The organism is Paraburkholderia largidicola, assembly GCF_013426895.1.
GTDB lineage: Bacteria > Pseudomonadota > Gammaproteobacteria > Burkholderiales > Burkholderiaceae > Paraburkholderia > Paraburkholderia largidicola.
In genome coordinates this window covers 1,259,201-1,316,373 of record NZ_AP023175.1, presented here as the reverse complement: position 1 = coordinate 1,316,373, position 57,173 = coordinate 1,259,201, and the positions used below count along the sequence as shown (strand labels likewise).

At 61.7% G+C, this 57,173-nt stretch carries 53 protein-coding genes (1 of these 53 cut by a window edge); 26 read left to right on the top strand and 27 right to left on the bottom strand.

What is annotated here, in order from left to right; all coding sequences use genetic code 11:
* Together PPGU16_RS22505 and PPGU16_RS22500 are read left to right on the top strand one after the other, a co-directional pair.
* On the top strand, window positions 1–778 hold the 3' portion of the coding sequence (locus tag PPGU16_RS22505; RefSeq protein ID WP_180725080.1) for a LysR substrate-binding domain-containing protein. Its footprint begins 164 nt before the window's first position; the window shows 778 of its 942 coding nt (coding positions 165–942); its start codon lies beyond the left edge, outside the window; the stop codon is at window positions 776–778.
* A 366-nt stretch (window positions 779–1,144) separates the two neighbouring features.
* Window positions 1,145–2,218, top strand: coding sequence for a diguanylate cyclase (locus tag PPGU16_RS22500; protein WP_180725079.1), 1,074 nt, complete (start codon window positions 1,145–1,147; stop codon window positions 2,216–2,218).
* A gap of 37 nt (window positions 2,219–2,255) precedes the next feature.
* Here the strand turns inward: PPGU16_RS22500 and PPGU16_RS22495 are convergent, their stop codons facing one another.
* From PPGU16_RS22495 to PPGU16_RS22485, 3 genes are all read right to left on the bottom strand, one after another.
* A complete protein-coding gene (locus PPGU16_RS22495) occupies window positions 2,256–3,158 on the bottom strand; it encodes an aspartyl/asparaginyl beta-hydroxylase domain-containing protein (RefSeq protein WP_180725077.1) in 903 nt (300 codons plus the stop codon).
* A gap of 227 nt (window positions 3,159–3,385) precedes the next feature.
* Entirely contained in the window at window positions 3,386–4,429 is a 1,044-nt protein-coding gene (locus PPGU16_RS22490) for a VTT domain-containing protein (RefSeq protein ID WP_180725075.1), read from the bottom strand.
* A 121-nt stretch (window positions 4,430–4,550) separates the two neighbouring features.
* Window positions 4,551–6,566: a VTT domain-containing protein gene (locus PPGU16_RS22485; RefSeq protein WP_180725073.1), complete on the bottom strand. Its 2,016-nt coding sequence runs from the start codon at window positions 6,564–6,566 to the stop codon at window positions 4,551–4,553.
* 350 nt (window positions 6,567–6,916) lie between these two features.
* Here PPGU16_RS22485 and PPGU16_RS22480 point away from each other — a divergent pair, with 350 nt between their 5' ends.
* The 5 genes from PPGU16_RS22480 to PPGU16_RS22460 all read left to right on the top strand — a co-directional run bounded on the left by PPGU16_RS22480 (window position 6,917) and on the right by PPGU16_RS22460 (window position 13,925).
* On the top strand, window positions 6,917–7,705 hold the full coding sequence (locus tag PPGU16_RS22480) for an H-NS histone family protein (protein WP_180725071.1): 789 nt from the start codon (window positions 6,917–6,919) through the stop codon (window positions 7,703–7,705).
* 388 nt (window positions 7,706–8,093) lie between these two features.
* The gene (gene aldA / locus PPGU16_RS22475) at window positions 8,094–9,518 is read left to right on the top strand and encodes an aldehyde dehydrogenase (protein WP_180725069.1); all 1,425 of its coding nucleotides are present in this window, start codon (window positions 8,094–8,096) and stop codon (window positions 9,516–9,518) included.
* Window positions 9,519–9,672: 154 nt separating this feature from the next.
* Window positions 9,673–10,992: an MFS transporter gene (locus PPGU16_RS22470; RefSeq protein WP_180725067.1), complete on the top strand. Its 1,320-nt coding sequence runs from the start codon at window positions 9,673–9,675 to the stop codon at window positions 10,990–10,992.
* Window positions 10,993–12,210, top strand: coding sequence for a mandelate racemase/muconate lactonizing enzyme family protein (locus PPGU16_RS22465; protein WP_180725065.1), 1,218 nt, complete (start codon window positions 10,993–10,995; stop codon window positions 12,208–12,210).
* A 47-nt stretch (window positions 12,211–12,257) separates the two neighbouring features.
* A complete protein-coding gene (locus tag PPGU16_RS22460) occupies window positions 12,258–13,925 on the top strand; it encodes a GMC family oxidoreductase (protein ID WP_180725063.1) in 1,668 nt (555 codons plus the stop codon).
* 81 nt (window positions 13,926–14,006) lie between these two features.
* Here the strand turns inward: PPGU16_RS22460 and PPGU16_RS22455 are convergent, their stop codons facing one another.
* The 7 genes from PPGU16_RS22455 to PPGU16_RS22425 all read right to left on the bottom strand — a co-directional run bounded on the left by PPGU16_RS22455 (window position 14,007) and on the right by PPGU16_RS22425 (window position 16,816).
* Window positions 14,007–14,600 carry an IMPACT family protein gene (locus PPGU16_RS22455; RefSeq protein WP_180725061.1) on the bottom strand — a complete coding sequence of 198 codons (594 nt, stop codon included), beginning with the start codon at window positions 14,598–14,600 and terminating at the stop codon, window positions 14,007–14,009.
* 577 nt (window positions 14,601–15,177) lie between these two features.
* The gene (locus tag PPGU16_RS22450) at window positions 15,178–15,411 is read right to left on the bottom strand and encodes a hypothetical protein (RefSeq protein WP_180725051.1); all 234 of its coding nucleotides are present in this window, start codon (window positions 15,409–15,411) and stop codon (window positions 15,178–15,180) included.
* A gap of 90 nt (window positions 15,412–15,501) precedes the next feature.
* On the bottom strand, window positions 15,502–15,726 hold the full coding sequence (locus PPGU16_RS22445) for a hypothetical protein (RefSeq protein ID WP_180725049.1): 225 nt from the start codon (window positions 15,724–15,726) through the stop codon (window positions 15,502–15,504).
* 47 nt (window positions 15,727–15,773) lie between these two features.
* Complete coding sequence (locus tag PPGU16_RS22440; protein WP_180725059.1) at window positions 15,774–15,998, bottom strand: hypothetical protein; 225 nt, start codon at window positions 15,996–15,998, stop codon at window positions 15,774–15,776.
* 48 nt (window positions 15,999–16,046) lie between these two features.
* A complete protein-coding gene (locus PPGU16_RS22435; RefSeq protein WP_180725059.1) occupies window positions 16,047–16,271 on the bottom strand; it encodes a hypothetical protein in 225 nt (74 codons plus the stop codon).
* Window positions 16,272–16,319: 48 nt separating this feature from the next.
* A complete protein-coding gene (locus PPGU16_RS22430; protein WP_180725057.1) occupies window positions 16,320–16,544 on the bottom strand; it encodes a hypothetical protein in 225 nt (74 codons plus the stop codon).
* A gap of 47 nt (window positions 16,545–16,591) precedes the next feature.
* Window positions 16,592–16,816 carry a hypothetical protein gene (locus PPGU16_RS22425; RefSeq protein ID WP_180725055.1) on the bottom strand — a complete coding sequence of 75 codons (225 nt, stop codon included), beginning with the start codon at window positions 16,814–16,816 and terminating at the stop codon, window positions 16,592–16,594.
* 433 nt (window positions 16,817–17,249) lie between these two features.
* Between PPGU16_RS22425 and PPGU16_RS22420 the strand changes: the two genes are divergently transcribed.
* A complete protein-coding gene (locus PPGU16_RS22420) occupies window positions 17,250–17,579 on the top strand; it encodes a hypothetical protein (RefSeq protein WP_180725053.1) in 330 nt (109 codons plus the stop codon).
* A gap of 144 nt (window positions 17,580–17,723) precedes the next feature.
* On the opposite strand, the gene PPGU16_RS22415 is transcribed toward PPGU16_RS22420, so the two are convergent.
* From PPGU16_RS22415 to PPGU16_RS22395, 5 genes are all read right to left on the bottom strand, one after another.
* Complete coding sequence (locus PPGU16_RS22415) at window positions 17,724–17,957, bottom strand: hypothetical protein (protein WP_180725051.1); 234 nt, start codon at window positions 17,955–17,957, stop codon at window positions 17,724–17,726.
* Between the two features lie 90 nt (window positions 17,958–18,047).
* A complete protein-coding gene (locus PPGU16_RS22410; RefSeq protein WP_180725049.1) occupies window positions 18,048–18,272 on the bottom strand; it encodes a hypothetical protein in 225 nt (74 codons plus the stop codon).
* A gap of 47 nt (window positions 18,273–18,319) precedes the next feature.
* On the bottom strand, window positions 18,320–18,544 hold the full coding sequence (locus PPGU16_RS22405; protein WP_180725047.1) for a hypothetical protein: 225 nt from the start codon (window positions 18,542–18,544) through the stop codon (window positions 18,320–18,322).
* A 48-nt stretch (window positions 18,545–18,592) separates the two neighbouring features.
* Window positions 18,593–18,817 carry a hypothetical protein gene (locus PPGU16_RS22400; RefSeq protein ID WP_180725045.1) on the bottom strand — a complete coding sequence of 75 codons (225 nt, stop codon included), beginning with the start codon at window positions 18,815–18,817 and terminating at the stop codon, window positions 18,593–18,595.
* A gap of 654 nt (window positions 18,818–19,471) precedes the next feature.
* Window positions 19,472–19,696: a hypothetical protein gene (locus PPGU16_RS22395; RefSeq protein WP_180725043.1), complete on the bottom strand. Its 225-nt coding sequence runs from the start codon at window positions 19,694–19,696 to the stop codon at window positions 19,472–19,474.
* Between the two features lie 640 nt (window positions 19,697–20,336).
* Between PPGU16_RS22395 and PPGU16_RS22390 the strand changes: the two genes are divergently transcribed.
* A complete protein-coding gene (locus PPGU16_RS22390; protein ID WP_180725041.1) occupies window positions 20,337–22,472 on the top strand; it encodes a serine/threonine protein kinase in 2,136 nt (711 codons plus the stop codon).
* A gap of 27 nt (window positions 22,473–22,499) precedes the next feature.
* On the opposite strand, the gene PPGU16_RS22385 is transcribed toward PPGU16_RS22390, so the two are convergent.
* A complete protein-coding gene (locus tag PPGU16_RS22385) occupies window positions 22,500–24,410 on the bottom strand; it encodes an SUMF1/EgtB/PvdO family nonheme iron enzyme (RefSeq protein WP_434064433.1) in 1,911 nt (636 codons plus the stop codon).
* Window positions 24,411–24,659: 249 nt separating this feature from the next.
* Between PPGU16_RS22385 and PPGU16_RS22380 the strand changes: the two genes are divergently transcribed.
* The 9 genes from PPGU16_RS22380 (at window position 24,660) to PPGU16_RS22340 (ending at window position 37,289) form a co-directional block, all read left to right on the top strand.
* Window positions 24,660–25,085 (top strand): DUF4399 domain-containing protein, encoded by a 426-nt coding sequence (locus tag PPGU16_RS22380; RefSeq protein WP_180725037.1) that lies wholly within the window; start codon window positions 24,660–24,662, stop codon window positions 25,083–25,085.
* 68 nt (window positions 25,086–25,153) lie between these two features.
* Window positions 25,154–25,591, top strand: a complete 438-nt coding sequence (locus tag PPGU16_RS22375; protein WP_180725035.1) for a DUF4399 domain-containing protein — start codon at window positions 25,154–25,156, stop codon at window positions 25,589–25,591.
* 292 nt (window positions 25,592–25,883) lie between these two features.
* Window positions 25,884–26,153, top strand: a complete 270-nt coding sequence (locus PPGU16_RS22370; RefSeq protein ID WP_180725033.1) for a hypothetical protein — start codon at window positions 25,884–25,886, stop codon at window positions 26,151–26,153.
* A gap of 263 nt (window positions 26,154–26,416) precedes the next feature.
* Window positions 26,417–27,847, top strand: coding sequence for an efflux transporter outer membrane subunit (locus PPGU16_RS22365; RefSeq protein WP_180725031.1), 1,431 nt, complete (start codon window positions 26,417–26,419; stop codon window positions 27,845–27,847).
* A 250-nt stretch (window positions 27,848–28,097) separates the two neighbouring features.
* A complete protein-coding gene (locus PPGU16_RS22360) occupies window positions 28,098–30,653 on the top strand; it encodes an FHA domain-containing protein (protein ID WP_180725029.1) in 2,556 nt (851 codons plus the stop codon).
* On the top strand, window positions 30,631–32,004 hold the full coding sequence (locus tag PPGU16_RS22355; RefSeq protein WP_180725182.1) for a beta-barrel domain-containing protein: 1,374 nt from the start codon (window positions 30,631–30,633) through the stop codon (window positions 32,002–32,004). The genes PPGU16_RS22360 and PPGU16_RS22355 overlap by 23 nt, the downstream gene beginning before the upstream one ends.
* A 92-nt stretch (window positions 32,005–32,096) precedes the next feature.
* On the top strand, window positions 32,097–32,849 hold the full coding sequence (locus PPGU16_RS22350; RefSeq protein WP_180725027.1) for a peptidylprolyl isomerase: 753 nt from the start codon (window positions 32,097–32,099) through the stop codon (window positions 32,847–32,849).
* A gap of 34 nt (window positions 32,850–32,883) precedes the next feature.
* Window positions 32,884–35,940, top strand: coding sequence for a peptidase domain-containing ABC transporter (locus PPGU16_RS22345; protein WP_180725025.1), 3,057 nt, complete (start codon window positions 32,884–32,886; stop codon window positions 35,938–35,940).
* Window positions 35,937–37,289, top strand: coding sequence for a sigma-54 interaction domain-containing protein (locus PPGU16_RS22340; RefSeq protein ID WP_180725181.1), 1,353 nt, complete (start codon window positions 35,937–35,939; stop codon window positions 37,287–37,289). Before PPGU16_RS22345 ends, PPGU16_RS22340 begins: the two co-directional genes overlap by 4 nt.
* 21 nt (window positions 37,290–37,310) lie before the next feature.
* Here PPGU16_RS22340 and PPGU16_RS22335 read toward each other — a convergent pair whose 3' ends face one another.
* Entirely contained in the window at window positions 37,311–38,081 is a 771-nt protein-coding gene (locus PPGU16_RS22335; protein WP_180725023.1) for a PP2C family protein-serine/threonine phosphatase, read from the bottom strand.
* Between the two features lie 5 nt (window positions 38,082–38,086).
* Window positions 38,087–38,371, bottom strand: coding sequence for a hypothetical protein (locus PPGU16_RS22330; RefSeq protein WP_180725020.1), 285 nt, complete (start codon window positions 38,369–38,371; stop codon window positions 38,087–38,089).
* Window positions 38,372–38,554: 183 nt separating this feature from the next.
* On the opposite strand from PPGU16_RS22330, the gene PPGU16_RS22325 reads away from it, so the two are divergent.
* The 3 genes from PPGU16_RS22325 to PPGU16_RS22315 all read left to right on the top strand — a co-directional run bounded on the left by PPGU16_RS22325 (window position 38,555) and on the right by PPGU16_RS22315 (window position 39,676).
* Window positions 38,555–38,749 (top strand): hypothetical protein, encoded by a 195-nt coding sequence (locus PPGU16_RS22325; protein ID WP_207795231.1) that lies wholly within the window; start codon window positions 38,555–38,557, stop codon window positions 38,747–38,749.
* 73 nt (window positions 38,750–38,822) lie between these two features.
* On the top strand, window positions 38,823–39,353 hold the full coding sequence (locus PPGU16_RS22320) for a lecithin retinol acyltransferase family protein (RefSeq protein ID WP_042315226.1): 531 nt from the start codon (window positions 38,823–38,825) through the stop codon (window positions 39,351–39,353).
* 80 nt (window positions 39,354–39,433) lie between these two features.
* Window positions 39,434–39,676: a hypothetical protein gene (locus tag PPGU16_RS22315; protein WP_036001582.1), complete on the top strand. Its 243-nt coding sequence runs from the start codon at window positions 39,434–39,436 to the stop codon at window positions 39,674–39,676.
* Window positions 39,677–39,748: 72 nt separating this feature from the next.
* On the opposite strand, the gene PPGU16_RS22310 is transcribed toward PPGU16_RS22315, so the two are convergent.
* The gene (locus PPGU16_RS22310) at window positions 39,749–40,003 is read right to left on the bottom strand and encodes a DUF2866 domain-containing protein (RefSeq protein WP_180725017.1); all 255 of its coding nucleotides are present in this window, start codon (window positions 40,001–40,003) and stop codon (window positions 39,749–39,751) included.
* A gap of 361 nt (window positions 40,004–40,364) precedes the next feature.
* Between PPGU16_RS22310 and PPGU16_RS22305 the strand changes: the two genes are divergently transcribed.
* A complete protein-coding gene (locus PPGU16_RS22305) occupies window positions 40,365–41,978 on the top strand; it encodes a tetratricopeptide repeat protein (protein ID WP_180725015.1) in 1,614 nt (537 codons plus the stop codon).
* A gap of 9 nt (window positions 41,979–41,987) precedes the next feature.
* Here PPGU16_RS22305 and PPGU16_RS22300 read toward each other — a convergent pair whose 3' ends face one another.
* From PPGU16_RS22300 to PPGU16_RS22290, 3 genes are all read right to left on the bottom strand, one after another.
* On the bottom strand, window positions 41,988–43,736 hold the full coding sequence (locus PPGU16_RS22300) for a peptidoglycan D,D-transpeptidase FtsI family protein (protein ID WP_180725013.1): 1,749 nt from the start codon (window positions 43,734–43,736) through the stop codon (window positions 41,988–41,990).
* A gap of 279 nt (window positions 43,737–44,015) precedes the next feature.
* Window positions 44,016–45,557: a methyl-accepting chemotaxis protein gene (locus PPGU16_RS22295; RefSeq protein ID WP_180725011.1), complete on the bottom strand. Its 1,542-nt coding sequence runs from the start codon at window positions 45,555–45,557 to the stop codon at window positions 44,016–44,018.
* Between the two features lie 215 nt (window positions 45,558–45,772).
* Window positions 45,773–46,870 carry a J domain-containing protein gene (locus tag PPGU16_RS22290; RefSeq protein ID WP_180725009.1) on the bottom strand — a complete coding sequence of 366 codons (1,098 nt, stop codon included), beginning with the start codon at window positions 46,868–46,870 and terminating at the stop codon, window positions 45,773–45,775.
* A 272-nt stretch (window positions 46,871–47,142) separates the two neighbouring features.
* On the opposite strand from PPGU16_RS22290, the gene PPGU16_RS22285 reads away from it, so the two are divergent.
* The 4 genes from PPGU16_RS22285 to PPGU16_RS22270 are packed head-to-tail and all read left to right on the top strand — an operon-like array spanning window position 47,143 to window position 51,897.
* The gene (locus tag PPGU16_RS22285) at window positions 47,143–47,913 is read left to right on the top strand and encodes a phosphocholine cytidylyltransferase family protein (protein WP_180725007.1); all 771 of its coding nucleotides are present in this window, start codon (window positions 47,143–47,145) and stop codon (window positions 47,911–47,913) included.
* A 26-nt stretch (window positions 47,914–47,939) separates the two neighbouring features.
* Window positions 47,940–49,649 carry a phosphoenolpyruvate mutase gene (aepX, locus tag PPGU16_RS22280; RefSeq protein ID WP_180725005.1) on the top strand — a complete coding sequence of 570 codons (1,710 nt, stop codon included), beginning with the start codon at window positions 47,940–47,942 and terminating at the stop codon, window positions 49,647–49,649.
* A complete protein-coding gene (aepY, locus tag PPGU16_RS22275) occupies window positions 49,646–50,830 on the top strand; it encodes a phosphonopyruvate decarboxylase (protein WP_180725003.1) in 1,185 nt (394 codons plus the stop codon). The genes aepX and aepY overlap by 4 nt, the downstream gene beginning before the upstream one ends.
* Window positions 50,830–51,897, top strand: coding sequence for a 2-aminoethylphosphonate aminotransferase (locus tag PPGU16_RS22270; RefSeq protein ID WP_180725001.1), 1,068 nt, complete (start codon window positions 50,830–50,832; stop codon window positions 51,895–51,897). Before aepY ends, PPGU16_RS22270 begins: the two co-directional genes overlap by 1 nt.
* 810 nt (window positions 51,898–52,707) lie before the next feature.
* Here the strand turns inward: PPGU16_RS22270 and PPGU16_RS22265 are convergent.
* The 5 genes from PPGU16_RS22265 to PPGU16_RS22245 form a co-directional block, all read right to left on the bottom strand.
* Entirely contained in the window at window positions 52,708–53,946 is a 1,239-nt protein-coding gene (locus PPGU16_RS22265; protein WP_180724999.1) for a porin, read from the bottom strand.
* An 84-nt stretch (window positions 53,947–54,030) separates the two neighbouring features.
* Window positions 54,031–55,536, bottom strand: coding sequence for an aldehyde dehydrogenase family protein (locus PPGU16_RS22260; protein WP_180724997.1), 1,506 nt, complete (start codon window positions 55,534–55,536; stop codon window positions 54,031–54,033).
* Between the two features lie 25 nt (window positions 55,537–55,561).
* On the bottom strand, window positions 55,562–56,125 hold the full coding sequence (locus PPGU16_RS22255; protein ID WP_180724995.1) for a c-type cytochrome: 564 nt from the start codon (window positions 56,123–56,125) through the stop codon (window positions 55,562–55,564).
* Window positions 56,122–56,619 (bottom strand): c-type cytochrome, encoded by a 498-nt coding sequence (locus PPGU16_RS22250; protein WP_180724992.1) that lies wholly within the window; start codon window positions 56,617–56,619, stop codon window positions 56,122–56,124. Before PPGU16_RS22250 ends, PPGU16_RS22255 begins: the two co-directional genes overlap by 4 nt.
* Window positions 56,616–57,161, bottom strand: a complete 546-nt coding sequence (locus PPGU16_RS22245) for a methylamine dehydrogenase light chain (protein WP_180724990.1) — start codon at window positions 57,159–57,161, stop codon at window positions 56,616–56,618. The genes PPGU16_RS22250 and PPGU16_RS22245 overlap by 4 nt, the downstream gene beginning before the upstream one ends.
* Between the last annotated feature and the right edge of the window lie 12 nt (window positions 57,162–57,173).

Below are 57,173 nucleotides of genomic sequence, written 5' to 3'. Positions count from 1 at the left end.
TCTGGATCTGACCGCATCGGGCCGCGTGCTGCTACAGGCCTTGCAGCATTCGTTCGACAAGATCGAATGGACCGTGCGCTCGATTCAGGAAAAGACGCATCTGAATCGCTTGCGGGTGAACGCGCCGCCGACTTTCGCGAGCCGCTGGTTTTTGCCGCGTCTCGGGCGCTTGCACTCCGAACATCCCGAACTGGAATTGAGCCTGTCGACGCGGCTGGAGGACAATCTGGCCGAGTCGAGCGTGCTCGATTGCGCGATCCGCTTCGGCAATGGCGAATGGGAAGGATTGGATAATCTGCTGCTGATGAACGAGCGGCATATCGCCGTGTGCTCGCCCGCGTTGCTCGCGCGCCAGGCGGGCAATGAAGTCATCGATCTCAATCAATTCACTTTGCTGCATGTTTTAGCGGGCGATAACCAGCGTTATCTGACCTGGCAGCATTGGCTGAAAGCGGCGGGCATCGAAGGCGTGGATACGTCGGGCGGTTTTGAATTCGATCTGCTCGATCACGCGATACGCGCTGCCATCGACGGCCTCGGTATCACGATCGCCGATCGTCATATGATTGCGCACGAACTCGCCAATGGACAACTCGTGCAAGTACTGAACGTGCATGTCGACGGACACCAGTCGTATTGGCTCGTGACGCGTCCCGAGCAGGGCGAGTTGCCTCACGTGACGGTGTTTCGCGACTGGCTGCAACAGGAAGTGTGGCTGACGCAGCGCAGCGTCGAAACATCCGCGGCTGCGCGGGTGCCGTTGATCAGTGGTCATTGATTCGGGCATCGCGTGCAGCGCTTTTGACTCACTTCATCTGATTCATTTGCTTCATGTTGTTCTGCTGGAGCAATTCAACCCGTTAGCACCATTGACGTCCATCACAGTGCGACGCAAACGTTAAACGTTCATCGCGGCTTGTGCGAGCACACCGAAAAACGACAGAAACGCTTCCACCGCGCAAATGGACTAATTGCCCACTGCGGATACTGGTATCATTTTTTTATACCAATCCATGACGTTGCGCCCGCATCGAAACGCGCAACGTTTCTACAAAGCTTGGTGCAAAACCGGGACTCTGCGGCACGCGGCGCATGAACGCGCGCGGCCCAATTCTCGCAGTCACTTGCTCGGGGATCGATAACGTTGGCAACGAAAAGCAGGGCCGGGCAAGGGAAGAGCTTTGTCGAGCGCATTTACCGCTTGCGCATTGCCGGGCTGGGGCTTGGCTTCTTCTGCGTCGCTTCCGTTTTCGCGCTACAGCATCGCGGCTTCGTGCTGTGGTCGCTACTGGTGTTTCATGGATTCGTCTGGCCGCATGTCGCGCGCCGCGCGGCGCTTGCCTGCGAGGTGCCGTTTCGCGGCGAACGCCTGAACCTGATGGCCGATTCGATGCTCGGCGGCTTCTGGGTCGTGGCGATGCAGTTCAACGTGCTTCCCAGCGTGCTGATTCTCGCGATGCTCAGCATGGACAACATCGGCGCGGGCGGCCTGCGGCTCTTTGCGCGCGGCGTGCTCGCGCATGTACTCGGTGTGCTGGCGGGGCTCGTGACGGTCGGCTTCGTGTTTTCGCCGATGTCGCAAATGCCGACTATCCTGGCGTGCCTGCCGTTCCTCATTATTTATCCGCTAGCGTTGGGCTTTACGAGTTACCGGTTGTCGCTCAAGCTCGCCCAGCGCACGCGCGAACTCGAGCATCTGAGCCGCACGGACGGCCTGACCCGTCTTTGGAATCGCCGGCATTGGGAAGGGATGCTTGCCGACGAATTCGAGCGCTGCCGCGCAAATCGCTACGCGTCGTGCCTGCTGCTGATCGACCTCGATCACTTCAAGCGGATCAACGACACACTCGGTCATCCCGCCGGCGACGCGGTGTTGCAGGCGTTCGCCGATCTGCTGCGCAGCCATTTCCGCGCGGGCGACAGCATTGGCCGTTATGGCGGCGAGGAGTTCGGCGTCGTGTTGCCGGGCGCGACACTGCGCGAGGCGCATACGGTCGCGAAGGTGCTGGTGCAGCGCGTGAGAGAGAAGACGAAAGAAGCGTCGGCGGAATGCCCGTGCACGATCAGCGTCGGCATTGCCCAATTGACCGACGACTTGCCCGACTATCACACGTGGCTGCAGGAAGTCGACCGCAGTCTTTATCAGGCGAAGGCGACGGGGCGCGACCGGATTGTCGTAGGCGGTCTGGCGCCCGTTCAGGAAGTGGCGCGAGGCTAGGCGTGCCAGAGCGCGCCGGAGCAGGCAGCGTCGCGCTTTACAGCGCGTAAATGATGCCGGCGAAGATCGAACCGAACAGCACCCATTTGACGAGATAGTAAGTCGGCCGATGCCATGCCTTAAGGCGCTTGCCGACGCGGCGAATCGCGTACACATATTTGAATGCGCGGTTCAGGAAGCCGGTTCGGTCGCCTGCGTCATTCGGCGAACTGGCCGCGCGCATCACGACATTCGAGAACATCCGGTTCAATGCGGCGGCCCAGCGGAAGTACATGGGCCGTTCGACATCGCAGAACAGCACGATGCGCGATACGTCGGTCTCGTTCTTCGCGTAGTGGATAAAGGTCTCGTCGAACATCACCGCTTCGCCGTCGCGCCAATAGTATTGCTGGCCGTCCACGTCGATATAGCATTTGGGGCTGGCCGGCGTGACGAGCCCGAGGTGATAGCGCACCGACCCCGCATAGGGATCGCGATGCCGCACGAGGCTTGCGCCGGGCGGTAATTGCGCGAACATCGCGGCCTTGACGGTCGGAATGTCCTGAAGCAGACGCGTGGTCACGGGGCAAAGCGATTGCGCCGATGGATGCGGCGCGTCATACCATTTCAGATAGAAGCGACGCCAACCGGTCTTAAAGAATGAATTGAAGCCGATGTCGTTGTAATTGGTCGACGCGGATATTTTCTGCGCAGCGTCGACGGCAAGCGCTTCTTCACGGATGACTTCCCAGTTTGCCTTGAGGGGCGTCAATTCCGGAAAATGATTCTCGTCGATATAAGCCTTGGCCCTAAGCGGTGAGAACAGATAGCACAGGCAGTTAATTGGAGCCAGAAAGGTCGAATGATCTGAAAGTTGGCGTCCGAAGGTGAAGCGGGCATTGCCGCGCCTTGCTACATACGTGACGCTTAAGATAAACCAGACGATAAATAGCCAGCGCATACCGTTGATCTCCAGGATTTACCTGAACAATCGGTCTTTAAGTAACCGGATCCTAAAGAAAGAAGTTTAGCTAGAACCGCGCCAGCTTGCTTTCAAGGGGTATGCAATTGAATGCAGTCCGCCAATACGCTAAAGGCTTCGTCTTAGCGGCGCTTTAGCGCGACCGCTTTTCTTTAGCGTTGGGTGCTGCTTAATGGGGCAAACAGATGCGTGAGAACTCACGCGATTTAACCGGAGACGGCGCCTCTTGGTGCAATGCCGCGCAAGGTAATGCCACGTTCCTGCGGCAACGCATGGCTTTTCTCGCGCCTGGGCTGCGCAGTGGCATTGTCAGGTTCAGTCAAGGGCTCGACCGTATAGCCGCGCCGTTCCCACGCGTCCAGTCCGCCTCTTAGCGCGCGAATCCGCGTAAAGCCTGCGCTGCGCATCTGCTGCGACAGCGTTCTTGCCGTGACGCCGTCGGCGCAGACGCAATAGACAACGACATCGCGCGCCAGCAAGGCGGCGTCGATCGTGCCGGGTGAATGCACATCGAGCGGCAGCGCACCAGGAATGGGCTGCGGCGTCTGTTGTTTCATATGCTCGGGGCGGGCGTCGAGCACGATGGGCGGCTTGTCGGGACGCATCAACGCGTCGATCTGCTCCGGCGAGACAGCCGCAAGCGACAGCGGCCGCTGCAGGCGCCACCGCTGCACGAAGCGGAACGCCAGATAGCTCGCGGCGATAGCGGTCAGCACATCGATGATCGTCCAGCCATGTGCCCGCACTTCGTGAATCAGCAAGCTCAGCTGCCGTTCGAATATCGCGCCGCCGAGCAGCCAGAACGTTGCCCAAGCGACGATACCGACGGCGTCCCACGCGAAGAAGATGACCACGCCGACGCGCGTGGTGCCCATTAGCGGCGGCGTGATGATGGCAAGTCCCGGGACGAACTTCGAGACCGACACGATTGCCGGTCCAAAGCGCATGAAGAGGGCACGCGCCTTGCGCACGCGCGTTTCGACAGCGGCCGACAGCCGCGCTAGCGCATGGATCAGCCGGCGTCCGAGCATGCGGCCCGCCGTAAACCATATCCCGTCGCCAATCAGCGCGGCGGCAAGTGCTGCTGTCAGTACATGCCAGAAGGACAGATGGCCGTTGGCAATCGCCGTACCCGCGAGCAGCAGTACGGGGACGGCAGGCACGGGAATGCCGAGGCGCGTGAGCAGCACGTTCAGGAAGACGACGGCTGCGCCCCATGTAGAAATTGCCGACGGATTGAAATCGACCAATTGCAATCGCTCCTTGCGCACTGCATTGCTTCGACGCGCGCTGGCTGTTCATTGTTGCACGGCTGAAGGGGCCGCGTACTCCACAAGCGGCCACAGAACCGGTACAACCGATCTAAAGGCCTTAACGTTCCGTGGATGCAATCAGCGTGACGGGAATGTCGGTGCATCCCATGCTGCTCGACAATTCGAGCTCGCGCCATTCGCCGCTAACCGATTTTGGCGAAATGAGCGGATCGAGTTGCCTGTCGGTGCGCAGCACATTGAACGGCCACGACGGGCGTAGCAGACGCTCATGCACGAGCGAGCCGAGCCAGATCGGTGCGGGCGTCATGCCGTTGCGACGCGCAACGGCATAGCCCGTGCGCCAGAAGCGCAGCACGTCGCGTTCGTCGCTGCGGGCGCGCTGACGGCTGAAGACGAGAGTCGACGGTTCGCCGTCGTTGAGCTTGGGCAACACGGGCAGATCCATCACGGGCACATCGGGCGACACGAGCGAGAACAGGCTGCGCGCATTGAAACGCGTGCCCTCGAGCCAACCTCGGCTGCGCAGTTGCGCGACGATCTGCTGCCGGTCGGCCGTCCATTGCACGGTGATCGGTTCGCGCCGGTCGCCCTTCATGTCGGAGCGATAGCAGGGGAACTGCTTCCACAGCGAGTCTGTCCATTGCGCCTGCGTCACGACCACGGGCGGCCGCTGGCGCACCTGCGGTTCAGCATCCGGCTGACGCCCCAAGGCGATCTGCAAGCCGACGCTCGCGCACAACACGATCAGCAAAACGGCAGGCATGTACTCGCGAGCGGGCGGCGCTTCGGGATGCCGCCATACGGCCGTCAGCGCGACGACAGCGACCCACACGGCCGCGAATGCTGCGCCGCCTACGGCATCGGAGAATGCGAAACGCCCGGAATACAGGCCCGCGAACGCGACGGCGATCACGATCAGGCTCGCGAGCGCGGTGACGGCGATGCCCGTCAGCATGCCGACGCGGCGCGCCACGACGAACGCAAGAAAGCCATACACCGTGACGCTCGCGGCGACGTGATTGCTGGGAAACGCATAGAGGTCCGATGGCGCAGCGGCAGGCGGCGCATGCGGCACGATCACCTGAATCGCGAAGATCAGCACCTGCGAGAAGATCACTGCGATGAGCCAATAGATCAGCATGCGCCAGCGTTTCTCGAAGGCGATCATGATGGTCGACGCAATGACCAGCGCGGCGAGCGTCGGAACGCTGCCGAGCGTCGAGGCGCGCGCGAGCGCTTCGCCGATCCACGGCGCCTGCGCCGATTGCAGGAAGCGATAGAACGACATGTCGACCTGAACCAGCGGATCGCCCGACACGACGTCCTGCATGACGCCAAAGAAAATCCCTGCACACACCAGCACGAAAACCGAAATGCCAACCAGCAGGCCGATAGCTGCTCGCTCGGGATCGACGATCCGATAGACCAGCTTGCCATACGGCGCTTCGTGATCGCGCGCCCACTTCACGAGGCCGCTGCGCGATGCACCCGCCCATGCGCGGGCGTGCGAGACGACCACGCGCATCACCCAGAAGCACACCCATACGATGGCCGCGACGATCGCCAGCGCCGCGACGAGACGGAACGACACCGCGCCCGCCAGTTGGATGGACGCACCGAATACGACGCCGGGAAGAATATGCGCGGGCGCCCACAGCAACGCGGACAGCACGTTCATCGCGTAGAAGCGCATGGGCGGCATTTCGAGCATGCCAGCGACGACGGGGACGATTGCGCGAAGCGGTGCGGCGAAGCGCGCAAATACGACGCTCTTCGCGCCATGTTTGTCGAAATACTTCTGACCGCTTTCGAGCAGCCCCGGATGCGTGCTGAACGGCCAGAGTTTGCTGATCGTGTCTTTATAGCGACGGCCGAACCAGTAGCTCATGCCGTCGCCCGCCACGGCGCCCACGATCGCGCTCGCAAAGAGCCAGCCGAGATTCAGTGTGCCCGTGCCGACCAGCGCGCCGGCGATAAACATCGCTGTACTACCCGGCACGAAGGTGCCGATGATCGCGACGGCTTCGAGAAACGCAGCAAGAAAAACCACGACCAGCGTCCACGCAGTGTGGCCTGCAAGCAGGTGCAGAAGCTGGACGTACGCGTGCTCCATCAATATCTCCAGGTGTTGAAGCGGCCATCAAAGAGCACGGCGACGCGCATGCGAGCGCAAAGGAAAGGGACGCTGAAAGTTTATCAGTGTCCTCCCATTGGGCGCAGGCGTGCGGCCATGCAGCAATTGGCGGTCGAAGGAATTAACGTTTGAAGGCGGGTCGTTATTCTCGCGGCATGCAATGCAATCGCAAAAGCCGCTTCAGCAATTGCGTGTGACGAGTCTTATGCGAGGCTTAAGAGAAACAGCGTATCGATGGGCAACGGTTTTCTTACTCAAGCTTTAAAACCATAGCGCTTCTAAGCAATTCCGTGGCATAGTCCGCGTATGCAATTCAAAGGGAGGCAATAATGGCTACATTGGAAATCATCCAGGCACGTATAAAGAAACTGCAGACCCAGGCCGAAACGCTCATTGCTCAAGGCGCGCAAGGTGCGTTGGACCAGATCCGTGAACTGATGATCAAGCACGGTCTCACGACGGAAGACATCGAGCGTCGCGCAAAGGCACGGCGCGAACGCGAGCGCAAAGCGCGTCTTGGTGTCAGTAGCGGCAAGGCGGGTGTTGCATCGGCCGCAAAAGGCAAATTGCCGCCCAAGTATCGCGATCCCAAGACGGGGGCAACGTGGAGCGGTCATGCCCGGCCGCCGGCATGGATCAAGAACGTGAAAGACCGTACCAAGTTTTTGATCGATGCTGCTGCGGCTGCAGCAGAACCCGTGGTGACTGCAAAGGCTGCTACCAAGAAGGCGGCGGCGAAGAAAGCTGTAACAGTGAAGTCGGCGGCTCGCAAGGTTGCGAAAAAGGCATCGGCGGCAGGCGCAAAAGCCGCTGTGAAGAAAGTCGCGGCGAAGAAAGCCACCGCGAAATCCGCCGGCAAGAAGACGGCTGCTAAAAAGGTTGCTGCGAAAAAGGTTGCTGCGAAAAAGGTTGCTGCGAAGTCTGCCGCGCCGACTGCCGGCAAGCGCGTCATTGCGAAGAAAGCCGCTGCAAAGAAGCCGGGCGCGAGCAAGGCGCCTGCGAAAAAGGCCGCTGCAAAGAAGGCCGCCGCAAAGAAGGCCGCCGTGAAAAGCGTTGCGCCCGTCGTCGAAACGCCGGTGACAGTGCAGACGCCAGCGCCCGCGACGGGCGAGGCTTGATCCGCTTCGAAACGGCTTTCAAGTAATCCGGTTCGGCGACATGCTGCCGGACCGTTCCAACGCGCGGCGCTCAAGCCGCCGCGCCATTCGTTCGCAGCCGGTGCAATGCCGGCTCGCGCAAGGGCGAAATCGCTGCCCTGGCGCACTCCTCACGCTTCCCTGAAAAGACGCATTTCCACATATCCGCCGCAACCTCTGGCGAATCGTTCGCGTGCCTGTCATATCTCCCTACAAACATGAGTTTTACGAATGTTTGGCGGTCGAAATACTCGCTTGCGCGTCATTAGGCCGCAGAGAAGAATCCGGGTCATGCGCCGGCTGCATGTTTCGCCTTGCTCTAACTCGCCGCCGGTAATGTGCTTCGCGCACGCGTCACCAGGTAAACACCATGCGACTCGACCGGAATTTCGTTGGCGGCCAGTTCGTCGAACCCGCAACGGACGAACTCATCTCCGTCTATAACCCCGCTACCGAGGCGCAGATTGCCCAGGTATCGGGCGCGTCCCGCGAAGAGGCCGTAGCAGCAGTCGCTGCAGCCGCCGCCGCGCAGAAGAGCTGGCGCAAGCTGCCCGCTGCGGAGCGCGCTACTTATCTTCACAAGCTCGCTGACGCATTGACCGACTGCGCGCCCGCCATCGGCGCGGCCCTCGCGCTGGAGTCGGGCAAGAGCGTCGCCGACGCGACCAACGAAGCCATCTACGCCGGCCAGATCACGCGCTATCACGCCGAGTGGGCGCGCCGCATCGAAGGCGAAGTCATTCCCAGCGACACCCCCGACGAGAACCTCGTGATGCATCGCGAGCCGATCGGCGTCGTCGCGTGCCTGATTCCGTTCAATTACCCCGTGTATACGTTCATGCGCAAGATCGCGCCGGCGTTGATCGCGGGTAATACGGTGGTGGTGCGGCCGAGCAACAACACGCCCACTTCCGCATTCGAAATCGCCAAGGCGGTGATCCGCGCCGAATTGCCGGCGGGCGTGGTCAACATTCTCGCGATGAGCCACGCAACGGCGGAAGCCGTCTGCACGCATCCCGCCGTCGGCATGATTACGCTGACGGGCAGCGTCGGCGCCGGTCGCAAGGTGCTCGACTACTGCAAAGAGAACATTGCGAAGCCGTCGCTCGAACTGGGCGGCAAGACGCCTGCCATCATCGAGCCGGATGCGGATCTGGAAAAGGCCGCCCGCGAACTCGTCGGTTCGAAGACGACGCACTGCGGCCAACTTTGCACGGCAATCGAGCGCGTCTATGTCCACGAGAGCGTGCATGACCAGTTCGTCGCGCTGCTGAAAAAGCATATGAGCGCCGTGAAGAGCGGCGACCGCCGCACGGATGCTTCATTGATGGGTCCGCTCGTCAACGAAGTCTCGCGCCAGTCGATTCACGCAATGGTCCAGCGCGCGGTAGCCGATGGCGCAACGCTCGAAACGGGCGGCGTGACGCCTGAGGGCAAGGGCTTCTTCTATCCGGCCACGCTGCTGACGAATTGCCGTCAGGAGATGGAGATCATCCGGGAAGAAACGTTCGGCCCGATCATGCCCGTCGTGCGCTACAGCACGCTCGACGAAGCACTGCAGATGGCCAACGACCACCAGTTCGGTTTGTCGTCGGTGCTCTACACCGAGAACTACCGCACCACGATGAAGGTCGCGAACAACATCGAAGCGGGCGAACTCTACGTGAACCGCACGCCTGCCGATCCGTACCAGGGCTTCCACGCAGGCTGGAAACGCTCGGGTCTCGGCGGCGACGACGGCAAGCACGGCATGCTCGAATTCACGCAGACGCGTCTGGTCGTCATGAAGTACTGATCCTGTCAGGGCGCATGCCGCCTGCGAAAAGCAACGCGGAATGCGCTCTCTTTTTTAACCATAAAAAGCACACGCTGCATTCATAACAAAGTAACGGAGACACGACGGCCACGGCGCATGCCGTGCTCCTCGCGCGTCTCTTAGGAGCATTTCAGTGGCAAGCCAACCTCTTCAAACGGACGCTTCGACGCGCCGTTCCGCCAGCGCAACCGACCAGTCCGGCAACAAGGCACAGCGCTATGTGCAACTGTTGCTGCTCGTCATCGCCGCCGGCGCAATCTATCCGATTCTCTATCTGCGCCAGGTCTATCAGCCGACGATGCTGGAAGTTTTCCACATCAGCGAAAGCCAGCTCGGCTACCTGTATTCGATGCTCGGCACGATCTTTCTGCTGAGCTATCTGCCGAGCGGCTGGCTCGCGGACCGCATCGCGCCGCGCCTGCTGATCAGCTTCTCGCTCGTCGCCACGGGTCTGCTCGGCCTGGTGTATTCGACGGCGCCGTCGTTCAATCTGCTGCTGATGATCTTCGGCGGCTGGGGTCTCTCGACGGGTCTGACGTTCTGGGCGGCCGTCATCAAGCGCGTGTCGATGATCGCGGGTGCGGACGAACAGGGCCGCTTCTTCGGTTTTCTCGACGGCGGCCGCGGGCTGATCGAAGCGATGCTCGCGACGATCGCCATCACGCTGTTCGCATGGCTCACGCAGACGAAAGGCGAACCGGCGGCTGTCGGCTTCAAGGTCGTCGTTTATATGTACGCGTTCCTGTGCATCGGCCTGGGCGTGGTGCTCGCACTGGTGAAGGATCCGTCGTCGAAAGCGGAGCAATCGAGCCGCGCGAAAGCCGCCAAACGCAGCAACGTGATCGCCGATCTGATCACGCTCGCGAAGATTCCCGAACTGTGGCTCGTCGCGGCAATCGTGTTCTGCGGCTATCAGGTGTTCTGGGCGACCTACAGCTTCTCCGCGTATCTGCATGAAGGCGAGATTGGCTTGTCCGTGGTGATGGCGGGCATGATTACGACGCTCAAGCTGTGGATGCGTCCCATCGGCGGCATTGGCGGCGGCTTTCTCGGCGACCGCTTTTCGAAAGTGACCGTGCTGATCATCGCGCTCTTCCTCGCGTCGCTCTCGCTGATCGGCCTGGTCGCTGCGCCGCAGATCAGCAGCCATGTGATGCTGGTGTTTCTGGTGCTCTTCATCGGCGTGCTGACGTATGCAATTCGCGGTCTCTACTGGTCGCTGCTCGATCGCTGCAACGTGCCCGTCGAGACGATGGGTCTCGCGATTGGCCTGATTTCGGTACTCGGTTATTCGCCCGATGTTTTCCTGCCGCTCATCAACGGATATCTGACCCAGAACTATCCGGGCGTGCATGGTTATCAAATGTACTTCGGCTACGTGGCCGCCGTATCCGCCGTCGGCGGCTGCGCGGGCCTCGTGCTGCGCAATATGCTTAACAGGAAGGAAGCGTAAATGAAAGTCGTCTCGCTCGAAACGCATATCGTCGCCGTGCCGCCGCCGCATATCGGCGGCATGTACTGGATCTTCGTCAAGCTGAAGACGGATTGCGGGATTGAAGGCGTCGGCGAAATCTATTCGGCCACGTTTCATCCGAATGCGATGGCGCCCATCATCGACGACGTGTTCTCGCGGTATCTGCTCGACAAAGACCCGCACCACGTCGAACGTCTGTGGCGTGAAGCGTATTCGAGCGGCTTCACGCAGCGCCCCGACCTGACGATGATGGGCGTCGTCAGCGGCCTCGAAATGGCGTGCTGGGACATCATCGGCAAGGCGGCGAACAAGCCCGTGTACGAGCTGCTCGGCGGCCGCGTGCATGAACGCCTGCGTTCTTACACGTATCTGTACCCGAAGAACCGCCGCGGCGAATACGACTACGACGATCCCGATCTCGCAGCCGAATGCGCGGCGGAAAACGTCAAGCGCGGCTTTACCGCGGTGAAGTTCGATCCTGCTGGCCCTTATACGGCTTACTCGGGCCATCATCTGTCGCTCGAAGTGATGGACCGTTGCGAAACGTTCTGCCGCAAGGTGCGCGAAGCCGTGGGCAGCAAGGCTGACCTGCTGTTCGGCACGCATGGGCAAATGGTGCCGGCGTCGGCGATCCGTCTGGCGAAGCGCCTCGAAAAATACGACCCGTTGTGGTTCGAAGAGCCCGTGCCGCCGGGACAGCATGAGGCAATGGCCGAAGTCGCGCGGCACACGAGCATTCCGATTTCGGCTGGCGAGCGCCTCACCACGAAATACGAATTCCACAAGCTGCTGGAAGCGGGCGGCGCGTCGATCCTGCAACTGAACGTGGCGCGCGTCGGCGGCCTGCTCGAAGCGAAGAAGGTCGCCACCCTCGCCGAGGTGTATTACGCGCAGATCGCGCCGCACCTCTACAACGGTCCGGTCGGCGCCGCCGCGAGCATTCAGCTTGCAACCTGCACGCCGAACTTCCTGATTCAGGAAAGCATCGGCACGTGGGGCGGTTTCCATGCGGAAGTGCTGAAGACGCCGATCCGCTGGGAAGACGGCTACATCATTCCGTCGACGGAACCGGGCCTGGGTGTCGAGCTGAATATGGAAGTGGTCAATCAGCACACGCCGTACAAGGGCGAGCGCCTGCATCTACAGATGGCGTCGAAACCGGCCGACGTGAAGGATCTCGCGCCCGCCAAGGGCTAAACGCGAACACGTATTCCACGTATTGGACGCCTGCGGGCGAATAGAACATGAATTACGACTACATCATCGTCGGAGCGGGATCTGCGGGCTGCATTCTCGCCAACCGGCTGTCGGCGTCCGGCCAGTACTCGGTGCTGCTGCTCGAAGCGGGCAAAGCCGACGATTCGTTCTGGTTCAAAATTCCAGTCGGTTTCACGAAGACGTACTACAACGAAACCTACAACTGGATGTACTACAGCGAGCCGGAGAAGGAACTCGACAACCGCTCGTTGTATTGCCCGCGTGGCAAGGTGCAGGGCGGCTCCGGTTCGATCAACGCAATGATCTACGTGCGCGGCCAGGCGCAGGATTACGACGACTGGGCGGAGGCGGGCAACAAGGGCTGGTCGTATCGCGACGTACTGCCGTATTTCCGCAAGCTCGAAGCGCATCCGCTCGGCAACACGGAGTATCACGGCGCAAATGGCCCGATCGGCATTTCCCCGATGAAGGATGCGGCGCATCCCATCTGTCACGTGTTCATCAAGGGCTGCGAGCAGGCGGGCTACAAGCGCACTGACGACTTCAACGGTGCGCAGTTCGAAGGCGCGGGCATTTACGACGTGAACACGCGTAATGGCCAGCGTTCGTCGAGCAGCTTCGAATACCTGCACCCGGTGCTCAACCGGAAGAACCTGACGGTCGAGCGTGAAGTGCTCGTCACGCAGGTGCTGTTCGACGCGGACCGGCGCGCGACGGGCGTCGTCGTGAAGCAGAACGGCAGTGCGCGTCATTTCACCGCGAAGCGGGAAGTGATTCTTTCGGCGGGCGCCGTCGATACGCCGAAGCTGCTGCAACTGTCGGGTGTCGGCGATAGCGCGCTGCTCGCGGAGCATCGCGTTCCTCTCGTGCATCATTTGCCGGCAGTCGGGCAAAATCTGCAGGATCATCTTTGCGTGAGCTTCTACTATCGCTCGAACGTGAAGACGCTGAATGACGAAATGCGTCCGTTGCTGGGCAAGCTCAAGCTCGGCTTGCAATACCTGCTGACGCGCAAAGGCCCGCTTGCGATGAGCGTGAACCAGGCTGGCGGCTTCTTCAAAAGCAGCGAGAAAGAAGCGTTGCCTAACCTGCAGCTCTATTTCAACCCGTTGTCGTATCGCATTCCGAAGAGCAACAAGGCGAGCCTCGAACCCGAACCGTATTCGGGCTTCCTGCTGTGCTTCAATCCGTGCCGTCCGAGTAGCCGCGGCTCGATCCAGATCGCGTCCGACCGTGCGGAAGATGCCGCGAAGATTCGCATCAACGCGCTGACGACGCAAAAAGATATCGACGAAGCCATCGAAGGCTGCGAACTGGTGCGCAAGATCATGTCGACGGCGGCGCTCAAGGACATCACTGTCGAAGAGATATCGCCCGGCCCGCAAGTGAACGATCGCGAAGCTTTCCTGCAGTACTTCCGGGAACAGTCGGGTTCGATCTATCACCTGTGCGGTTCGTGCGCGATGGGGCCGGACGATGGCAACTCGGTCGTCGACGAGCGGCTGCGCGTGCATGGCATGTCGGGCTTGCGGATCGTCGATGCGTCGATCTTCCCGAACATCACGTCAGGCAATATCAACGCGCCGACGATGATGGTCGCGGAGAAGGGCGCCGAGATGATTCTCGAAGATGCGCTGGCAGCGGCGGGTGCGCAAGCGAAGCAATCGGCGAAGGTGTTTGCTGCGGCGCATTGAGCATCGACAAGTTACAGGCCTTCCAGAGCGGCCGCGTGCACGGTACTTTTCCGGCACGCGGCCGTTTTGTTCTGGTTCTGCTCAGAGGCTTTCGGGGAAAATTGCGCGGCCTTGCGTCATATCGCGCAAGGCTTCACGCGCGGCGTCGATGGCCGTGACGGGCATGCGTATCGTCAGTTGCACGTTCATGTCGTACGCGCTCGCTTCGAGCGCGTAGTTTTCCTGTTCGATCCAGCGTCGCACGCGGGCTTCGTCGGGATAGCCGATCTCGACCTGCAAGGACGCAAGCGCGATCCGCTCGACACGCGGCGCGTCCTGCAACGCGGTGGCGATCGCGTCGGTATAGGCGCGCACGAGGCCGCCCGCGCCGAGCTTCACGCCGCCGTAATAGCGCACGACAGCGGCCAGCACGCCGTCCAGATCGTGATGGCGCAGGACTTCGAGGATCGGGCGCCCTGCCGTGCCCGACGGCTCGCCATCGTCCGACATGCCCGATTGCCCGCCCGCCAGCAGGGCCCAGCACACATGCGTGGCCGTGGGATGCGCTTCACGCAGGCGGCGCAGTTCGTCCATCGCGGCGTCGCGGTCGGCGACGGGAATCGCGTAGGCGATGAAGCGGCTTTTGCGGATGTCGAGTTCCGCCTGCAGCGCTGAGGGGAGAGTGAAGGTGGGCAAGGCGGCGAGCGTCGGTTGGTTCGGGGGCGGTCAGGATCGTTATCTTAGCGGATGTGGCTGAGCGGTCTGGCGTGGCTCCGGCGCGCGGCGCGACTGGATGGCGCTATTTTGACGCATCTGGAAAGAGTCTCTTGTTAACTTGTGTGATGACGCGCCCGCTGTGCGAGCCGATAATGCAAGGCATGGCGGATCTAGCTCTGGCTGGGGCGATGCCGGACTCCTCATCCGGCGCGATCCGTCAACTTCTCATTTGGACTGAGCGCCAACTCATGTCGCTTTGGTCCGTCGCTGCGGTGTGGCCGCGTTGGCGCGCCGCCGGAGATGAACGGGCGCCAGGCGTGATGGCGCTCATGCGTGGACTTGTTGATCTCTCAACGCCCCACCAACAAGAAGGCCCGCCAGTGCGAACGGACTGGCGGGCCTGAAACCGTCAAGGGACAAGACCTGACGGCATTCCTCTCAGAAAGAACTTCTCTTAACGCTTACCCCGTATTGTGGTGCTGTCTTGAACTGTTCGACGGGCTCTGCGAACCCGACCAACGTTTTTACATGCGAACAGCCGTTTCATTCCCGGGACTTAAAACAGTCCCTTGAGAAACTGCAGGCCGCCGAAATTCTGCAGCGTCGGAATATCGATCTTCGTGTCGGTCTGGATGACGGGCGCGACCACGATAGCCGGGCTGGCAAACCCACCGCCGAACGCTGCGTTCACGTTACCGAAATTGAAGTTGCTACCGCCGCGCACTGCAGACAGCGCGTCGTTAGACAGTGTCTGGTGATGCGAGAGATCCGTGATCGTCAGCGAGGCCATGGTCAAGCTCCTGGTATGGCGTATTGCGGGACGGGAGAGCATGCACTGCCTGTGAGGCACAGACGCGGCGGGGCTCTCCCGTGTGTTGCCTTACTTGACCAGCTGCAGGCCGCCGAAGTTCTGGATCGTCGGGATGATGACCTGCGTGTCGGTCTGCGTGACGGGTGCCACCACGATCGACGGGCTGGCGAAACCGCCACCGAACGCGGCATTCGTGTTGAAGGCGTTGTAGTTGCTGCCGCCGCGCACGGCCGAGAGTGCCTTGACGGAAAGTTCTTCGTTATGCGAAAGGTCTTTGATGGTCAGTGAGCTCATGATCAATCTCCTGGATACGGTATGGGAAGTGGGAATGCGTTTTCGATTTACAGCACGGCCTGCAGGCCGCCGAAGTTCTGGATCGTCGGGATGACGACCTTCGTGTCGGTCTGCGTGACGGGGGCCACGACGACGCCCGGGCTGGCGAAGCCGCCACCGAATGCGGCGTTCACGTTACCGACGTTGTAGTTGCTGCCGCCGCGCACCGAGGCGAGTGCTTCGACAGAAAGGTCTGCGTGATGCGAAAGGTCTTTGATGGTCAGCGAGGCCATGGTCAATCTCCTGAAACGGGTAGGGAAAGCGGGTAATGTGTTTGCGATTTACAGCACGGCCTGCAGGCCACCGAAGTTCTGGATCGTCGGGATGACGACCTTCGTGTCGGTCTGCGTGACGGGAGCCACGACGACGCCCGGGCTGGCGAAGCCGCCACCGAATGCGGCGTTCACGTTGCCGACGTTGTAGTTGCTGCCGCCGCGCACCGAGGCGAGTGCTTCGACGGAAAGGTCTGCGTGATGCGAAAGGTCTTTGATGGTCAACGAGGCCATGATCAATCTCCTGAATGGGGTATGGAAAGCGGGTGATGTGTTTGCGATTTACAGCACAGCCTGCAGGCCGCCGAAGTTCTGGATCGTCGGGATGACGACCTTCGTATCGGTCTGCGTGACGGGCGCCACTACGATGGCCGGGCTGGCGAAGCCGCCACCGAATGCGGCATTCGTGTTGAAGGCGTTGTAGTTGCTGCCGCCGCGCACGGCCGACAGTGCTTTGACGGAAAGGTCTGCGTGATGCGAAAGGTCTTTGATGGTCAGCGAGCTCATGATCGATCTCCGGATAGGGTGTGGTAAGTGGAAGATGTGTTTGCGATTTACAGCACGGCCTGCAGGCCACCGAAGTTCTGGATCGTCGGGATGACGACCTTCGTATCGGTCTGCGTGACGGGCGCCACTACGATGGCCGGGCTGGCGAAGCCGCCACCGAATGCGGCATTCACGTTACCGGCGTTGTAGTTGCTGCCGCCGCGCACGGAGGCGAGGGCTTCTACGGAGAGTTCTGCGTTATGCGAGAGGTCTTTGATGGTCAGGGAAGCCATGGTCAATCTCCTTGGATCATTCGTTTCGGTTGGAAGAGCACGATTTGTTTGCGCTCGCTGCTACATACGCATAGGGTGTGCCAATCGTGCCCGGGACTCCGAAGTTTCTCCGCAACCATATGAAACTAAAGGGAATTCTATCTTTTTGAGTTTTCGAGGCCGGTTTTTCAAGCCGGAAGGCGATAAATGAAGGTCTGCCACCAGCAAACAGATAATCGCTTAGCTGTCGGCTTTAACCGAACAGCAGCAACTTGCAGACAAGCAGCGCCCGCCCGCCGACAATGATTTGCTCTTGCGCGCCGCAGAATTGGCTCGACGCGACGGAGGCGCGGCTGGTGCTCGACCGCATGGATGACCACGTCGACCGGCTTCACGGATCACGCGCTGATCGCGTCGATGATGTTCGTTCAGGCGGGTCGGTGCGGAGGGCGCGATGCGGGTCGAGATGCCGTATCACCATGCGCTTGGGGCAGACGTCGACGGGCACCTCGACGGCACTGTCATTGGCACGGACACGGAAGGGTCGCCGTTCTGCGAAATCGCCCGCGGCACCAGCCAACCCGGCGCGGTGCCGACGCAGCTGTATGACCGGTGTCATGCTGACATCGGCCTCGACGACGTCGAGCGGATTCACCACCAGACCGGGGCGCGGATCGGCATGTCGATCCCACCGGATCAGGTCGCGACGCACGCTGCACAAACAAGAAGGCCCGCCAGTGCGAACGGACTGGCGGGCCTGAAACCGTCAAGGGACAAGACCTGACGGCATTCCTCTCAGAAAGAACTTCTGGCGTACATCTTTCTCTTAACGCTTACCCCGTATTGTGGTGCTGTCTTGAACTGTTCGATGGGCTCTGCGAACCCGACCAACGTTTTTGTATGCGAACAGCCGTTTCATTCCCGGGACTTAAAACAGCCCCTTGAGAAACTGCAGGCCGCCGAAATTCTGCAGCGTCGGAATATCGATCTTCGTGTCGGTCTGGATGACGGGCGCGACCACGATAGCCGGGCTGGCAAACCCACCGCCGAACGCTGCGTTCACGTTACCGAAATTGAAGTTGCTACCGCCGCGCACTGCAGACAGCGCGTCGTTAGACAGTGTCTGGTGATGCGAAAGGTCTGTGATCGTCAGCGAGGCCATGGTCAAGCTCCTGGTATGGCGTATTGCGGGACGGGAGAGCATGCACTGCCTGTGAGGCACAGACGCGGCGGGGCTCTCCCGTGTGTTGCCTTACTTGACCAGCTGCAGGCCGCCGAAGTTCTGGATCGTCGGGATGATGACCTGCGTGTCGGTCTGCGTGACGGGTGCCACCACGATCGACGGGCTGGCGAAACCGCCGCCGAACGCGGCATTCGTGTTGAAGGCGTTGTAGTTGCTGCCGCCGCGCACGGCCGAGAGTGCCTTGACGGAAAGTTCTTCGTTATGCGAAAGGTCTTTGATGGTCAGCGAGCTCATGATCAATCTCCTGGATACGGTATGGGAAGTGGGAATGCGTTGGCGATTTACAGCACGGCCTGCAGGCCGCCGAAGTTCTGGATCGTCGGGATGACGACCTTCGTGTCGGTCTGCGTGACGGGCGCCACCACGATGGCCGGGCTGGCGAAGCCGCCACCGAATGCGGCGTTCACGTTACCGACGTTGTAGTTGCTGCCGCCGCGCACCGAGGCGAGTGCTTCGACGGAAAGGTCTGCGTGATGCGAAAGGTCTTTGATGGTCAGCGAAGCCATGATCAATCTCCTGAATGGGGTATGGAAAGCGGGTGATGTGTTTGCGATTTACAGCACAGCCTGCAGGCCGCCGAAATTCTGGATCGTCGGGATGACGACCTTCGTGTCGGTCTGCGTGACGGGCGCCACCACGATGGCCGGGCTGGCGAAGCCGCCACCGAACGCGGCGTTCACGTTGCCGACGTTGTAGTTGCTGCCGCCGCGCACCGAGGCGAGTGCTTCGACGGAGAGTTCTTCGTTATGCGAAAGGTCTTTGATGGTCAGCGAAGTCATGGTCAATCTCCTTGGATCGGTTGTTTCGGTTGGAAGAGCACGATTTGTTTGCGCTCGCTGCTACTTATGCACAGGGTGTGCCAGTCGTGCCAAGTGCGCCGAGGTCAAACGATAACCATATGAAACTAAAGGAGATTTAACCGTCGGAATTTTTTTGAAGGCAGCTTTTCGATCGATCAGTTGAGAAATGAAGGTCTGCGGCCAGCAAACAGATAGCCGCTAAGCTGTCGGCTTTAACCGGACAGCACGCAAAACGCGGCCTTCTCAATGAGTTCTGCGACTGGCGCCCCGAGGCGACACTTGAATTGATCAACTCAGCCGTTCGCGAGCGCCTCGCGAAAAGCTAACTGCGGTGTTCGCGCGGGGGAGTTTCCGCGACCGCCCCTCCGGCCCGGCACGCCCTGAACACACCGCTTGCTGAACATAAGGAATGAGGCCGACGCGTCGGGGGAGTGCGTTCGACTGTCATGACCACCGGCTGAACGCAGAAGCGTCAGCGAAGGACCATATCGTCAAGCGCGAAGATTTGGCGGAATAAAACAGACGGCCAGAACAACCGGTGAACAGATACGCGCACAAACGCGTGCCGCAAGCCATCCGGCAAGCGGCACGTCAGGGGAAAGAAGCGAATGGCGAATGCCTTGAAGGCTAGCGCTATTTGCGCAAAAGGCTCTGCGGCGGTATGCGTTCGTCGACGGGTTGACGCGCGGCTGTCGGGAATCCCACGGGAAAGTCGACGACGCGCGTCGCCGCCGGCAGCGCTTGCGCGGTGACGCCGAAGAAGCGTCCGCCCGCTCGCGCGCCGCCGACGATGGCGGTCATCGCTGCGCGATCGAGTTCGACGCTTTCGGAAAGATCTTTGATGAGGAGCTTGGACATGGCTGTTCCAGAAGAAATGTCGCGTGGCGCCGTCGCGATGCGTGTGCGCTTCGGTCGATGACGGCAACGCGTATGTCTCGAACAACCAGTATAGGTAATTCAGGCTCGATGCGGTGTGCGCTGGCGAGCATTGCGAACGCTGTGCGGAGGGGGCTGTTGTTGCTGGCCGTCATCGTTGGCCTGATCGTGGTCGGCGGATTCGAAACGAACGCGTTGTGATTGTTGCTCACGTTGCAGATATTCAGGCTTCGGTTTACAAGCTGCGGGTCATTGACCGTCTTGCTGTTGTCGAAGTCGCGCTCCGTAGAGGGACGCGAAGATTCACTAAAACGGTGTTTCGGTTCAGGCTCGAGCACGTCGTCTGCCAGGGCCTGACAACAAGACACAGCCTGCGCCGGTCGCCTGGGCGCAGCGGCAAAAAAAGCGCTGAGGCCTTAATGTACAGGGCTTCCCGCCAAATAAGGTGAACGGCGAGATGCTGTCATGCCAGACCGAGCCGCCAGGCGCCACACGCCCACCGCGTCGCGGGGCAATCCTGGTTTGCGAAAGACATACGTGCGGGCTACTATCGAACGAGCACATGTAATTGGTTACGACAGGGAAATCCTCAGACCATCGGGAGCTGCAGCGCTTTGAACACATGGCTAGCCTTGCGCACGTGATTCGGGACTTTCAGAGCGGCGCGCTGACGCAGGACGCGTTCGTCGCTCAACTCGACAGCACGCTCACAACGGAAGGCGTCGGTTCGGCTCGTCTGCTCGAAATACTCGGTGAAGCGCACGTCAGGAAGCCGCTGCCTCCTGCGCTCTACGCGGAAGTGCGCCGCCGCATCGAACAGATGCCCGTTTCGAACCTTGCCGCAGCGGGCGGCGAGGAAACGCGCATGCAAACGGTGACCGAGCCGCCAACTTCGCCGCCCCCTGCGCCCGCGCGTAGCAGCGAAGCAGTCGGGTCCGGACTCGATCAGGTCAAGGGTACGGGCGACACACTGAACAACCGCTTCGTGCTCGAAGAGTGTCTGGGCGTGGGCGGCATGGGCACCGTCTACAAGGCGCTCGATCTGCGCAAGCTCGAAGCATCGGACCGCAAGCCCTATCTCGCGATCAAGGTGCTCAACACGCAATTCCGCGGCAACCCGAAGTCGCTGATTGCGTTGCAGCGTGAAGCGCGCAAGGCACAGGTCCTCGCGCACCGCAATATCGTCACCGTTTACGATTTCGACCGCGATGGCGCCATCGTCTATCTGACGATGGAATACCTGTCCGGCAAGCCGCTCAGCCAAATTCTGCGCACGCAGGATTTCAAGGGCATGCCGGTCCAGTCCGCATTGCCGATCGTGCGCGGCATGTCGAGCGCGCTGGCGTACGCGCACGAGCGCGGCTTCGTGCATTGCGACTTCAAGCCCGCCAACGTGTTTCTGACCGATACGGGCGAAGTCAAGGTGATCGACTTCGGCATCGCGCGCGTCTTTCAGCGTCCCGAAGAAGAAAGCGACGCGACCGTGTTCGATCCCGGCAGCCTCGGCGCATTGACGCCCGCCTATGCGAGCCCGGAAATGCTCGAGCATCTCGAACCCGATCCGCGCGACGACATTTACGCGCTGGGCTGCATTACCTACGAGCTATTGACGGGGCGTCATCCGTTCGACCGTCAGTCGGCCACGCAGGCGCGTGCGTCGAACCGGCAACCGCAGCGGCCCGAGAACCTGAGCAACCGCCAATGGCGGGCATTGCGTGCGACGCTCGCCTTCGATCGCAAGTCGCGCACGCCGACGGTGTCGCGCTTCGTCGAAGAGTTCGGCGCGCAGGAGCGTCCATCGGCGTCGAAGTCGTCGGGGCGCAGTGTCGACCGCACTGGCATGCTGATGAAGTCGGGTGTCGCCGGCCTCGCGCTCGCTTGCGCGGCGGGCGGCGCGCTGTACTTCTATCGTGCTTCGCGGACGCTGGAGCAGGAGAATGCGGCGCTGCAGGTGAGCACCGCGTCCGATGCGGGCGGCGCGCAGTCTTCATCTAGCGCCACTTCGCCCGTTCAACCCATCACGCCCGCCACCCCGTCGGCGCCTGCCGTTGCATCCGCGCCGAGCACGCCGGCCCAACCGGCCCCGCCGACACTCGCCGCCGTCACCTCGGCGCTCGCGACATTGCCGTGCTCGGCGCTTGCGGCTTCGATTCAGGATCGCGCGGTACAGGTGCGCGGATTCGTACCGCAACACGGCGAGGCACAGGTCAACGAGCGCCTTGCAACATTGCCCGGCGTGGCGTCGACCAAGGTCGACGTGCAGCATGTGAGCAGCGACAAATGCGAGGTGCTGAAGGAGCTCGGCTCATACTGGACGCGCAACTGGCTGGCGGGGCATATCGCGTCGTTGACGGCGCGCATGCCGAACGGCGTGCTGACGGAAGGCGATCCTCTCGTCGTCGACGTACGGACGCCGGGCTACGACTCGTATGTGAACATCGACTATTACGTGCTAGACGGAAGTGTCGTGCACATGGTGCCGGGGCCGCGCGCGAAAGATAACCAGGCGCCGTCGCATTACTCGGCGACCATCGGCAGCGGCGGCGACTGGATCATCTCGAAGCCGTTCGGTCAGGAACTGGTCGTCCTGCTGATTACGCCTGCGCCGCTCTTCGATACGCCACGACCCGAAAGCGAGTCGCGCACGGATTATCTGCGCGCGCTCGATACGCGGCTCAAGCAGCTAGCCTCCAAATATGGGCAAGACCATATCGTCGCGGACTTCGCGCAGATCACGAGCAAGGCACGCGCGCGTTGAAGGTCGCGCACCTTGCTGCATGTCAGGTCACTTCAGTTCCTTCACCACGCGAAAGCCGTCCTGCGACTGACGCACGCTCTGGCTGTACTTGAAGCGCGTCGAACTCAGCATGTAGTCGTTGCCTTCCCGCCATGAGCCGCCGCGAATCACGCGCATGTTGCAAGCGGGGGCATCCCACGCGCGGCCGTCGTTCGGCGCGCCCTGGTACGAGTTATGCCAGCAGTCGCTGACCCACTCCCATACGCCGCCGTTCATGTCGTGCAAGCCATTCGGGTTTGCCGCGAACGCGCCGACGGGTTCGGGCGCTTCCTTGTGATACGGATCGCCGCAGTCTTTGCAGTTCGCCATGCCTTTGCGCATCTGGTCGCCCCACCAGTATTTCGTCGTGGTGCCCGCGCGGTCCGCATATTCCCATTCGGCTTCAGTCGGCAGCCGATACGCTTTGCCCGTCACCTTGCTCAGCCATTTCACATACGCCTGCGCATCGTCCCAACTGAGATCGCGTGCGGGCGCGTTCTTCACCGAATTGTTTTCGGGCGACAGCTTCGGGCATCCGTTGACATCCGCGCATGCATTCCATTGCTCGACCGTCACCTCGTATTTACCGATCGCAAACGGCGCGGAAATGGTCACGTGATGCGGCGGCTTTTCGGATGGGTCGGCATTGCTGCCCATCGTGAACGAGCCTGCTGGCAATGAAATCATCACCGGGCAAGCCGCGCAGTCCTTGCTCTCGCCGCCTGTCCCGGCGCTTGCCGGTGCGGGCGTGGGGGCGGGTGCAGCAGTGGCGGCCGCTTTCGGCGCAGGCGCAGGTGCTGGTGCCGGCGCAGGTTGTGGCGCAGGCGCGGCGGCTGCGGCAGGACGCGACGGCGCCGCGGGCGGCGCTGCATGTGTCGCGGCGGGCGCGGCGGTCTGTCCGGAAGCCTTGAGCCTGTCGATCCGGGCCTTCGCAAGCGCCGCAAAGCGGCCATTGGGATACGCCTTCAGATAGGCCTCGTAATCGCTCGCGTAATTGCTGTCCTTGATCGACTCCCAGAACGTCAGCTCGTATTGCTCGTTGCTATCTTTCGGCAGAATGCCGCGGCTGTTCAATGCGACGACGGCGTTCGGCTCCTCTTCCAGGTGCTCCGCCGCATGACGCGAAGCGAAAAGCCGTACCGGCTCCGTCATCGACGACGAGCGCCACGGTCTCTGCGCGCCATGCGTCGCTTCCGCGACCTGCCGTGAGACACGCGCGAACATCGAATCGACGGGCGCATCGGGCGCGCGCTGCATCTCACGCAGCCACGCGCCCGTGAAGATGCCGTGACGGGTCCCGTCGGCGGCTTGCGCGCCTTGCGTCGTCGCATAGGCGATCAATGTTTGCGCAGGCAACGGCATCGCGAGACGGGCCGCTTCGAATGGTTGCGTGAGGCATGCGTCCAGCACGACGAGATTGAGCGCGTTCTTGCGAGGCGCCGCGAGCGTGTCGAGCACGTTCGACAGATCGATGCTCGCCGTCATCAGCGTGGCGGGCGCACGCGGATCGGCACCGGCGGACGCGAGCAGCGTGGTGCGGCCCGCCTGCAAGCCGTGCCCTGCGAAATAGAACAGCGCCGTGCCGCCCGGTTGCAGACGTCGGCCGAATTCGGCAAGCGCCTCGCGCATCTGCGGCGCCGTTGCATCGGTACGCAGGACGACTTCGAAGCCTTGCGCACGCAACAACCCGGCGACGCTTTGCGCATCGCGCGCGGCATTCGGCAGCGCGCCGGCCGGATAGCTGGCGTTGCCGATCACGAGCGCGACCTTGCGGCTAGCCGCGTCGGCGGGAAGCGCAAAGAGACGATTCGCGGCAGCGTGAGACGTGGCATCGCTCGCGCCGGGCGGCATCGGTTGGGCGTCGGCTTCTCGCATCTGGAGTGCCCCGATCATGCATACCAGCAGGAGTTTTCGCCACATTTTCAGATCCTGGTTGTTCTGGAAGTTCTCATAGAACCTCGTCATCGGACGAACCGGCTCGAGCAGGACAGTCGCCGCCCGCCATGTCACCCGATACCCACGCAACGTATTTACCTGGACCACCCTTACAAACGATAGCACGCAGTTAGAACGTCAGAACGTTAACGAGCGTGGCGTTTCTTTTTAACAAGTTACGTCCTAAGCTAAAACGGAAGCAAGCAGCACTGACCCTCCCTGGGAGAATGCGCAATGCAAAGAAGAATAAGGCTCGCGGCTATCGGCGCGCTCTTTCTCGCTTCCGCGCAGGTGTTCGCAGGACCGACGCCTGCGCCGCCTGGCGCCGAGGTCTACATCATCTGGCCGTCGGACGGCACCGTGATCACTGGTGGCAAGCTCTGGGTGCGAATGGGCTTGCGCAACATGGGCGTCTGCCCCAAAGGCGTCAATGTTCCGAACACAGGGCATCACCATCTGCTGATCGACACGGACTTGCCGCCGATGGATCAGGAAATTCCCTCTGACCGGAATCACCTGCATTTTGGCGCAGGCGAAACGGATGCGCGCATCGAGCTGCCGCCCGGCAAGCACACGCTGCAACTGCTGCTCGGCGACTACAACCATGTGCCGCACAATCCGCCCGTCTATTCGAAGAAGATCACCATCATCGTGAAGTGAGCACGCGCGAGCGTTGCGCCGGCGCAAGGGCGCACCAGACGCACGACGCAAGACGGAGAGCATCAGCCATGATCAGGATCGTTGTTGCCGCTGCGGCACTTGCCGCCCTCACCGCCCTCACTTCGATGAACGTGGCATTCGCCGGCCCGACACCCGCGCCCAAAGATGCCTATGCCTACATCGGCTATCCGAACGACGGACAGGTCGTGCCCGCCAACAAGCCGTTTCGCGTGTGGTTCGGCTTGCGCTACATGGGCGTCGCGCCCAAGGGCGTGAAGTATCCGAACACGGGCCATCATCATCTGCTGATCGACACCGACATGCCGCCGCCAGATCAGGAGATTCCTTCCGACCGCCAGCATCTGCATTTCGGCGCGGGAGAAACGGAAACGATGGTCACCTTGCCGCCCGGCAAGCACACGCTGCAACTGCTGATGGGCGACGAGAATCACATTCCGCACAATCCCCCCGTCTATTCGAAGAAGATCACGGTGATCGCGAAGTGAACGAACGAGTGTGCTCAACGTTCTTCTTCGGTGCTGTCTTTTTCGAACCAACAGTTTCTCGTCGAATGTTGGTCGCGCAGCGGCACCATCGAGCGCGATCGGTGAATGCTGAATGCCTGTGCGCAAAGGGTCTCTGACGCGCAACCTAATGGCAACAAGGTTTTGCAGGTTTTTCGCGGCGCGCGTAGTGCAGTTGGCACAGCCTATGCGTTGTCAGGTTCGAGCAGACAAGATGCTTGAACCAACCGGAACACCTTGGCGAAATCTTCGCTTCCCTCTTAGGAGAACTGTCATGAGCACACTGATGATCAAAGACCTGTCCATTGCCGAAGCACTCGACGGCAACGCCATGAAGGCCGTCCGCGGCGGCTTCGCTGGCTATCCGCACTTCCCGGGCCTCAAGTTCGACTTCGACAACAGCAAGCACATCGGTGATGTGCAGCAAATGATCCAGCAGCAAATGGACATCAGCAACGTGAGCGGCGGCAACGCGTTCGCGTCGGGCCTGACCACGACGATCACGCCGACGATGCTGGCCAACAACAGCGTCACCGTGCGCTAGGCACACGGCCATGCCCGCGGAGGCCCGGACCGGCCTCCGCGGGTTCCGGGAAAGTCCCGACAAAGGCCGCGAAGTTTGCTTCACCGCGCATCGTCAAAAAGATTCAGAAGCCAATCGTCCTGTCCACACGACCGCCGCGTTACCGCACGCACTCCACGCCTAACGAAATCCGCCGACATCGATAGAGATGCCGCGCTGGACGTGCTTTACTTGAAAGGCGCGCTCTGCACGTGCAGTACACCCGGGAATGATCGGAGAATATCGTGTCTGCGTTGCCTGATTCGTTCGTCGCCGTCGCTCGCGTCATCTCTGCCGCTGCTGTTTGCACAGCCATGCTGGCAGGTTGCGTCGACGTTCACATGGCCGACTACAAGCGCCCCGATACGCCCGCCAAGGCGTCATGGTCCGACAAGACAGGCGCGCTCGTTTCTCCCGCCGACACCATCGTGCCGGACTGGTGGAAAGGCTTCCAGGACCCGTATCTGAATACGCTGATCGCGAAAGCGATCGAAGGCAACTTCGACATCAAGGTGCTGGCCGCGCGCATCGACGTAGCGGGCGCGCAGATCGGCGAAGCGAAGTCGGCTGCGTTGCCGACGGCCGATCTCGGCGCAGGCGCGAATTTCCAGAAAACCACGGGGCAGCCGTTCACGCGGCAGTACAACGTAGCCGCGCAGGTGAACTGGGACATCGACATCTGGGGCAAGGTCGAGAAAGGCGTGCAGGCGCAGAAGGCCGAATTCCACGCAACGGAGGCCGATTGGCGCGCGGGTTATCTTGAACTCGTGTCGAACGTGGCGACTACGTATTTCCAGATTCTTCAGTTCGACGACCAGATCGACGCGCAACAGAGAATGGTCGACGAAAACAAGAAGATTCTCTCGATCTTCGAAGGCATGAGCCTTAATGGCCTCGTGCCAAAGACGCAGGTGATGCGTCAACAGGCCGAGGTCAATCGTCTAACGAAGAACCTGCTCGATCTGCGCCGTTCACGCAGCATTGCGAACAACGCACTGTGCACGCTGATCGGCGTGCCGGCGGGTGAGTTCACCGTGCCCGTCGGTCATCTGCAGCAGCGCGTTCAACAGCCGCCCGTGCCGGGCGGGCTGCCTTCGCAACTGCTGTCGCGCCGGCCCGATATCGTCGCATCGGAATTGCGCGTGCTCGAAGCGTATAACCTGGTCGGCGAAGCCAAGCTGGCGCAATTGCCGACCATCAGTCTGACGGGCCATGGCGGCACCGCGAGCTTCGCGCTGTCCGACCTTTTGAAGTCGTTCACGTTCGGTTTTATGCCGAGCATCAACATTCCGCTGCTCGATCCCGGCGTGCGCGCCCATGTCAAGACTACCGAGGCGCAAACCACCGTCGCCGAGCAGCAGTACCGGCAAACCGTGATGGGCGCATTCGAGGAAGTGGAGAACGCTCTCGTCAATCTGGATTCGCACAAGCAGCAGCGCGTCGAATTGCAACAGGAAGTGGAGCGTCTGAGCGTCGTCAACGTACAGATGCAATCGCAATTGCGCGAAGGTGTGGTGTCGCAACTGGACGTGTTCGAAACGGAGCGCACGCTTCTGCAGGCGCAACTCGATCTGCTGACGAATCACCAGCAAATACTGTCGGACACGGTACTGCTTTACAAGGCACTGGGCGGCGGCTGGCCGGCTGTGGATGTGCAGACGCAGGTGAAGCAATGAACCGGGCGTGCTGCGTGCGTGACGCGGGCGAATAGAGGAAAAGCTGGCACGGTTCTTAAAACGACGTCTGTGAGAACCGGAGCCTGAATATAGACCGCATTAGCCGTACCCATAATTGACTAACACCATGCGTGACTTAAAATTCCTGATTAGCCGCTCATATGGTCAGCATGACGGCTGCGTCGAATATGCCTTGATCGCCGCGTCTGTCGAACGCTCCGTTCGTGTCCACGCTTAGTGATGCAAAGAGATGAATCCCGGCGAAGCTCCGATTGCTGAGATGCGGGCGGCTCTGGACAAGGAGTTCGATGTCCTGCTGCTGCCCGTGTCGCATCCTTCTCTCGGCCCCATTCGCATCGTCGACGATCTGTTCGCGATCGGCCGCAGCGAGGCGCCGTTCGTCGACTATCCGCGCGATCGGACCACTAAACTATCGCGGCGTCATGCGCGCATCTTTAGTGAGCACGGCGCGGTCTACGTGGCGGATCTGGACAGCAAGAACGGCACGACGGTCAATGGCGTGGCCGTGCGGCTGACGCCGTCGCGCGTGCGGGCCGGCGACGAACTGTGCTTTGGCGGTGATCTGACGTATCGCGTCGCAATCGAACCGCGTCCATTCAGTTCGGCATCCGCGCGCGGTGTACAGCATCTGACTGTGACACTTAAGCCGGAGCGTGTGGATCTGGGGCTCGAACCCATCGACCTCATTGCGTTTCCGTTTCTCGTCAGCAAGACGGACGAACTGTTCTCGCGCTACAAGGACCGCTATCCGCATCAGGTGAATTACATTTCGCGGCGCCACGCTCATATCTTCATGAAGGGCGGCGAACCGTGGATCGAAGATCTCGGCAGCACGAACGGCACGTTCCTCAATCACAAGCGTCTCGGCGAATCGGCTGTCGCATTGCAAAACGGCGATATCGTTGGATTCGGCGGCGATCATTTCGTCTATCAGGTAGCGCTGGAAAAGTCGTTTGAAATCGAGCCTACCGTGACCCAGATGACGCCGCCTGCCGCAGCGATCGGCGTTCCCGCAGCGGGTGCGCCCGTGGCCGCTGCGCCAGCGGCGGCGATGCCTGCGGAAGATCCCGACAAGACTACCTTCGTCGGCGCGGCGCATTCGTTTCTCGACATCTTCTGCGTCGACCGCGCATTGCAGCGCGAAGACGAAGTGAATGAAAACGCTCCGCCCCTGACGCCGGACGAAGCAACCGAAACCCAGGCACGCCGTCCGCGCCGCCGCTGGCAACTGCTGATGCGCGAACTGACGCGCACGTTCGCGGCAGGCGATCGCACGACGATGCGGCGTGTCGGCTGGGGCGGTCTGGCGGTGCTGGTCGTCGTTGCGGGACTGGCCGTCACGCTGTACATGCGCGGCGCGGCGGAGCGCGATATCAAGAGCCTGCTCGCGGCGGGAGAATACGAATCGGCGGCGGATGTTGCCACGTCGTCGTTGCAGCGTCATCCAGCGAGCGACGCGATCCGGTCGCTAGCGAGCGAAGCGCTGATGAAAGCGCGCGTGCCTGGCTGGCTGTCGGCGTTGCATGCGAAACAGTTCGATCGTGCCGGAGCATTGATCGACGGCATGCGCGCAACGAGCCAGAACAATCCCGACGCGCTCGCGCTGATCAATCAGTTGAAATGGGTTGGAGACCTGGAACGGTTTGTCGTCGGTCGGGGCGGCCCGGATGCACCGATTCGTATCTATAGCGACGAAGGCCGTATCCAGAATCTGCTCAAGCAGTGGGAAGACGATGCAAAAGGGCATCAACGGATTCTGGACCGCATTGCGTCGTACGTGCCTGAATTCACCGAGCCGTATGCGCTCGCGATGAGCCATCTGCGCAAGCTGCAAAGCGACGACTCGGTGTACCTCGCGGCGATCGACCGGCTCAACTCGACCATCGCGACCGAACTAGGACGCGACAAGCCCGATGTGCTGCCCGCCGTGCTGGACGATTATGCGCAACGCTACCCGCGGCTCGCCGGACTGGATACGCTGCGTAGCGACTTGCGCCAGTACGCGGACATCTTCAACGAGATGACGGCACGGCACCTCGTTCCCCTGCTTGCATTGATGAAAAAGGCGAACTTCAGGACGCCGCCGTTCAAGTCGCAGTACGCGCAATTGAGCGCGAGCCGTCTGCCTTCGGCGGACGTCGTAGCGAAGCACGACGCGGCGAGCGCCGCGTGGCAAAGCGGAGATAGCCAGCAGGCGCTGGCCGGTTTGCAGGCGATGCCCGCTGGCCCGTGGTCCGATGTGATCACAGCGGAACTGGCGCACAAGAAGGCGCTGCTCGACCAGTTCGCCGATCTGCAGAAGAGCCGTGGTTCAGCGGATCGCGACGACAAACTGCTGTCGTTTTACGCCAGCCTCGACCCCGTCGAAGACGCGTACTACGTGCGCGCCGTTCAGGGCGACGTCAATGCGCTGCGCGACAAGGCGCTGGCGCGGGCGCAAGATCAGATCGATCGCGCACAGGGATTGTGGCGGCAATATCGCGCGAATGGTTCGATCGGCGGCACGCAGCGTCTGGAATCCGGCATCTCGGGCGGCTTCCGCAGTCAGGCGCTTCTGCTGTCGGGCGCGAATACGGCGGCGCAGCAGGGCATGCGCGTCTATACGCAACTGAAGGCGCCGCATCCGGCGGGCTCGGATCAATTGCTCGAAGACATCGAAGCGGAAACGCAATTGCAGCGCCGCTCGTTGCAGGAATTGCGGATGGTGCTCGAACCCGGCTTGCTGAAATCAAAGCTTGCGTTGATTGGAGGCAGTGACCAAAGTGAAGCGCGACAATCACCCTAAGCCGCTTTACGAAGCGCTGGAAGATCACAGCGCCGAAGGCGTGGCGATTCTCACGGCGGAGCCCGTGCGCATTGCGCAGGCGCTCGTGCTGACCATGGTCGCGCTCGTTGTCTCCGGCCTGATGTGGTCGTTCTTCGGACGCGCGGACGTGATCGTCACGGCGCAAGGCACGCTGGCGCCGGAGTCGGACGTGCGGCGCATTTATGCGCCTATCGACGGCGAACTCACGGATCTCTATATCGCGGAAGGACAACCCGTCTCGAAGGGTGACGTGCTCGCGCGGCTCAATGCGCGCGGCGCGATCGAAGCGGCCACCAACGCACTGCAGGCGCAGTTGAAGCTCGACGACGCCGAGCGCGAATGGAAAGAGTTTCCGCAGAAGAAGGAATTGATGGAGCGCAAGGCGACCGCGCTCAAGGATCAGCTCGAAGTGGAAGAGCGTCTGCACGAGAACCGCATTTCGGAAGGCACGTCCAAGCTGGCGGAAGGCCAGAAAGCGCAACTCGAAGAAGCGCGCAGCACGCTCGACAATGCACGCCGCGCGCGCGATGCGGCGCGTCAGGAAGCGGACAAATACGCGCGGCTGTTCGCGCAGCCCGGCGGCGGTGGCGTTGCGGAGTTGCAGGTCGACGCGAAACGCAACACCGCTCTGGAAGCGGAAAACGCCTACCGTGTCGCGCAATCGCGGCTCGCCGAACTCGACTTCAAGCTGAGTCACGAATACGCCGAGGCCAACGCGCAACTCGAAACGAGCGGCCAGCAGTCGACGAAGCTGCAGCTTGAATACGACGATCTGATCCGCGACATCACCAGCACCGAAGAGAAGCTGCGCCTGCAATTGCAGACGGCACGCCTCGTCGCCGACGCGGCTACGCGCATCCGCTTCGAGAACATCGACAAGGACAACTTTCTGCTGATACTCGCGCCGACTTCCGGTGTGATCACCGACGTGACGTCGACGCAAACGGGCGACAAGATCCAGGCGAATGCGCCGCTCGGCGGCATCGCGCCAAAGGACGCGCGCCCCGTGCTGAAGATCGAAATCGCGGAGCGCGACCGCGCGTTCCTGCACGAAGGCATGACCGTCAAGATGAAGTTCAATGCGTTCCCGTATCAGCGCTACGGGCTGATCAACGGCACGCTCGCGTACATCTCGCCGGCAACCAAGCCATCGGCGCAGGACAAGCAGCCTGTCTACGAAGGCCGCGTGCAGCTCGACAGGAATTATTACCAGATCGCGGAGAACCGCTACCCGCTGCGGTACGGCATGACAGCGAGCGCCGAAATCGTCGTTCGCGAGCGGCGGCTGATCGATCTTGGGCTGGACCCGTTCAGGCAACTGGCCGGATAGCTTCAGAACAACTCATTGCAACGCAAGCGTAGCCGAAAGTACAACCGCCAGCCCGCCTGTTCGTTCGGGCCGCCACTAGAGGAGCGGACAAGATGACCGCGATCGTACGAATCGATGATGAAGTCGTGGATGTCGGCGAATTCATACGCCTACTGAAACTCACGGGCCAGTTCGAAAGCCTGATCGAGCAGATGGTGCGCGACAAGCTGACCGTGCACGCCGCGAAGAAACACGGCGTGACAGTGAGCACCGACGAGATACAGGAGCGCGCCGACCAGTTCCGGCGCGTGCGCGGGCTGCATCGCGCGGCGGACATGAACCAGTATCTCGACACGCTGAAGGTCGGTCTCGACGAGTTCGAGACGTTCATCACCGACAGCCTGTATCAGGAAAAGATGCTCGACAAGGTGGGCAACGAAGGCGAGATCGAAGAGTACTTTTCGATGAATTCGCCGAAATTCGATGCTATCGAGGTCAGCCACATTCTGCTCGACGACGAAGGCAAGGCGAAGGAAATGATCTCGTACCTGAGCGACGATCCCGATGCGTTCGCGGAAATGGCCCGCGAGCATTCGATTGCCGATACGAAAGACTCGGGTGGCGTGATCGGAAAAGTACTGCGCGGTTCGCTGAAGCCTGATATCGAGGCGAAGATCTTCAATGCGGCAGTCGGCGATCTGCTGGGGCCGTTCGCGTCGCTGGACCGCTCGTGCTTCGAGATCTTTGCGGTGACGGCGAAATATCCGGCGCAACTCGACGAGGACGTCGCGTCGGAAATCAAGCGGCTGTTGCGCGAACAGTGGCTGATAACGCGTGCGCAGGAACACATCATCGAAGCGCTCTGATTGACGCGCGCTGCTGACGGGGACCCCAAGCATCATGGATGCACCGCAAACCACGCCTTCCATCGCCGACTTCCTGTCGACGGTCGAGATTCTGTCGCCGTTCACGCGCGAAGAACTCGAACGCCTCGCAGAGCATGTGCAATCGCGCTTCTATTCGTTTGGCGAAACGGTGTGCAACGCGGGCGATCCCGCCGAAGGCCTCTGTGTGATCAAGTCGGGCTCGGTGCGCATCTTCACCGAAGAGCACGGCAAAGAGATCAGCATGGGCGTGCGCAAGGCGGGCGAAGTATTTGCCGACATTGCGATGCTGCGCGCGTATGTGCATGAATCGTCGGTACGCTCTTCGGGAAAGACCGAACTGCTGTTCATTCCGCGCGCCGCGACGGAACCGATCATCGCCGGCAATCAGGCGGCGCTTGCATTTGTCGCGAGTTATGTCGCGATCAACTCGGCGGGCGGTTTCGTTGCGCAGTTATTCGACTTGCGCGGCAAGCTGAACAAGCAGGAACTCGAAGAGTACGTGCGCAGTGTCGGTGTCAAGAAGGTCAGCGCGGGCAAGGAGATTCTCAAGCAGGACGCGCGCGACGACCGGCGGCTGTATGTCGTGCGGCAAGGCGAAGTGCGCATCGTACGCAATGAGGATGGCACCGACTACACGCTCGCGACGCTGCGCGAAGGCGAAATTTTCGGCGAGAAGGCCTGCCTGATGCGGCAGGAGCAGACGGCATCGGCCGTTGCGACGACGGACACGCGGCTGCTGGTGATTCCAGAGCGCACGGTGCATTTCATCCTCGAACGCAATCCGAAACTGCGCGAGGTGCTCGACGAGCGCATCAAATACGCCGACCGCGAACTCGACCGGCAAAAACGCATCGAGCAGCGCCGCAAGCGGCCTTTGCGGCTCGACCTGCATTCGAAGCCCGAACTCGGCGAGCGCGTGATACGGCGCTTCGGACTCGTCGAGCAGGCCGAGGAAATGGATTGCGGTGCCGCCTGTCTTGCAATGATCTGCAAGCACTACGGCATTCCGATGACGCTCGGCAAGCTGCGCGAACTCGCGAACGTCACGACGCAGGGTGCGACGCTGGACAGTCTGGCGCGCGCGGGTGAATCGCTAGGCTTCACGGCGCGCGGCGTGCAGTGCACGTTCGACTCGCTGCGCGGCTTCGACCTGCCGTTCATCGTGCACTGGGAAGGCTATCACTACATCATCGTGTACGGCGTGTCGAAGAATCACGTATGGCTTGCCGATCCCGCTTTGGGATTCCGCAAGCTGAGTCTCGAAGACTTCGAGCGCGGCTGGAGCGGCACGTGTCTGCTGTTTACGCCGGGACCGAATCTCGTGCAGATCTCCGCGTCGCGCTCGCCGTGGCTGCGCTTCGTCGGCTATCTGACGCCGTATAAAAAGATTCTGCTGAACCTGTTCCTCGCGACCTTCGTGATTCAGGTGCTCGGTGTGATTCCGCCATTGATCATTCAGAACATCCTCGATGGCGTAATCGTGCATCAGAACGTCAGCCTGCTGCATCTGCTGATACTCGGTCTGATCATTTCGAATGTATTTTCGCAGTTGATGTCGATGGTTCGCGCGTATCTGTCGAACTTCATGGTACGCAACATGGACTTCGCAATGATGTCGCAGTTCTTCAGGCACACGATGTCGCTGCCGTTCTCGTTCTTTGCCAAACGCAAGACGGGTGACATTTTCGCGCGCTTCCAGGAAAACCAGACGATACGTGCGTTCCTCACGGAATCGACGGTAACGACGGCACTCAATCTGCTGATGGTGTTCATCTACTTCGCGATCATGTTCTTCTATAACGCGAAAATGACACTCGTGCTGATCGCGTTCGTCATTCCTATCATGGCGCTGACGCTGATCGCCACGCCGAAGATCAAGAGCTATGCACGCGAAACGTTTGCGGCCGGAACGGATTCGAAATCGTTTCTGATGGAAGCGTTGTCCGGCGTCGAAACCGTGAAGGGCATGGGCATCGAGCGACCCGTACGCTTGCGCTGGGAAAAGAAATACGCGAAGGCACTCGAAGTGCAATACCGCGCACACGCTTTCAACATCCTGATCGGCTTTATCAGCCAGTTGCTGAATGCGGCGACGACGATTGCGATTCTCTGGGTCGGTGCGAATCTCGTGCTCGCCCGCGAAATGACGATCGGGCAGTTGATCGCGTTCAACGCGTTCATGGGTAGCGTGCTGACGCCGTTGATGGGACTCGTCGGCTTGTGGAGCATGCTCAACGACGCAGGCGTCGCGATGGAGCGGCTGGGCGACGTGCTCGATATCGAACCGGAGCAGAAGCCTCAAGACCTGCCGTCGCGCGTGATGCTGCCTGACCTGCAAGGCGCGATCAGCCTGAACGGCGTGTACTTCCGCTATGGCGAGGACGAGAGCGCCTATGTGCTGGAGAACATCAGCTTTGACATCAAACCTGGCGAACTGGTGGCGATCGTCGGGCGCAGCGGGTCAGGCAAGACCACGCTCGCAAAACTGCTGGTCGGGTTCTATGCGCCGAGCGACGGCAAGATGACGGTCGACGGGTATGACATGAACGTGATCGACAAGGCTTTCTTCCGCGCGCAGATCGGCTACGTCATGCAATCGAACCTGCTGTTTTCCGGCACGATCGCCGAGAACATCGCGAGCGGCGACGACACGCCCGATCGCCGACGGATCGAAGAAGTGGCCAGAATGGCCGACGCGCACGCGTTCATCGCCAAGCTGCCGCTCGGTTACGAACAGATTGTGGGCGAGCGCGGCATTGGCTTGTCGGGCGGCCAGATTCAGCGGCTGTGCATTGCTCGCGCGCTGTATCACGATCCCCGTCTTCTCGTATTCGACGAGGCGACTTCCGCACTCGATACCCAATCGGAGAGCAATATCCTCGGCAACATGCAGGAGATCCTCAAAGGACGCACGGCCGTCATCATTGCGCACCGGCTGAGTACGATCATGCGCGCCGACAAGATCATCGTGCTCTATGAAGGCGCGATCGTCGAGCAGGGGCGTCACGAGGAACTGGTCAACCGGAAGGGCATGTACTACCAGCTCGTCCAGAAACAATTGAGCGCCTGATGAAAATACTTGACCAGCAGCCTGAAGAAGCCGGGTCCGCTATCTCGTACGCAGGGTTGATCGAGAAGATCGAGATCCTGCGCTCGACGCTGCGCTGGTCGTCGCGGCTCGAACGCGCGGATATCGAAAAACTCCTGAAACAGGCGAGTTCGCTGCGCGACGAAGTGATGCAGATGTCGCACAAGGAGCGCTTCGTGCAAGCGGCCGTGGTCGAGCCGATGCGCGGCGACCTGTCGCGCGGCGCGCGGCGCCAGGCTTTGCTCGCGCGCAGCTTCATTTTCGAAGGAACGTTCGGCGATAACCCGAAGCTGCTGGAATCGCTCGAAATCGCGGAGAAAGCGGCGCCGACGGATCTGCCCGTTCTGATCGACGGCGAAAGCGGTACCGGCAAGGAGCTGATGGCGAAGGTCATCCATGCCAACGGCAGCCGCTCGGACAAGCCGTTCATCTCCGTGAACTGCGGCGCGATACCGGACAACCTGCTGGAGTCGGAACTGTTCGGCCACAGAAAAGGCGCGTTCACGGGCGCAACGAACGACCGTAAAGGCAAATTCGAAAGCGCGCATACGGGGACGATCTTTCTCGACGAAATCGGCGAATTGCCTTTGACGGGGCAAGTGAAGCTGCTGCGCGTGCTGGAAGCGCATGAAATACAGCGCGTGGGTTCGGACGAGCCGATTGGCGTCGATACGCGGATCGTCGCCGCGACCAATCGCAACCTGCGCAAACTGAGCGAACAGGGCACGTTTCGCGAAGATCTCTTTTACCGGCTGAGCGTCATTCACGTGACCTTGCCGCCGCTGCGCGAAAGGCGCGATGAAATTCCGTTGCTTATCCAGTACTTCGGCGATGAAGCGGCGGGCGCGCTCAAGCGCCGCCCCGTGAGAATCACCCCTAAATTACGGGACTTTCTGCTGACCTATGCGTATCCGGGCAATATCCGCGAATTGCGCAACGTGATGTACCGCATCTCGTGTCTGGCAGGGGATATCGCGGACGTCGATCACTTGCCGGTGGATATGCGGCCCACGGCACCCGTGACGGCGCCCCTGTTCGGTGGGGCGAACGAGGCCGCCAACGGCGCGGCGAGCGTGACCAATCTGTTGTCGCTCAGCGATGCGAAGCGCGCCGCCAGCGACGAAGCCGAAAAGGCGTTCTTGCAGCGCGGCTTGCAGGAAGTGGGCGGCACGGTCGCCGAACTGGCGCGCCGCGTCGACATGAACCGTTCACACCTTCAGATGTTGCTGAAGAAGCACGGATTGCATTCGAAGGATTTTCGCCGCGCGCATGCGCAGGCGAATGCGCGCAAGGACGACACGGAAGAAGACGACGAAGCCGAGATGCATTGAGGCAACGGCGAGTGAAGCGTGTCAGGGCGACGGGTTCAACAAGGTCTTGTCTGAAGCGTGCGGGTCTTCTGCCTGCACGACCACGGCCGTGATGTTGTCACGGCCGCCGCGCGAGAGCGCGATATCGACGAGTTCATCGGGCGCATGCAGACAATCGACACTCGCGAGCGTCTGCTGGATTTCTTCATTGGTCAGTTCATTGCTGAGGCCGTCGCTGCACAGCAGGAACACGTCGCCGTCCGCGACTTCGATGGCGTCTTCGTCGAGTTCCAGTTGATCCGTCGCACCGACCGCGCGCGTGATGATGTTGTGCGCAGGATGATGGCGAGCTTCTTCCTCGGTCAGATAACCGGATTGCCGGAGCGCTTCCACCTGGCTGTGATCGCGCGTCAACTGCCGCAATTGCCCTTGCCGCAGCAGATAGATGCGGCTGTCGCCCGCCCAGAGATAGCCGCAGAAGCGGTCGCACGCGAGCAGCACGACGACGGTCGTGCCGATGCGCTGCACCTGCCGGCGGCTCGCTTCGTCGCGCAATTGTCGGTTCGCATCCTGCAGGCGCGTGCGCGCTTCGGCGATGCAATGCTTGATGCCCGCCTGTTCCGGCAACTGGCCGAGCGTTTCGACCACGAGCTGGCTCGCGAGATCGCCGACGTCGTGCCCGCCCATGCCGTCAGCCACGGCCCAGCGGCCGCGCTGCGGTTGATCGAGACAGGCGTCCTCATTGATCTCGCGAACCCGGCCCGTGTCGGTGCGCGCCGCCGATGCCCACCGGAATTGACTGGTACAGGTCACGGCATCTAAGCCAGGTTCGTGCTGCGCGCGTCAGGGGACACGTTGATGTTCGAGTTGTTGCCGGTGTTGTTCACATCGACCTTCTGGAACTGATTGATCATCTGGTCAGCATAGAAGTTGTTCGTGATGTCGTACAGGTTTACGACGGGTCCGACGCTCGGCGTGTCGTGCACATACGGCGTGATCCAGCCGAATACCCACGGCGCACCGCCGCCGCCGCTGATCGCGGACATCGCCTTGCGATCGAGAGCGAGGTTGTGCGAGAGGTCGCTGATGGTGATGGAAGCCATGGCGTGTCTCCAGAATGGCCGCCCGTTGCGCGGCCGGAAGTCAAGGGAAGTTGCGCTATGACGTGCAAGGGCTGTGCCAATCTGTCGTGAGTCGGTGCGCTTTCTCGTGCGTCCTTGCTGGGCTTGGAATAAAGCGGACACGCGCGTGCGTGCGTCGCGCGCGTACGCGTGTGGACGTTGGCAGTGATCCAACAGCGCGCCTTTGCAGAAGACGGGGCAACCAACACATTTTCAACGCGCGATGCGCGGGCTCAGGAAGCTGAAAGTGATGGTGGTCACGCAACACATCAGCCTGAAACTCTGTTGGGTGTGTCCCTACACAGCGCCACCGCAAACTACCTCTTTGGCGTGAAATATCGCGATAAATCAATGGCTTAAGAAGCCTGGTCCGGATGATGCAAAAGAGCTGGCAACAGTGTTGGCCTTTTGAACCGGATACCAGAGCAAAGCCATGAACCGCAACCTCCAACAATCTCGCAATGAACAAGGTGCAAACCGCGCGGCTGCTTACGCATCGGCTGATGTGGTGCTCGACGGTTCCAGCGACGAACCCGCCCTCGGTGCCCATCTGATCACCCAACGCCGCGGCTACGAACATCACGGCATTTACGTCGGTGGCGGCAAGGTCATTCACTACGCAGGTTTCGCGAAGTCCGCCCATCGCGGCCCCGTCGAAGAAGTGGCGCTCGAAGCCTTCGCCGATGGTCACGCCGTTGCCGTCCGCCCGCATCCGTTCCCGAAGTACACCGCCGAACAAACCGTGCTGCGCGCCCGCTCGCGCCTCGGCGAAAACCACTATCGCCTGCTGACGAACAACTGCGAGCACTTCTGCGCGTGGTGCCTGCTCGGCGAAAGCCGCAGCGAACAGGTCCATGCCTGCCTCACGCATCCGCGCACGGGTATGCATGCTCTGCTGTGCCTCGCCAGCGCTTTTGTCGGCAACCGGATGAAAATCGGCCGCTCCGTTGTTAACGCAGTATGAGCGTCGCAATTGAACAGCGGCGATTGAAGTTCGAAACGTCAAATGCCGTAAAAGCAGTCAGCAAAGCGAAGGAGACCACCATGAGCCCGACCGGAAAAACACTGCACTGGGCCGTCGACAAATGGCTCGCACCGACGCCCGCGATGCCCGCGCGCGTAGTGCGCTTCTGCCGCACGCAGATGCATCGCCGCTGCGTGTGTGTCGAGGCGGTGCGCCCCAACGGGTTGCTGTCGATTTTCTTTTTCCGTCACGACGACGGATCTTGGAATGTCTTTCCGCCCGCCGAGACACGGCCGGCGATGTCTGCCTGGAGGACTGCGTGATGAAAAACGGCAACCCGGCGTTCAACGCCCGCGGCACGCAGATCGAGCGGCTTGCGCTGTGCGGCGCGCAAGCTATCCGCCAGGCTGGCAGAAGCGCCGCCCCGGCACGTGCGACATCACGGCTTCGGCAATCTGACGAGGCGTGCTCTCGGCAGGCACGACGCGTCGGAAGGATTCAACGTCGTGCCTGAAGGTCCATTCGACGAGCCGGTACGAGCGGCCCCAAGGGTGCTGCATCGGCGGCGAGACGGTGCAACTGCGGATGGTCAGCGTCTGCGCGTTGCCGTGCAGCGCGCGTAAATGTTCGAACACCGTGTCTTCAACCATCGCGTGTCTCCTGTCGGGGAGGCCCCACCGGTGGATAAAAAAGCGCGCCGGTACGTAGCGGCTCAACAACCCTATCTGGAGGGCATGTTGGGCCGCATCTTCACAGGAAAGAATTAAACGAAGCTTAAGACGCGGGGCGCCATGCCACTGAACATCGGTGGGTGGGATCGTGTTGGACGGGGATGGGTGGAAGGGCTTTAAACGAAGCGCGATTGACCGCGCGCGGCGCAGGGATCAGACGCTATTGCGTCGGCACTTGACGATTCTTTACGACACGCCGCGCCCGTAGCCAGAAAATGTCCGGCTCGGCGCGCCAGGTGCGTATCGACGCAGCGCATCGTCAACTGTTCCCTTCGCCATCATGTCGCCGACCTTCGATCCATTCCTGATCTTCCTTCGCCGCGCCGTCGCCGCGCAGCATGAAGGCGATGTGCGCGCGCGTGCGTTGTGGCTCGAAGCGGCGTCCTGTCTGCACCCGACGGACAGCGTGTCGATCGACCGGCTGATGCTTGAACTGCTCGAACAGCAAGACATCGCACCGGCCATCGAGCTCGTCGACACCGTTGCGCAACTCGATCCGCACAACGCCGCGGCCAGCGTGCGTCTCGGGTACGCGCTGCAGATTGCGGACCGGCATCGCGATGCGCTCGCGCCATATCGCCACGCGCTTGCGATCGACCCCGCGTTTCCGCAATTGCGCAAGAACCTCGCCATCGCGCTGAACCGCACGGGCGGCGATCCCGCCGAAGAACGGCAATTGCTCGAAGCAGCCGTCGCAGCGGACCCATCGGACTTCGCACTGTGGATCAACCTGATGGGCGCGCGGCGCGCATGCCTCGATCTCGACGCTGCGCTAGCGGCCGCGCGGCGCGCCGTCGAACTCGACCCGAACAGCGCCGTGGCGCATAGCAATCTCGCGCAGGCGCTAAAGGAAGCGCAACGTTGGGATGACGCGCTCACGCATGCGGCTACAGCATCTGAACTCGCGCCCGATGACGCATCGCTGCGCACAGGGCTGGGCGTGCTGCATCTGCTGCGCGGCAACTATGCCGAAGGCTGGAAAGCGCACGAGGCGCGCTGGAACGATCCCGCCAGCATGTTGACGAACGGGCGTCCGCAGTTCGGCAAGCCGCAGTGGCGCGGCGAATCGCTGCAGGGCAAGACCTTGCTGGTGTGGGGCGAGCAGGGCATGGGCGACGTGCTGCAGTTTTGCCGATTCATGCCGCTGCTCGCGCAGCGCGTGCATCGTGAAGGCGGGCGCATCGTGTGGAACGCGTTTCCGCAAATGGGCGAGTTGTTGCCGCGCAGTTTCGGCGAACATATCGATGCGTTTTCTACCGCGCGTGAGGTCGAAGCACTGCCGCCGTTCGATTTCGAATTGCCGCTCGTCAGCGCGCCGCTGATGCTGGACACGCGCATCGAATCGATCCCGCCCGTAATGCCTTACCTGCGCGCGGACGCGGACTTGCGCGACGCCTGGCGTACGCGTCTTTCGGACGAAAAGCGACTGAAGGTCGGGCTTGCGTGGACGGGCAGTCTGAATCACGGACGCAACCGTTTCCGGCGCGTCGGCGCAGAGCGTTATGCGAAGGCGTTTCGCGAGATCGACGGCGTGGCGTTTTATTCACTGCAGCCCGGCGCAACGGCCGATGTCGAAGCGGCCCGCGCAGCGGGACTCCCGATGCACGACTTCACGCACGAATGGCACAGCTTCGACGACACGGCGGCGTTCGTCAGCGAACTCGATCTGGTGATCAGCGTATGCACGTCGGCGGCGCATCTGGCGGGCGCGCTCGGTCGGCGCACGTGGGTATTGCTCGACGTGAATCCGTACTGGACGTGGATGATCGACCGGCGCGACAGCCCGTGGTATCCGACTGCCACGCTCTACCGGCAGCGCCAGTTCGCGCAGTGGCAACCGGTGCTGGACGACGTCGCGCGCGACCTGAGCGCGCTGGCAAAGCGCCGCGCGTGAGTTGCCGCGCTATACGCCCGGCGCGTGTGCCACTTCCGAAGCGGGTGTCTTCACGGGCGCATCGGGCGGCACGCCGAGCAGTTGCAACGAGCCGCCCGTCACCGCGCTGAATACGGGACCCGCCACCGTGCCGCCGTAGAACGCGCGCCCCGCAGGATCGTCGATCATTACGGCAACGACCAGGCGCGGATCGCTCATCGGCGCCATGCCGACGAACAGCGACCGGTAGCGGCCCTTCGCATACCCCGCGCCAACCTGCTTGCGCGCCGTGCCCGTCTTGCCGCCAATGCGGTAGCCGTCGACATTTGCCGCGCGTCCCGTGCCGCCTTCGCTGGTCGCCATTTCGAGCATCGAGCGGATCGCGGCAGCCGTTGCGGGTGTCGTCACACGCTGGCCGTCCGACGCGGCGCGCGTGGGATCGATCAGCAGCGTGGCGGGGTGCAGCGTACCGTCGCCCGCGTACGCCGTGTAGACCTGCGCGATCTGCAGCAGCGATGCCGACAGGCCGTATCCGTAGGCCATCGTCGCCTGCTCGATGGGCCGCCAGCGCGCGAACGGACGCACGCGGCCCGCCGCGACGCCCGGAAACGTCAGCTCCGGTGCGCGGCCCAGTCCGTACTCCTGATACTTGTTCCAGATGGTTTCGGCGGGCAGGTTCAGCGCGAGCTTGGCGAGCGCGATATTGCTCGACTTCTGCAACGCTTCCGCAATCGTCATGCGTCCGTGATTCGACGTGTCGTGGATGACGCTCGGGCCGATCTTGTACCAGCCGGGCGCCGTGTCGATCATCGTGCCGGGCCGCACCAGCCCCCGGTCGAGCGACAGCGCGACTACCAGCGGCTTGATCGTCGAGCCGGGCTCGAACGTATCGACGACGGCGCGGTTGCGCAACTGGCGGCCCGTGAGCCGCGAGCGGTCGTTCGGATCGAAGCTCGGATAGTTCGCGAGCGCGAGAATCTCGCCGCTGCGCGCATCGAGCACGACGACGCTGCCCGCCTGCGCACTATGCTTTGCGACGGCCGCCTTGAGCTGCGCATACGCGAGTTGCTGGATGCGGCGGTCGACGGTCAGATGAACGGTCGCGCCGTGTTGCGCGGGCGTGAGCGGGCGCGTGTCCAACACCACGCGCCCGAGCCGATCGCGGATCACCTCGCGCTCGCCCGGTTCGCCCGTGAGCAGTTCATTGGCCGCGAGTTCGATGCCTTCCTGGCCGTTGTCCTCGATGTCGGTGAAGCCGACCACGTGCGCCGCCGATTCCCCCTCGGGATAAAAGCGCTTCGAATCCGCAGTGCGCGTGATGCCCGCGAGATTGAGTTTGTCGATATGCGTGGCCGTTTCCGCATCGACCTGGCGCTTGAGCAGCACGAAGCTCTTGTCGCCGGATACGCGGTGCGTGAACTCGGCAAGCGGCATGTCGAGGAGCTTTGCCAGCGGCGGCCAGGCGGCTTCGTCGAGCAGCTTTGGCGACGCCCAGATTTCATACGTGGCGAGACTGACGGCCAGCATCGCGCCGTTGCGGTCGACAATGCGCCCGCGCGTCGCGTCGAGCTCGATCGTGCGCTGATAGCGCTTTTGCCCCTGTTCGACGTAGAAGTCCTGATTGACGATCTGCACCCAGAACGCGCGGCCGATCAGCGCAGCGAACGCCGCGAACACGAGGATCACGATCAGCTTCGAGCGCCACATGGGCAGGCGCGCGACGAGGACGGGATTTTTCGCGACGGGCGCGTACGGATCGTGATTTTTCTTGCGGATCATGAGGGCGAAGCCGGCCGTTCTGACAACCGGTCCACAGTGAACGTGGATCAGATTGTAATAAGAACGTAATCTAGGTGCGAGCTTCGCGCAAGGTTTTTGCTTGACGGGCGGCGTTCAGAGGCCGTGCCGAATGTGATCCGGCGCACGCAGGCTGCAGGGCCGCGTTGAAAAAGCCGCGGCCGTCGCCCGTTCAACTGATGCGTCGTCTCCGACGCGGCGTGTTGACGAGGCGCTCGATGAGCGCCTTCTTTTTATTGTTTGCCGCGTGGGACCGTTCGATCAGGCGGGCAGCGAGAAGCTCGAAATCGCCTCGCGCAGGCCGCCGACCTGGTCTTTCAGCGAATGGGCGGCCGCTGCTGCCTCCTCGACGAGCGCCGCGTTCTGCTGCGTGACCTGATCCATTTCGCCGACGGCGCGGTTCACCTGCTCGATGCCCGCGCTCTGCTCGCGCGACGCATGGCTGATTTCCTCGAGAATCTCGTTCACGCGACGCACGGAGGCGACGATCTCGCCCATCGTCGAACCGGCGTTCGCGACGAGCGCCGCGCCTTCCTCGACGCTGCCCGTCGACGTTTCGATCAGCGCCTTGATTTCCTTCGCAGCCGTTGCCGAGCGCTGCGCGAGGCTGCGCACTTCCGCTGCGACGACCGCGAAGCCGCGGCCCTGTTCGCCTGCGCGCGCCGCTTCGACGGCGGCATTCAGCGCGAGGATGTTGGTCTGAAAAGCGATGCCGTCGATCACGCCGATGATGTCGCCGATCTGCTTCGAGCTGCTCGTGATGTCGCCCATCGTGCGGACCACGTCGTCGACCACGCGGCTGCCACGCTTCGCGATGTCGGCGGCTTCGCTCGCGAGCCCGGCGGCTGTCGCGGCGCTTTCGGCGTTCTGCTTCACGTTCGACGTCATCTGGTCCATGCTCGATGCCGTTTGCACCAGCGCGGCCGCCTGCTCTTCCGTGCGTTGCGAGAGATCGGTATTGCCTGCGGCGATTTCGCTTGCGCCGACGTTGATGTTCTCGGTGCCGGCGCGCACGCGCGAGACGGTGTCGACGAGACCCTTCTGCATCGTGTGCAGCGCATGCAGCAGGCTCGCGCGGTCGTTGTGCGCGAGCGGGACGGGCGTCGCAAGATCGCCGCGTGCAATCCGCTGGGTCGCTTCGACGGCCACTTCGAGGTCGCCGCCGAGCGTGCGCTTCACGCTGCGCAGCACCAGCACCATCACGAGCGTCGCGATGCCGCCGAGCACGAAAGTGATGACGAGCCAGCGTCCGAGATCGACGTAGAAGGCTTTCTGCACGTCGTCCATGTACATGCCCGTGACGAGCACCCAGTCCCACGGCGCGAAACGCATCGCGTAGCTGGTCTTCGGCACCGGCGTGTCGCTGCCCGGCTTCGACCACAGGTAGTCGACGAAGCCACCCTTGCCCTGGTTCGCCGCGTTGACGATATCGACGAACAGATGGTTGCCCGCCGGGTCCGTGAAGCCCGACAGGTTCTTGCCGACCAGCGCCGCCTTGAACGGATGCATCAGCATGACGGGCTGCGAATCGTTGACGGACAGATAGCCGTCGGTGCCGTAGCGCAGCGCGGACAGCGTGTCGAGCGCCTGCTTCTTCGCGTCGGCTTCGCTCATCGCGTGCTGCTGCGACAGCGTGTAGTAGCGGTTGACGATCGAATTGGCCTGCTCGACGAGCGTGGTCAGCTGGTCGCGGCGATCGGCGATCATCGACGCGCGGCTTTGCCACGCGCCGAACGCGCCGATGAGAACGAGGCCGATCCACAGGATGGCGATCATCGAGGCGAGTTTCTTGTTCAGAGTCATGGTGTGCTTTGCTTGCGGAGGCTGGGGTTGCGTGTGGCGGTCTTCGGGCTGTGTGTGGGGTCGATGGCGGCAGATACAGGCAATGCCTGACAGGGTTTACGACCGCCGCAAACGGTTGCAGGAGGCGGGGAAACCCGTAATTGGCATAACGCGTATTGGTATGACGAGAAGCTGGGCGCGAGCGCGCCCAGCCTGGGTGATGGCGTTGCGTGGAATCAGATGGGCTGGCGGCGCTTGAGCGCTTTCAACCAGGCTTTCGTTTTCCTGATGTCGTCGAACACGGGCAGATCGTGTTCGATCTCTTGCACCATGTGCACGCGCTGCGCGATCTCGTCGTCGAGATCTTCCATGGCGAATTCAGGCGCTGTGCGATGTCCACGGGGAAAGCCGAAAGCGCTTCTGAATTTTTGCTGAACGTCAGAGAGTTCGCGATCCAGTTCGCCGAGCTGCTCGCGCAATACCTGGTTATAGTGCGCGAGTTTTTCTTCGCTGATACCGTCGATTGTTTTCTGGTCGATATGTTCGAGTTCCAGTTGCAACTCCAGTAGCTGCAGAAGTTTGCGATTCGCGTATGCCTCGTTGACCCGTTGCATCAGCGCGGTCTTACGTGCGCGCTCCTCGGGATCGGACTCGCGATCGGGATGCAGCGCGCTCGCCAGCTTGCGATAGACATCACGCAGCGACTGGCTGATTTCCGCCTTCGCCGCTTCCTTGCGCGCTTCGGCGGCGAGCTGCTTTGGCGTCTTCTTGCGCTTCGCGCGACGCTCCTCGCGTGCCTGTGCTTTTTCAGCGGCTTCCGCGCGCAGTTCCGCGAACTTTTCGGACGCGCGCTTCAAGAACTCTTGTGGAGAAATCACGTCGTCTTCGAGTTCGACGCCGAGCATGTCTTCGATCTCCGCTTTCATGCTTTCGAAGTCGATTTCGGCTTGCTCGTCGTCGCGGGTTGGGGCATGCCGGTCGTAGATCGACTGCAACGTATCGTCGTTGTGAAGGCCAAGCAACGGCTGCACGAGGTCGACGATCAGTTCCGAGACCATTCGACGATCGATGGCGTTCAGGCCTTTATCGCCATGCACCGTGTCGAGCCGATGAAGGAGCTTCACCTGCGCGTCCCACGAAGTTCGCCGCAGCGGTAACAGCACGTCGACATATTTCTTCTGAAAGACGGGCGTGAAGGCTTCCCATTGCGCGAGCCGTCCACGCCGGTTCTCGATCTGCTTGACGAGCGAATTGAAATACCTCTGGCCTTTCGATCGATGCGCCTGATGCTTCTCCGGCGCAATGGTCACTGACCGGCCCGCTGCTTTGCTCATGAAACCCGTGCCTCCCATTTACTGAAAACGCAGCATACCGTTTCATCGGCTGAAACAGCCGGATCAGCGTCGATTTCAATCAAAATCACCACATTTTTCAAACTAATTCCATCAATTGCCAAAAGCGGCCCGGCTGGTCTGCAATCCGTTCTCAATTCCGATATAGTCGCCATTTTTGGCTCGCCGGGACGCCTTCGCGCGCCGCGCGCAAGCCACGTTGAATGCCCGAATAAAAGAGCCAATAAACCTTTAAATCTTTCCCTGGAAATCGAATGCGAGCGATCATTCTTGCCGCAGGCCTCGGCTTGCGACTCCAGCAACCGCCGGGGGAGCAGTTTCCAAAATGTCTGTTGCGCTTCGACGGGGTCACGCTGCTGGAGCGCCATCTGCAAATGCTCGAAGCCGTCGGTGTCGATGAAGTCGTGCTTGCGCTCGGCTTCCAGCCGGAACAGGTCGAAGCCGAACTGACGCGCGCCGGCCGCAAGGTGCCTGAGATCAAGCTGAATCCGCGTTTCGATCTGGGCAGCGTGCTGACCGTGCACACCGTCGCCGATGCCCTCACGCGCGGCGGCGACGTGCTGCTGATGGACGCCGACGTGCTGTACGACGAGCGCATGCTGGCCGCGCTCGTCGCCGGCGAACACGCGAACCGCCTGCTGATCGACCGCGACTTCGAAACCGGCGACGAACCCGTCAAGCTCTGCCTGAAACACGGCGTGCCCGTCGAATTGCGCAAGCAACTGGCCGTTGGCCTCGACTACGACACGATCGGCGAATCGGTCGGTTTCTTCCGTTTCACCGAGGCCGCTGCGCGGCGCTTTGCGGAGATCGTCACGGGCTATGTCGACAGCGGCCGCGCGAACCTGCCGCACGAAGAAGCCGTGCGCGACCTGCTGCTCGAGCGCAGCCACGCATTCGATACGGCCGATGTCACCGGCCTGCCCTGGATTGAAATCGATTTTCCCAACGACGTTGCGCGAGCAACCAGAGAAGTCCTGCCGCAATTGCAGCGGCCGGCTTTGCATGAAGCGCTGAAGCGCTAACTCGGGCCGACCTAGGAGCCACATAAATGAACGCACGCGAACCCTCTTTCGTTTCCACCCTGTCGCGCAGCGCACGCCTGCGCCAGATGCTCACCAGCAACGAACTCGAATTCCTGATGGAAGCGCACAACGGCATCTCTGCACGCATTGCGCGCGAAGCCGGCTTCAAGGGTATCTGGGGCTCGGGCCTTGCGATCTCCGCGCAATACGGCGTGCGCGACAACAACGAAGCAAGCTGGACGCAGGTTGTCGATACGCTCGAATTCATGGCCGACGCAAGCGACCTGCCCATTCTGCTCGACGGCGACACCGGCTACGGCAACTTCAACAACGTGCGCCGCCTCGTGCGCAAGCTGGAGCAGCGCGGCATTGCGGGCGTCTGCATCGAAGACAAGGTGTTCCCGAAGACGAACAGCTTCATCAAGGGCGAAGCGCAGCCGCTTGCCGATATCGACGAGTTCTGCGGCAAGATCAAGGCGGGCAAGGACTCGCAGACGGACGAGCATTTCTCGATCGTCGCGCGCGTCGAAGCGCTGATCGCCGGCTGGGGCATGGACGAAGCGTTGAAGCGTGCTGAAGCGTATCGCCAGGCAGGCGCGGACGCGATCCTGATTCACAGCAAGCTGTCGCGTCCCGACGAGATTCTCGAATTCGCACGTGAGTGGGCAGGGCGCGGTCCACTGGTGATCGTGCCGACCAAGTACTACAGCACGCCGACGGAAGTGTTCCGCAAGGCGGGCATCAGCACGGTGATCTGGGCGAACCATCAGATTCGCGCGGCGACCTCCGCGATGCAGGCTGTCGTCAAGGAAATCTACGAGAGCCAGACACTCGTCAACGTCGAAGACCGCATTGCGACCGTCAACGAAATCTTCCGCCTGCAGGATGCCGACGAGTACTCGGTGGCGGAAGAGCGTTATCTGTCGTCGTCGCGCGTGGCCGGTTCGGCTGTCGTGCTCGCCGCGAGCCGCGGCAAAGGCCTCGAAGCCGTGACGACGGACCGTCCGAAGGTCATGCTGCCCATCGCGGGCAAGCCGCTGCTGCGCTGGCTCGTCGACGCGTTCAAGAAGCAGGGTGTCAACGACATCACGGTGGTGGGCGGCTATCGTGCCGATGCGATCGACACGGCGGGCATCAAGCTCGTCGTCAACGAACGTCACGAGCAGACGGGCGAACTGGCGTCGCTCGCGTGCGCCGTCGACGGCTTGCAGAACGACACCGTGATCTCGTACGGCGACCTGCTGTTCCGCAGCTACATCGTGCGCGATCTGGTGGATAGCGAAGCGCTGTTCAGCGTGGTCGTCGATTCGACGACGGTTGCCGAAGCGGGCGCGACGAACCAGAGCGTGCGCGATTTCGCGTGGTGCTCGGCGGCCGACGATCGCGGTCTGTTCGGCAACAAGGTGCTGCTGCGTCGCGTCGCGAACAACGAAGCCGACGTGAAGGGTGAAGTGCCGAATGGCCGCTGGATCGGGTTGCTGAACGTGCGCGGCGCGGGCCGCGAGCGTCTGCAAGCCGTGATGAACACGCTGCGCGCGCGCCCGGATTTCGATTCGCTCGATATGCCTGCGCTGTTGAATGCGCTGATCGAAGCCGGTGAAGAAATCGAAGTGCAATACGTGCATGGCCACTGGCGCGGCGTGAACGACCTCGAAGACTTCCGTCGTGCTGGCGACTTCGCGCACGAAGCGACACCGCTCGCGAAGAGCGACGCAGCGGGAGGCGCGGCGCAATGATCGAGGCAGCACAGTTCGTCGAGGCGGCGCGCGAGCGCGGCTTCGACTGGTATGCGGGCGTGCCGTGCTCGTATCTGACGCCGTTCATCAACTACGTGTTGCAGGATCCGAAGCTGCATTACGTGTCGGCGGCGAACGAAGGCGATGCCGTTGCGTTCATCGCGGGCGTGACGTTGGGTGCGCAGAACGGTCGTCGCGGCGTGACGATGATGCAGAACTCGGGCCTCGGCAATGCGGTGAGCCCGCTCACGTCGCTGACGTGGACGTTCCGTCTGCCGCAGTTGCTGATCGTCACGTGGCGCGGCCAGCCCGGCGTCGCGGATGAGCCGCAGCATCAATTGATGGGCCCCATCACGCCGGCGATGCTCGACACGATGGAGATTCCGTGGGAGACGTTCCCGACGGAAGCGGAAGCGATCGGCCCCGCGCTGGACCGCGCGATCGCGCACATGGATGCGACGGGCCGGCCGTACGCGCTGGTGATGCAGAAGGGCAGCGTCGCGCCGTACGAACTGAAGGACTCGGGCCGCGTAACGAAACGCGAAGTGCGCGCCGCGCGTGATGTGTCGCGCGCAGTCGCAGCCGACGCATTGCCGACGCGTCATGAAGCGTTGCAGCGTGTGATCGCCCATACGCCGTTGAATTCGACAGTCGTGCTTGCATCGACGGGATTCTGCGGCCGCGAGCTTTACGCGATCGACGACCGGCCGAACCAGTTGTACATGGTCGGCTCGATGGGCTGTATTACGCCGTTCGCGCTGGGCCTCGCGCTGACGCGGCCGGACCTGCACGTGGTCGCGCTCGACGGCGACGGCGCGGCGCTGATGCGCATGGGCGTGTTCGCAACGTTGGGCGCGTATGGTCCGTCGAATCTCACGCACATTCTGCTCGACAACGGCGCGCACGATTCGACGGGCGGCCAGTCGACCGTGTCGCCGCAGGTGTCGTTCGCGGGCGTCGCGGCGGCGTGCGGCTATGCGTCCGCGGTCGAAGGCGATGACGTGGGCCTGATCGACGAACTGTTCGCATCGCCGCCTGCCGACGGCCCGCGCTTCGTGCGCATCGCGATCCGCCGCGGCACGCCGGACGGCCTGCCGCGCCCGACCATTACGCCGCCCGATGTGAAGACGCGCCTGATGCGCCACATCGCCACTTCCGGCTCGAACGAAGGAGCACGTTGATGCTGCTAATGAATCCAGGCCCCGTCACGCTGACGGAGCGCGTGCGTAATAGCCTGCTGCAAACGGACTTGTGTCATCGCGAAAGCGAGTTTTTCGACCTGCAGGACGAAGCGCGCGCGCGTCTCGTCAAGCTGTACGATCTCGATCCCGCGCAGTGGAGCGCTGTGTTGATGACGGGCTCGGGGACGGCGGCTGTCGAGAGCATGATCGCGGCGCTCGTGCCGGAGAACGGCAAGTTGCTGATCGTCGAGAACGGTGTGTATGGCGAGCGTATTTCGCAGATCGCGGCGCAGTATCGCATTGCGCATAGCATCGTCAAGCATGAGTGGATGCAGGCGCCTGATCTGGCGCGCGTTGCGGCTGCGCTGGATGCCGATGAGGCGATTACGCATGTTGCCGTGATTCATCATGAGACGACGACGGGGCGTCTGAACGATCTGAAGGCGCTGGCATCGGTTTGCCGCGAGCGCAACGTGAAGATGCTGGTCGACGGTGTGAGCAGCTTCGGTGCGGAAGAGATCGATTTTGCCGAAGGCACGATTGCGGCTGTTGCAGCGACCGCGAACAAGTGTTTGCATGGTGTGCCGGGGGCTGCTTTTGTTATCGTGCGGCGGGATGCGTTGGCGGCTGCTGCGAGCCGGACTTATTACCTCGGGCTTGTGCGTCTTGCCAGTTTGCAGGATCAGCGGAATACGCCGTTTACGCCTTCCGTGCATGCTTACTATGCGCTTGTCGAGGCGCTGCGCGAGCTCGATGAGGAAGGTGGATGGCGGGCGCGGCATGCGCGGTATCTGGCTCTGGCCGAGCAGGCTCGTGAGGGGCTTTTTGCGCGTGGTATTGGGAGCGCTTTGCCAGCCGCTGAGTCTTCTGTCGTGCTGCGGGCTTATAAGTTGCCTGACGGCGTTTCTTATGAGCGGTTGCATGATGCGCTGAAAGCGCGCGGCTTTGTTATTTATGCCGGGCAGGGTGGGCTGTCTAAGGAGCTTTTCCGCATTTCTACTATGGGGGATATTCATTCTCCGGATATCGAGCGGTTGCTCGTGAGTTTTGATGAGTTGATGCGGTAAGGGGGTGGGTTTTTTGCCTTTGCGGCGCGGGTGGGTTGGGGTGGCTTGCTTGTGTTTGCGCTGGCATCCGCGTGATGTTATTGGTTTGCAAGCGTTGCCCCTGTGCGGGGCGGCACCTACTTTTCTTTGCCGCCGCAAAGAAAAGTAGGCAAAAGAAAGCGGCTAACACCGCCAGTTCTAGTATTCGCCTGAGGGCCCCCAAAGGTTCTTATGCTTCATACGGCAATCACGTCATACATGCTCGTTGCCAGCGCTCTTGCGGTGCGCCTCACCTACTTCACGTTCCCCCACTACAGCATGCCGTGCCAGATAGTCCACGGCCGCCCAGGTGGCAAACAGTGTGTAGGCCAAAGTACTCCACACGCCTCACTCCGGACCGATAGCGCAAGTGTTCCACGCTGTAAGAGCGCTACCCTTTACGCCGCGACAACCTACACACAGTTTGCCACCTGGGGGGCGCATACCATTTGCTGACGCTTGCCTTGGTACGGGTATTTGAAGTGGGGGAGGCGCTCATTTGAAGCGTTGGCAACGCACGCGAACAGAAATGCTGCCGTGTGAAGTGTGGGGACGTTGGGGGCCCGTGGATAAGGACACGTGCTGGCGGTGTGAGCCGCTTTCTTTTGCCTACTTTTCTTTGCGGCGGCAAAGAAAAGTAGGTGCCGCCCCGCACAGGGGCGACGCGTGAAGGGGTACGTCATTACGCGGATGCCAGCGCAAACACAAGCAAACCAAACCAAACCAAACCGGCAACCCGCGAATGCCAGCGAAAAGGCTACCAAACCCCCCGCCGTCGCAGACAAAAAAAACTCAGAAGTTATGCTTCAGCCCAACAGTCACAGACACCTGCTTATCTGTAGTGGAATTCGGCAGATTAGGAATCTGCGCATAATTCACGCTCTGTCCGGTGACAGGATCCGTCCCAATCCCACTGCCAGCGGCTTTCTGAAAAATCCCAACCGCATACAACGTCGTCCGCTTCGACAAGCTATACGTCGCCCCAAGATTGACCTGATGAAATTTCGGCGACCCGCTAACATCGGTTTTCATCGAGTTATAGATATACGCCGCACCCAGCGTTAAAGCCGGCGACAACGCATAAGTCGCATTCACCTCGACGATATCGAACCGCACATCCGCGCCTTGCGGCAGTGTGGCGCTTGCAAAATACTGGCTATCGTCGAGCTTCGTGTGGGTATAAACGAGGCCGAAAGTCGCCGCTCCGAACGCGTACGAACCGCCAACACCCACTGCCTTCAACGAATGCGCATTCTGCAACTCGCAATACATCGCAGTCGGATTCGAACACGCGAAATCGCCGATATAACCCTGCTCACCACCCAACGCAGCATCGAGCGGATTGTTCAGATCGAGATAACCGACGCCGAACGAGAACGGCGCATTGTTATAGCTCGCTGAAACGGCCCAGCCACGCTTCTGCGAAAAATCACCCGCTACGCCGCCCAGCGAATACGTGCCGCTCACGGAAAAGCCCGCAATCGTAGGACTCACATACTGCACTGCATTGTTCAGATTAAGCGCGGCATTCAGATTATCGACATCGCCGATATGGGAGCCATACAACGTAGCCCACGCATTGCTCGAAGCGTACGGCGCCAACGCATTCGTGTACGAGTCGAACTGGCGGCCGAATGTCAGCGTGCCGTAATTCTCGTTGGTCAGGCCGACCCACGCATTCTGGTTGAACAGCGTGCCGCCCTGCACGAAACTACCGCTCCCCGTAAAGAAGCTGTTTTCGAGCTTGAAGGTCACCGACGTGCCGCCGCCAATGTCTTCACTGCCCGTCAGCCCGAAACGCGAAGGCGCGGAGTTGCCGCCCGTGAACTGAAAATTGTGTCCACCGCCGACACTGCCGTCCGCATGCGTGACCTGCTGATTGTTCGTGTACGTGATGCCCGCGTCGACATCGCCGTATAACGTCACGCTGCTCTCCGCGTGCGCAATGCCGGGCGTCGCGATCGTCGCCAGTGCGCCGGCGAGCGCGGCCACCGCCGCCGCGATGGTGCGCGGCGTCGTCCGATGTTTCATGTCTCTTCCCCTTTGTCTTGTGCGTCTGCTGTGCGCGCGTGCGATCCGGCTGCCTTGCCGATGGGCAATGCAGCGTGCGGCCGCTTACGCGTAATTGATCATCACGGACTTGCTTTCCGTGTACTGGTCGATGACCGCGCGTCCCAGCTCGCGGCCAAAGCCCGATTGCTTCATGCCGCCGAACGGCATCGCGTTGTCGAGCAGCGAATGGCAATTGACCCACACCGTGCCCGCTGCGATACGCGGAATCAGCTTGTGTACCGCCGACATGTCGTTCGACCAGATGCTCGCGCCGAGACCATACGGCGTGTCGTTGGCGAGTTGCACAGCGCTGTCGATATCGTCGAAGGGCATCGCGACCAGCACCGGCCCGAAAATCTCTTCGCGCACCACGCGCATCGTATGGTTCGTATCGACCATCACAGTCGGCTCGACGAAGAAGCCCGGCTTGTCGATGAGCTTGCCGCCCGCAGCGGCGCGCGCGCCTTCCGAGAAGCCCGAGTCGATATAGCCGCACACGCGCTCGCGCTGTTTCGCGGACACGAGCGGGCCGATCAGCGTCGACGGGTCCATGCCCGCGCCGACCTTCAGGCTCTTCGCAATCTGCGCGACACCGTCGATCACCTTGTCGAATACCTTGCTGTGGATATAGACGCGCGAGCCCGCCGTGCACACCTGGCCCGAGTTGAAGAAGATCGCGTTGGCGACGCCCTGCGCAGCCTTGTCGATATCGACGTCGGGCAGCACGATCACGGGCGACTTGCCACCCAGTTCGAGCGACATGCGCGTCATGTTGTCGAGCGCCGCGTGACCGATCAGCTTGCCCGTCTGCGTCGAACCCGTGAACGCGATCTTGTCGATGCGCGGATCGCGCGACAGCGCCGCGCCCGCCGTATGTCCATAACCCGTGACGATGTTGACGACGCCTTCCGGATAACCCGCCTCGCGGATCAGTTCGCCAAGGCGCAGCGCGGTGAGCGGCGTGTCTTCAGCGGGTTTCAGTACGACGGTGCAGCCGGTCGCGAGCGCAGGCGCGAGCTTCCAGGCGGCCATCAGCAGCGGGAAATTCCACGGAATGATCGCGCCGACTACGCCGACGGGTTCCTTGCGCGTGTAGGCAAACACTTCGCTGTCCGGCATGTACGGCATGCCCGCATCGATCACGCTGCCTTCGATCTTCGTCGCCCAGCCCGCCATGTAGCGGAAGCATTGCGCGGTCATCGACACATCGAGACCTTGCGCGACCATCACGGGTTTGCCGTTGTCGAGCGATTCGATTTCCGCGAGCTCGCGCGCATTCGCTTCGACGAGATCGGCAAGCTTGAGCAGCAGACGTTCGCGGTCGGTGGTCTTCATCGTGCGCCACGGGCCGGCGTCGAATGCGCGGCGTGCAGCGGCGGCGGCTTGCTGCACGTCGTGCTCGTTCGCTTCGGGCACGCGCGTGAGCACGCTGCCGTCGGCGGGATTCACGACGTCGATCGTGCGGCCCGACGATGCATCCGTCCACTCCGCGCCGATCAGCATCTTCTTCGTCTTCGCGATGAACGCTTGCGTTGCGGCGAGCAGCGGGAAGGTGTTGTTCGTCTCCATGTTCGATTCCTTTGATTGGGGATGTTCAGTAGCGGTCCGCGACGCCCTTGATGCCGCGCTCGTGCAGATCGCGGATCAGTCCGGCGCGTACGGTCGCGACATCGGAGTAAGCGGGGCGGCGGTGGGCGGAGACTTCAGCGGCTGTGTAGGGCTTGAAGTCTTTCGGCAACGCTTCGTGGTTCATCGTCGTCATCAGCCAGTTCAGCACGTCAGCGAGTTCCTGATCGGAGAGCGCCGAGTTCGATGCGCCCGGCACACGCATCACGTACTCGCGCCCGGCTGGCAGATGCTCGAAGTAGCCAAGCGAGTGCGCGAGCGGCGGCACCTTGCCGGGAATGCCGCCACCCGTTGCCGTGTGACAGCCCATGCAGTTGAGCACCCAGTGCTGCTGCGCGAGCGAAGCGTCGGCGCTGCTTTGCGCATTGGCAGGCGAGGGCGGCGCGACCGTCGCGGCGCACGCGATGAGCAGCATCGACATGCGCCGCGTTGCGTTGATCCACAGCGTGGCCGCTGAAGCCGCGCGCGCGCCGCGCGCGGGCTGATGCGTGGACACGCGGTCGCCGGCACGAGACACGCGGGCGGCGTTCATAGGCCGAGTCCTTTGATGACGACGGCGCGTTGCGAATGGACAGCTGAGCTGTCCGTGCTCTGCGCGCGGGCCGCCTTGATGTCGGCGGCGGTGAATGGCTTCGCATCGCCGTGCTGCGCGTTCAGATCGAATACGACGTAGTTCAACACCTGCGCCAGGTCTTCGTCGCTTGCGCTTGCGAAGCTCGGCATCTTGAAGTTGTAGCTCTTGTCGTGAACCTTGATCTCGCCGAACATGCCGTGCACCACGGTCGATGTCAGTTGCGCGCGGCCCGGCGCCGTGGTCGAGTACTTGCCCGGATACTCGGTCAGCGGCGGCGCGAGTCCGTCCTGGCCCTTGCCACCTGCCTGATGGCACACGGCGCACTGCGCGTCGAACATGCTCTTGCCGGCGGGGTAGTGCACGTTCTGCGCATGTGCGACGCCGGGCATCGCCAACGACGCAGCCGCCGCAAGGCAGGCGGCCGCGATTGTTTCAGCGTGATTCATTTTCATTGCTTTGCTGCTCCAAGCAGGACCGAAACCGAACAGTGATAGTTCGAATTGCCGTTCGCCATACACCAGTTGATGTCGTTGTCGAGCGACAGCTTGTAGAGCGGCTTCTCGCGTTCGTTGCGGTTGCAGAAGCACTTGCCGCACGAGGTTTTGCCGCAGCAGTCGTTGTACGAGACGATGTAGTCGGTGCCGTCGTGCGGATTGCGGCAGGTGCCGATCCACGTGATGGGCGAGGGCGTCGTGCCCGGCGGGCAGCTGCTCGACGTGCCGCCGCAGCAGCTGCAAAGCCAGCCGTCGATCGCGCAGTACTTCCAGTAATCGCAGCTCATCGGATCGTCGCTGGCGCCCGATGCCGCAGTGCCTGATGCGCCCGACGCAGCCGAAGCCGCATCGGCTGCATATGCCGTGCGATCGACGGGCAGCAGCGGCAACATTGCCGAGCCGACCAGCACCTTGCCGAGCTTCGCCATCGCGCTGCGCCGCGAACTGCGCTGCGCGACGCTGCGCGCCGACTTCTCGAACAATGAATCAAAAACGCCCATGTGATTGTTCTC

Bases quoted from the DNA above. Each gene is read 5' to 3' on its own strand.
- PPGU16_RS22495 (WP_180725077.1), bottom strand. From the start codon at position 3,158: ATGCGCTGGCTATTTATCGTCTGGTTTATCTTAAGCGTCACGTATGTA.
- PPGU16_RS22485 (WP_180725073.1), bottom strand. From the start codon at position 6,566: ATGGAGCACGCGTACGTCCAGCTTCTGCACCTGCTTGCAGGCCACACT.
- PPGU16_RS22480 (WP_180725071.1), top strand. From the start codon at position 6,917: ATGGCTACATTGGAAATCATCCAGGCACGTATAAAGAAACTGCAGACC.
- aldA (WP_180725069.1), top strand. From the start codon at position 8,094: ATGCGACTCGACCGGAATTTCGTTGGCGGCCAGTTCGTCGAACCCGCA.
- PPGU16_RS22465 (WP_180725065.1), top strand. From the start codon at position 10,993: ATGAAAGTCGTCTCGCTCGAAACGCATATCGTCGCCGTGCCGCCGCCG.
- PPGU16_RS22460 (WP_180725063.1), top strand. From the start codon at position 12,258: ATGAATTACGACTACATCATCGTCGGAGCGGGATCTGCGGGCTGCATT.
- PPGU16_RS22450 (WP_180725051.1), bottom strand. From the start codon at position 15,411: ATGGCCTCGCTGACGATCACGGATCTCTCGCATCACCAGACACTGTCT.
- PPGU16_RS22445 (WP_180725049.1), bottom strand. From the start codon at position 15,726: ATGAGCTCACTGACCATCAAAGACCTTTCGCATAACGAAGAACTTTCC.
- PPGU16_RS22440 (WP_180725059.1), bottom strand. From the start codon at position 15,998: ATGGCCTCGCTGACCATCAAAGACCTTTCGCATCACGCAGACCTTTCT.
- PPGU16_RS22435 (WP_180725059.1), bottom strand. From the start codon at position 16,271: ATGGCCTCGTTGACCATCAAAGACCTTTCGCATCACGCAGACCTTTCC.
- PPGU16_RS22430 (WP_180725057.1), bottom strand. From the start codon at position 16,544: ATGAGCTCGCTGACCATCAAAGACCTTTCGCATCACGCAGACCTTTCC.
- PPGU16_RS22425 (WP_180725055.1), bottom strand. From the start codon at position 16,816: ATGGCTTCCCTGACCATCAAAGACCTCTCGCATAACGCAGAACTCTCC.
- PPGU16_RS22420 (WP_180725053.1), top strand. From the start codon at position 17,250: ATGCGGGTCGAGATGCCGTATCACCATGCGCTTGGGGCAGACGTCGAC.
- PPGU16_RS22415 (WP_180725051.1), bottom strand. From the start codon at position 17,957: ATGGCCTCGCTGACGATCACAGACCTTTCGCATCACCAGACACTGTCT.
- PPGU16_RS22410 (WP_180725049.1), bottom strand. From the start codon at position 18,272: ATGAGCTCGCTGACCATCAAAGACCTTTCGCATAACGAAGAACTTTCC.
- PPGU16_RS22405 (WP_180725047.1), bottom strand. From the start codon at position 18,544: ATGGCTTCGCTGACCATCAAAGACCTTTCGCATCACGCAGACCTTTCC.
- PPGU16_RS22400 (WP_180725045.1), bottom strand. From the start codon at position 18,817: ATGACTTCGCTGACCATCAAAGACCTTTCGCATAACGAAGAACTCTCC.
- PPGU16_RS22395 (WP_180725043.1), bottom strand. From the start codon at position 19,696: ATGTCCAAGCTCCTCATCAAAGATCTTTCCGAAAGCGTCGAACTCGAT.
- PPGU16_RS22390 (WP_180725041.1), top strand. From the start codon at position 20,337: ATGGCTAGCCTTGCGCACGTGATTCGGGACTTTCAGAGCGGCGCGCTG.
- PPGU16_RS22385 (WP_434064433.1), bottom strand. From the start codon at position 24,410: ATGTGGCGAAAACTCCTGCTGGTATGCATGATCGGGGCACTCCAGATG.
- PPGU16_RS22380 (WP_180725037.1), top strand. From the start codon at position 24,660: ATGCAAAGAAGAATAAGGCTCGCGGCTATCGGCGCGCTCTTTCTCGCT.
- PPGU16_RS22375 (WP_180725035.1), top strand. From the start codon at position 25,154: ATGATCAGGATCGTTGTTGCCGCTGCGGCACTTGCCGCCCTCACCGCC.
- PPGU16_RS22370 (WP_180725033.1), top strand. From the start codon at position 25,884: ATGAGCACACTGATGATCAAAGACCTGTCCATTGCCGAAGCACTCGAC.
- PPGU16_RS22360 (WP_180725029.1), top strand. From the start codon at position 28,098: ATGAATCCCGGCGAAGCTCCGATTGCTGAGATGCGGGCGGCTCTGGAC.
- PPGU16_RS22350 (WP_180725027.1), top strand. From the start codon at position 32,097: ATGACCGCGATCGTACGAATCGATGATGAAGTCGTGGATGTCGGCGAA.
- PPGU16_RS22345 (WP_180725025.1), top strand. From the start codon at position 32,884: ATGGATGCACCGCAAACCACGCCTTCCATCGCCGACTTCCTGTCGACG.
- PPGU16_RS22330 (WP_180725020.1), bottom strand. From the start codon at position 38,371: ATGGCTTCCATCACCATCAGCGACCTCTCGCACAACCTCGCTCTCGAT.
- PPGU16_RS22320 (WP_042315226.1), top strand. From the start codon at position 38,823: ATGAACCGCAACCTCCAACAATCTCGCAATGAACAAGGTGCAAACCGC.
- PPGU16_RS22315 (WP_036001582.1), top strand. From the start codon at position 39,434: ATGAGCCCGACCGGAAAAACACTGCACTGGGCCGTCGACAAATGGCTC.
- PPGU16_RS22310 (WP_180725017.1), bottom strand. From the start codon at position 40,003: ATGGTTGAAGACACGGTGTTCGAACATTTACGCGCGCTGCACGGCAAC.
- PPGU16_RS22305 (WP_180725015.1), top strand. From the start codon at position 40,365: ATGTCGCCGACCTTCGATCCATTCCTGATCTTCCTTCGCCGCGCCGTC.
- PPGU16_RS22300 (WP_180725013.1), bottom strand. From the start codon at position 43,736: ATGATCCGCAAGAAAAATCACGATCCGTACGCGCCCGTCGCGAAAAAT.
- PPGU16_RS22295 (WP_180725011.1), bottom strand. From the start codon at position 45,557: ATGACTCTGAACAAGAAACTCGCCTCGATGATCGCCATCCTGTGGATC.
- PPGU16_RS22290 (WP_180725009.1), bottom strand. From the start codon at position 46,870: ATGAGCAAAGCAGCGGGCCGGTCAGTGACCATTGCGCCGGAGAAGCAT.
- PPGU16_RS22285 (WP_180725007.1), top strand. From the start codon at position 47,143: ATGCGAGCGATCATTCTTGCCGCAGGCCTCGGCTTGCGACTCCAGCAA.
- aepX (WP_180725005.1), top strand. From the start codon at position 47,940: ATGAACGCACGCGAACCCTCTTTCGTTTCCACCCTGTCGCGCAGCGCA.
- aepY (WP_180725003.1), top strand. From the start codon at position 49,646: ATGATCGAGGCAGCACAGTTCGTCGAGGCGGCGCGCGAGCGCGGCTTC.
- PPGU16_RS22270 (WP_180725001.1), top strand. From the start codon at position 50,830: ATGCTGCTAATGAATCCAGGCCCCGTCACGCTGACGGAGCGCGTGCGT.
- PPGU16_RS22265 (WP_180724999.1), bottom strand. From the start codon at position 53,946: ATGAAACATCGGACGACGCCGCGCACCATCGCGGCGGCGGTGGCCGCG.
- PPGU16_RS22260 (WP_180724997.1), bottom strand. From the start codon at position 55,536: ATGGAGACGAACAACACCTTCCCGCTGCTCGCCGCAACGCAAGCGTTC.
- PPGU16_RS22255 (WP_180724995.1), bottom strand. From the start codon at position 56,125: ATGAACGCCGCCCGCGTGTCTCGTGCCGGCGACCGCGTGTCCACGCAT.
- PPGU16_RS22250 (WP_180724992.1), bottom strand. From the start codon at position 56,619: ATGAAAATGAATCACGCTGAAACAATCGCGGCCGCCTGCCTTGCGGCG.
- PPGU16_RS22245 (WP_180724990.1), bottom strand. From the start codon at position 57,161: ATGGGCGTTTTTGATTCATTGTTCGAGAAGTCGGCGCGCAGCGTCGCG.